This is a genomic window from Cellulosimicrobium sp. G4 BAM 1002 (assembly GCF_057126935.1).
Window position 1 is genome coordinate 846581 of record NZ_CP182109.1, and the last position, 57491, is coordinate 904071.

At 74.5% G+C, this 57491-nt stretch carries 49 protein-coding genes and 1 tRNA gene (2 of these 50 running past the window's edge); 29 read left to right on the plus strand and 21 right to left on the minus strand.

Going from position 1 to position 57491, the window contains the following annotated elements; all coding sequences use genetic code 11:
- The 5 genes from ACMXGY_RS03985 to ACMXGY_RS04005 form a co-directional block, all read left to right on the plus strand.
- Positions 1–1136, plus strand: partial view of a TadA family conjugal transfer-associated ATPase gene (locus ACMXGY_RS03985; RefSeq protein ID WP_483775590.1) — the 3' portion only. Its footprint begins 82 nt before the window's first position; only the last 1136 of its 1218 coding nucleotides appear in the window; its start codon lies off the left edge, out of view; it ends in the stop codon at positions 1134–1136.
- 31 nt (positions 1137–1167) lie between these two features.
- Positions 1168–1815 carry a hypothetical protein gene (locus ACMXGY_RS03990; RefSeq protein WP_483775591.1) on the plus strand — a complete coding sequence of 216 codons (648 nt, stop codon included), beginning with the start codon at positions 1168–1170 and terminating at the stop codon, positions 1813–1815.
- Positions 1812–2384 (plus strand): type II secretion system F family protein, encoded by a 573-nt coding sequence (locus tag ACMXGY_RS03995; protein ID WP_483775592.1) that lies wholly within the window; start codon positions 1812–1814, stop codon positions 2382–2384. The genes ACMXGY_RS03990 and ACMXGY_RS03995 overlap by 4 nt, the downstream gene beginning before the upstream one ends.
- Before the next feature lie 186 nt (positions 2385–2570).
- The gene (locus ACMXGY_RS04000) at positions 2571–2825 is read left to right on the plus strand and encodes an MmcQ/YjbR family DNA-binding protein (protein ID WP_483775593.1); all 255 of its coding nucleotides are present in this window, start codon (positions 2571–2573) and stop codon (positions 2823–2825) included.
- On the plus strand, positions 2822–3325 hold the full coding sequence (locus tag ACMXGY_RS04005; protein ID WP_483775594.1) for a hypothetical protein: 504 nt from the start codon (positions 2822–2824) through the stop codon (positions 3323–3325). Before ACMXGY_RS04000 ends, ACMXGY_RS04005 begins: the two co-directional genes overlap by 4 nt.
- A 49-nt stretch (positions 3326–3374) precedes the next feature.
- Here the strand turns inward: ACMXGY_RS04005 and ACMXGY_RS04010 are convergent, their stop codons facing one another.
- Genes ACMXGY_RS04010 through ACMXGY_RS04020 form a run of 3 tightly spaced genes read right to left on the minus strand, consistent with a single transcriptional unit; the run spans position 3375 to position 5468 of the window.
- Complete coding sequence (locus ACMXGY_RS04010; protein WP_483775595.1) at positions 3375–4652, minus strand: RNA polymerase sigma factor; 1278 nt, start codon at positions 4650–4652, stop codon at positions 3375–3377.
- Between the two features lie 13 nt (positions 4653–4665).
- Complete coding sequence (locus tag ACMXGY_RS04015) at positions 4666–5004, minus strand: YciI family protein (RefSeq protein ID WP_483775596.1); 339 nt, start codon at positions 5002–5004, stop codon at positions 4666–4668.
- Positions 5005–5009: 5 nt separating this feature from the next.
- Positions 5010–5468: a YciI family protein gene (locus ACMXGY_RS04020; RefSeq protein WP_483775597.1), complete on the minus strand. Its 459-nt coding sequence runs from the start codon at positions 5466–5468 to the stop codon at positions 5010–5012.
- A 400-nt stretch (positions 5469–5868) separates the two neighbouring features.
- Here ACMXGY_RS04020 and ACMXGY_RS04025 point away from each other — a divergent pair, with 400 nt between their 5' ends.
- The 3 genes from ACMXGY_RS04025 (at position 5869) to ACMXGY_RS04035 (ending at position 6944) form a co-directional block, all read left to right on the plus strand.
- Positions 5869–6075 (plus strand): DUF4244 domain-containing protein, encoded by a 207-nt coding sequence (locus ACMXGY_RS04025; RefSeq protein WP_483775598.1) that lies wholly within the window; start codon positions 5869–5871, stop codon positions 6073–6075.
- A 63-nt stretch (positions 6076–6138) separates the two neighbouring features.
- Positions 6139–6564 (plus strand): TadE family type IV pilus minor pilin, encoded by a 426-nt coding sequence (locus ACMXGY_RS04030; protein WP_483775599.1) that lies wholly within the window; start codon positions 6139–6141, stop codon positions 6562–6564.
- On the plus strand, positions 6561–6944 hold the full coding sequence (locus ACMXGY_RS04035) for an Rv3654c family TadE-like protein (RefSeq protein ID WP_483775600.1): 384 nt from the start codon (positions 6561–6563) through the stop codon (positions 6942–6944). The genes ACMXGY_RS04030 and ACMXGY_RS04035 overlap by 4 nt, the downstream gene beginning before the upstream one ends.
- Here the strand turns inward: ACMXGY_RS04035 and ACMXGY_RS04040 are convergent.
- Both ACMXGY_RS04040 and ACMXGY_RS04045 read right to left on the minus strand, forming a co-directional pair.
- Positions 6874–9516: a DEAD/DEAH box helicase gene (locus ACMXGY_RS04040; RefSeq protein ID WP_483775601.1), complete on the minus strand. Its 2643-nt coding sequence runs from the start codon at positions 9514–9516 to the stop codon at positions 6874–6876. The two genes, ACMXGY_RS04035 and ACMXGY_RS04040, sit on opposite strands and share 71 nt — an antisense overlap.
- Before the next feature lie 111 nt (positions 9517–9627).
- Positions 9628–11031 carry a M18 family aminopeptidase gene (locus ACMXGY_RS04045; RefSeq protein ID WP_483775602.1) on the minus strand — a complete coding sequence of 468 codons (1404 nt, stop codon included), beginning with the start codon at positions 11029–11031 and terminating at the stop codon, positions 9628–9630.
- Between the two features lie 46 nt (positions 11032–11077).
- Between ACMXGY_RS04045 and ACMXGY_RS04050 the strand changes: the two genes are divergently transcribed.
- Positions 11078–11887: an alpha/beta fold hydrolase gene (locus tag ACMXGY_RS04050; RefSeq protein ID WP_483775603.1), complete on the plus strand. Its 810-nt coding sequence runs from the start codon at positions 11078–11080 to the stop codon at positions 11885–11887.
- Here the strand turns inward: ACMXGY_RS04050 and ACMXGY_RS04055 are convergent.
- The 4 genes from ACMXGY_RS04055 to ACMXGY_RS04070 form a co-directional block, all read right to left on the minus strand.
- On the minus strand, positions 11871–13118 hold the full coding sequence (locus tag ACMXGY_RS04055) for a hypothetical protein (RefSeq protein ID WP_483775604.1): 1248 nt from the start codon (positions 13116–13118) through the stop codon (positions 11871–11873). The genes ACMXGY_RS04050 and ACMXGY_RS04055 overlap by 17 nt on opposite strands.
- Positions 13115–13714: an RNA polymerase sigma factor gene (locus ACMXGY_RS04060; RefSeq protein WP_483775605.1), complete on the minus strand. Its 600-nt coding sequence runs from the start codon at positions 13712–13714 to the stop codon at positions 13115–13117. Before ACMXGY_RS04060 ends, ACMXGY_RS04055 begins: the two co-directional genes overlap by 4 nt.
- Before the next feature lie 157 nt (positions 13715–13871).
- Entirely contained in the window at positions 13872–15305 is a 1434-nt protein-coding gene (locus ACMXGY_RS04065; RefSeq protein WP_483775606.1) for a hypothetical protein, read from the minus strand.
- A complete protein-coding gene (locus tag ACMXGY_RS04070) occupies positions 15302–15919 on the minus strand; it encodes a sigma-70 family RNA polymerase sigma factor (protein ID WP_483775607.1) in 618 nt (205 codons plus the stop codon). Before ACMXGY_RS04070 ends, ACMXGY_RS04065 begins: the two co-directional genes overlap by 4 nt.
- A gap of 267 nt (positions 15920–16186) precedes the next feature.
- Here ACMXGY_RS04070 and ACMXGY_RS04075 point away from each other — a divergent pair, with 267 nt between their 5' ends.
- A complete protein-coding gene (locus ACMXGY_RS04075; RefSeq protein ID WP_483775608.1) occupies positions 16187–18502 on the plus strand; it encodes a sodium-translocating pyrophosphatase in 2316 nt (771 codons plus the stop codon).
- 73 nt (positions 18503–18575) lie between these two features.
- Here the strand turns inward: ACMXGY_RS04075 and ACMXGY_RS04080 are convergent, their stop codons facing one another.
- Together ACMXGY_RS04080 and ACMXGY_RS04085 are read right to left on the minus strand one after the other, a co-directional pair.
- Entirely contained in the window at positions 18576–20822 is a 2247-nt protein-coding gene (locus ACMXGY_RS04080; protein WP_483775609.1) for an exo-beta-d-1,3/1,6-glucosidase, read from the minus strand.
- 129 nt (positions 20823–20951) lie between these two features.
- Positions 20952–21611, minus strand: coding sequence for a TetR/AcrR family transcriptional regulator (locus tag ACMXGY_RS04085; protein ID WP_483775610.1), 660 nt, complete (start codon positions 21609–21611; stop codon positions 20952–20954).
- A gap of 749 nt (positions 21612–22360) precedes the next feature.
- Between ACMXGY_RS04085 and ACMXGY_RS04090 the strand changes: the two genes are divergently transcribed.
- From ACMXGY_RS04090 to ACMXGY_RS04105, 4 genes are all read left to right on the plus strand, one after another.
- A complete protein-coding gene (locus tag ACMXGY_RS04090; RefSeq protein WP_483775611.1) occupies positions 22361–23032 on the plus strand; it encodes a DUF981 domain-containing protein in 672 nt (223 codons plus the stop codon).
- 80 nt (positions 23033–23112) lie between these two features.
- Positions 23113–23697, plus strand: coding sequence for a hypothetical protein (locus ACMXGY_RS04095; protein ID WP_483775612.1), 585 nt, complete (start codon positions 23113–23115; stop codon positions 23695–23697).
- A gap of 108 nt (positions 23698–23805) precedes the next feature.
- Positions 23806–24333: a hypothetical protein gene (locus tag ACMXGY_RS04100; RefSeq protein ID WP_483775613.1), complete on the plus strand. Its 528-nt coding sequence runs from the start codon at positions 23806–23808 to the stop codon at positions 24331–24333.
- Positions 24334–24437: 104 nt separating this feature from the next.
- Positions 24438–26159, plus strand: coding sequence for a DUF7059 domain-containing protein (locus ACMXGY_RS04105; RefSeq protein ID WP_483775614.1), 1722 nt, complete (start codon positions 24438–24440; stop codon positions 26157–26159).
- Positions 26160–26168: 9 nt separating this feature from the next.
- Here the strand turns inward: ACMXGY_RS04105 and ACMXGY_RS04110 are convergent, their stop codons facing one another.
- Positions 26169–26870 carry a vitamin K epoxide reductase family protein gene (locus ACMXGY_RS04110; protein ID WP_483775615.1) on the minus strand — a complete coding sequence of 234 codons (702 nt, stop codon included), beginning with the start codon at positions 26868–26870 and terminating at the stop codon, positions 26169–26171.
- A gap of 324 nt (positions 26871–27194) precedes the next feature.
- Here ACMXGY_RS04110 and ACMXGY_RS04115 point away from each other — a divergent pair, with 324 nt between their 5' ends.
- Genes ACMXGY_RS04115 through ACMXGY_RS04125 form a run of 3 tightly spaced genes read left to right on the plus strand, consistent with a single transcriptional unit; the run spans position 27195 to position 33255 of the window.
- Positions 27195–28862: a DUF3375 domain-containing protein gene (locus tag ACMXGY_RS04115; protein ID WP_483775616.1), complete on the plus strand. Its 1668-nt coding sequence runs from the start codon at positions 27195–27197 to the stop codon at positions 28860–28862.
- A complete protein-coding gene (locus ACMXGY_RS04120; RefSeq protein WP_483775617.1) occupies positions 28859–29605 on the plus strand; it encodes a DUF4194 domain-containing protein in 747 nt (248 codons plus the stop codon). Before ACMXGY_RS04115 ends, ACMXGY_RS04120 begins: the two co-directional genes overlap by 4 nt.
- Positions 29605–33255 (plus strand): ATP-binding protein, encoded by a 3651-nt coding sequence (locus tag ACMXGY_RS04125; RefSeq protein ID WP_483775618.1) that lies wholly within the window; start codon positions 29605–29607, stop codon positions 33253–33255. Before ACMXGY_RS04120 ends, ACMXGY_RS04125 begins: the two co-directional genes overlap by 1 nt.
- Before the next feature lie 899 nt (positions 33256–34154).
- Here ACMXGY_RS04125 and ACMXGY_RS04130 read toward each other — a convergent pair.
- Entirely contained in the window at positions 34155–34877 is a 723-nt protein-coding gene (locus ACMXGY_RS04130) for a TetR/AcrR family transcriptional regulator (RefSeq protein WP_483775619.1), read from the minus strand.
- Positions 34878–35168: 291 nt separating this feature from the next.
- Here ACMXGY_RS04130 and ACMXGY_RS04135 point away from each other — a divergent pair, with 291 nt between their 5' ends.
- The 4 genes from ACMXGY_RS04135 to ACMXGY_RS04150 all read left to right on the plus strand — a co-directional run bounded on the left by ACMXGY_RS04135 (position 35169) and on the right by ACMXGY_RS04150 (position 41357).
- Positions 35169–36233: a phosphatase PAP2 family protein gene (locus tag ACMXGY_RS04135; protein WP_483775620.1), complete on the plus strand. Its 1065-nt coding sequence runs from the start codon at positions 35169–35171 to the stop codon at positions 36231–36233.
- A gap of 79 nt (positions 36234–36312) precedes the next feature.
- Complete coding sequence (gene topA / locus ACMXGY_RS04140) at positions 36313–39102, plus strand: type I DNA topoisomerase (RefSeq protein WP_483775621.1); 2790 nt, start codon at positions 36313–36315, stop codon at positions 39100–39102.
- A gap of 385 nt (positions 39103–39487) precedes the next feature.
- Entirely contained in the window at positions 39488–40069 is a 582-nt protein-coding gene (locus ACMXGY_RS04145) for a MarR family winged helix-turn-helix transcriptional regulator (protein WP_483775622.1), read from the plus strand.
- Between the two features lies 1 nt (position 40070).
- Positions 40071–41357: an MFS transporter gene (locus ACMXGY_RS04150; RefSeq protein ID WP_483775623.1), complete on the plus strand. Its 1287-nt coding sequence runs from the start codon at positions 40071–40073 to the stop codon at positions 41355–41357.
- Positions 41358–41620: 263 nt separating this feature from the next.
- Here ACMXGY_RS04150 and ACMXGY_RS04155 read toward each other — a convergent pair whose 3' ends face one another.
- Positions 41621–42592 carry a helix-turn-helix transcriptional regulator gene (locus ACMXGY_RS04155; protein ID WP_483775624.1) on the minus strand — a complete coding sequence of 324 codons (972 nt, stop codon included), beginning with the start codon at positions 42590–42592 and terminating at the stop codon, positions 41621–41623.
- 62 nt (positions 42593–42654) lie between these two features.
- Here ACMXGY_RS04155 and ACMXGY_RS04160 point away from each other — a divergent pair, with 62 nt between their 5' ends.
- Positions 42655–43767: an epoxide hydrolase family protein gene (locus tag ACMXGY_RS04160; RefSeq protein WP_483775625.1), complete on the plus strand. Its 1113-nt coding sequence runs from the start codon at positions 42655–42657 to the stop codon at positions 43765–43767.
- A gap of 78 nt (positions 43768–43845) precedes the next feature.
- On the opposite strand, the gene ACMXGY_RS04165 is transcribed toward ACMXGY_RS04160, so the two are convergent.
- Complete coding sequence (locus ACMXGY_RS04165; RefSeq protein WP_483775626.1) at positions 43846–46470, minus strand: ABC transporter permease; 2625 nt, start codon at positions 46468–46470, stop codon at positions 43846–43848.
- Positions 46467–47348 carry an ABC transporter ATP-binding protein gene (locus ACMXGY_RS04170; protein WP_483775627.1) on the minus strand — a complete coding sequence of 294 codons (882 nt, stop codon included), beginning with the start codon at positions 47346–47348 and terminating at the stop codon, positions 46467–46469. The genes ACMXGY_RS04165 and ACMXGY_RS04170 overlap by 4 nt, the downstream gene beginning before the upstream one ends.
- A 121-nt stretch (positions 47349–47469) precedes the next feature.
- Between ACMXGY_RS04170 and ACMXGY_RS04175 the strand changes: the two genes are divergently transcribed.
- Positions 47470–48552 carry a Gfo/Idh/MocA family protein gene (locus ACMXGY_RS04175; RefSeq protein ID WP_483775628.1) on the plus strand — a complete coding sequence of 361 codons (1083 nt, stop codon included), beginning with the start codon at positions 47470–47472 and terminating at the stop codon, positions 48550–48552.
- A 42-nt stretch (positions 48553–48594) separates the two neighbouring features.
- Here ACMXGY_RS04175 and ACMXGY_RS04180 read toward each other — a convergent pair whose 3' ends face one another.
- Positions 48595–48807 (minus strand): hypothetical protein, encoded by a 213-nt coding sequence (locus ACMXGY_RS04180; RefSeq protein WP_483775629.1) that lies wholly within the window; start codon positions 48805–48807, stop codon positions 48595–48597.
- 84 nt (positions 48808–48891) lie between these two features.
- Here ACMXGY_RS04180 and ACMXGY_RS04185 point away from each other — a divergent pair, with 84 nt between their 5' ends.
- A complete protein-coding gene (locus ACMXGY_RS04185; RefSeq protein WP_483775630.1) occupies positions 48892–49389 on the plus strand; it encodes a MarR family winged helix-turn-helix transcriptional regulator in 498 nt (165 codons plus the stop codon).
- A 12-nt stretch (positions 49390–49401) separates the two neighbouring features.
- Here ACMXGY_RS04185 and ACMXGY_RS04190 read toward each other — a convergent pair whose 3' ends face one another.
- Positions 49402–50112, minus strand: a complete 711-nt coding sequence (locus ACMXGY_RS04190) for an HAD-IA family hydrolase (protein ID WP_483775631.1) — start codon at positions 50110–50112, stop codon at positions 49402–49404.
- Positions 50113–50198: 86 nt separating this feature from the next.
- Between ACMXGY_RS04190 and tmk the strand changes: the two genes are divergently transcribed.
- Together tmk and ACMXGY_RS04200 are read left to right on the plus strand one after the other, a co-directional pair.
- Complete coding sequence (tmk, locus tag ACMXGY_RS04195) at positions 50199–50957, plus strand: dTMP kinase (protein ID WP_483775632.1); 759 nt, start codon at positions 50199–50201, stop codon at positions 50955–50957.
- Entirely contained in the window at positions 50954–52090 is a 1137-nt protein-coding gene (locus tag ACMXGY_RS04200) for a DNA polymerase III subunit delta' (protein WP_483775633.1), read from the plus strand. Before tmk ends, ACMXGY_RS04200 begins: the two co-directional genes overlap by 4 nt.
- A 27-nt stretch (positions 52091–52117) precedes the next feature.
- Here the strand turns inward: ACMXGY_RS04200 and ACMXGY_RS04205 are convergent, their stop codons facing one another.
- The 3 genes from ACMXGY_RS04205 to ACMXGY_RS04215 all read right to left on the minus strand — a co-directional run bounded on the left by ACMXGY_RS04205 (position 52118) and on the right by ACMXGY_RS04215 (position 54984).
- On the minus strand, positions 52118–53107 hold the full coding sequence (locus ACMXGY_RS04205; RefSeq protein ID WP_483775634.1) for a TIGR03557 family F420-dependent LLM class oxidoreductase: 990 nt from the start codon (positions 53105–53107) through the stop codon (positions 52118–52120).
- Positions 53108–53213: 106 nt separating this feature from the next.
- Positions 53214–53627 carry an SHOCT domain-containing protein gene (locus tag ACMXGY_RS04210; protein WP_483775635.1) on the minus strand — a complete coding sequence of 138 codons (414 nt, stop codon included), beginning with the start codon at positions 53625–53627 and terminating at the stop codon, positions 53214–53216.
- A 109-nt stretch (positions 53628–53736) separates the two neighbouring features.
- On the minus strand, positions 53737–54984 hold the full coding sequence (locus tag ACMXGY_RS04215) for a low temperature requirement protein A (protein ID WP_483775636.1): 1248 nt from the start codon (positions 54982–54984) through the stop codon (positions 53737–53739).
- A 128-nt stretch (positions 54985–55112) separates the two neighbouring features.
- Here ACMXGY_RS04215 and ACMXGY_RS04220 point away from each other — a divergent pair, with 128 nt between their 5' ends.
- The 3 genes from ACMXGY_RS04220 to ACMXGY_RS04230 form a co-directional block, all read left to right on the plus strand.
- On the plus strand, positions 55113–55703 hold the full coding sequence (locus ACMXGY_RS04220) for a hypothetical protein (RefSeq protein WP_483775637.1): 591 nt from the start codon (positions 55113–55115) through the stop codon (positions 55701–55703).
- A 121-nt stretch (positions 55704–55824) separates the two neighbouring features.
- Positions 55825–57363, plus strand: a complete 1539-nt coding sequence (locus ACMXGY_RS04225; RefSeq protein WP_483775638.1) for an alpha/beta hydrolase — start codon at positions 55825–55827, stop codon at positions 57361–57363.
- Positions 57364–57476: 113 nt separating this feature from the next.
- Positions 57477–57491 (plus strand) — tRNA-Thr (locus ACMXGY_RS04230) (it continues 61 nt past the right edge of the window).

Below are 57491 nucleotides of genomic sequence, written 5' to 3' on the forward strand. Positions count from 1 at the left end.
ACGGTGCGCGGGGGACCGTGGGCACCGGCGCTCCGCCGGACGACGCCGCGGTCGCCGCGGCGCTGCGAGCGTCGGGCCGGGTGCTGGGCACGACGGCGTTGCGCGAGCTGACGCGCACGGCCCGCGCCGAGCTCTACGGCGCGGGCGCCCTCCAGCGGTTCCTCGACGAGCCGGGCGTCACCGACGTGCTCGTGAACGGGCCGCACGACGTGTGGGTCGACCGCGGCCACGGCCTGGAGAAGGTCGACGTGCCGCTCGGCGGGCCCGACGACGTCCGGGCGCTCGCGGTGCGTCTCGCCGCCGCGGGCGGTCAGCGCCTCGACGACGCGTGCCCGGTCGTCGACGCGCGGCTGCCCGACGGGACGCGGCTCCATGCCGTCGTCGCGCCGGTGTGCGCCGCGGGCGCGGTGATCTCGCTGCGCGTCCTGCGGACCCGCACGTTCGGCCTCCGCGACCTCGTCGCGAGCGGGACCGTCCCGCCGGTCTGGGAACCGATGTTGCGCGCTCTGGTCGCGCGGCGCGCGAGCGTGCTCGTCTCCGGCGGCACCGGTACGGGCAAGACGACGCTTCTGGCGGCGCTCCTGGCCCTCGTCCCGACCGACGAGCGTGTCGTCTGCGTCGAGGAGGCCCGCGAGCTCGACCCCGACCACCCGCACGTCGTGCCGCTCACCGCGCGCCGGCCCAACGTCGAGGGCGCGGGCGGCGTCGACCTCGCGGACCTCGTGCGCGCGGCGCTGCGCATGCGGCCCGACCGGATCGTGCTCGGCGAGTGCCGCGGCGCGGAGGTGCGCGAGGTGCTCATGGCGCTCAACACCGGCCACGAGGGCGGTCTCGCGACCCTCCATGCCAACGACGTCGAGGTGGTCCCCGCACGGCTCGAGGCGCTCGCGGCGCTCGCGGGCATGGACCGCGCGGCGCTGGCCGCGCAGGCGGTCGGTGGTCTCGACGTCGTCCTGCACCTGCGGCGGGTGCGTGCGGCGGGCGGGACCCGGAGGGTGCTCTCGCAGGTCGGCGTCGTGCGGCTGGACGAGCGGGGCGCGCTCCGGGTCGACGTCGCCGGGTCGTGGGACGGTGCGGGCGAGCCGCTGCTCGGCGCGGCGTGGGCCGAGGTCGCGGGCCGGTGGTGGCCGTCGTGAGTCGGGTGGGCGCCATGAGTCGGAGGCCGGTGTGACGGCCGTCGTGGGCGTGCTCGTCGGGACGGCGGTGTGGTGCGTGCTCGCGCGCGGCGGGCGCAGCGCGCGCTCCGCCGCGGGCCTCGCGGCTGCCCGTGCCGTGGCTCTCGCGCCCCGAACGGGACGCCGCACCGCGTCGTCGCCCGAGCTCGTCCGGATGGTGGTGGCGCAGGTGGGGGCGCTGCTCCGCGCCGGTGCCGCCCCGGGCGCGGCGTGGGCACGCGCCGTCGGGGTAAGAGTGGACCCGTCCGGCGTGCCGCGGGTCGCGGACCTGGCGCCGCACGTGGGCGGTGCCTCGACCGCACGCGCTCTGGTCGCGGCGTGCCGCCTCGCGGTGGAGGTCGGGGCGCCGCTCGCGGCCGTGCTCGAGGAGGTCGCCGCGTCGGTCGCCGCCGACGACGAGGCCCGCGCGGAGCGCGAGGCGGCGCTCGCCGGCCCGCGCACGACCGCGCGCGTCCTGCTGTGGCTGCCTGCGGTCGGGGTGCTGCTCGGCTACGTGCTCGGGGCGGACCCGCTCGGCACGGCGACCGACGGCGGTCTCGGGTCCGTCGGCGTGCTCCTCGGCGTCCTCCTGCTCCTGGCGGGGCGCACGTGGTCCGCGCGGCTCGTCGAACGCGCGCGGGCCGCGGGGGAGGACCGATGACGGCGCTCGTCGTGGCGGGCTGCCTCCTCGTCGCCGTGTCGCCGTGGTGGGCCGCGCGGTCCGCCGTCGAACGGCGTGCGGCCCGTGCGGGCCGCGCGGCCACGGCGACGGCCGGCGCGACGGAGTCCACCGGCGAGCATGTCGAGATCGGCGTGCTCCTCGAGCTCCTCGCGGCAGCCGTCCGCGCGGGCGCGTCGGTGCCGCGAGCCCTCGGTGCGGTCGGTGCGGCCGTCGGCGGTCCGGACGGCGCCGCGCTGCGGGCAGCCGGCGCCGCGCTCGTCCTCGGGGCGTCGTGGGACGCCGCGTGGTCGGCTTGCCCGGAGAGGGTCGTCGTCGTGCAGCGGGCGCTGCGGCCGGCCTGGGTGCACGGCGCCGCACCAGCGCCGTCGCTCCGGGCCGCGGGCGAGACGCTGCGCCAGGACCGCACAGCGGCCGCGAAGGCGGCCGCAGGCCGCCTCGCCGTGCACCTCGTCCTCCCGCTCGGTGCGTGCTACCTCCCAGCGTTCGTCCTGGTCGGGCTGCTGCCGGTGCTCATCTCGCTCGGGTCGGGCCTCCTCGGCGGTGGGTAGCCGTGGACACGCCCCCGCGTGCAGGACCCGGGCATGTCGACGGCGTACCTTCGTCTGTGTCGGAGCCGTCACCACCTCGATCGGAGAGGAACACATGCAGGGGGACATGCTGCAGCAGCACGCGCGAGACCGTGCTGAGGAGCTGCCCGGCGCCGGTCTGGAGCACCCGTCCGTCCCGACTGGGAGGTGTTCACGGTGCGGGGCAAGGTCTTCCTGCTCATGACCGAGACCAGGGGCGAGCCCGTCGTCATCGTCAAGGCACACCCGGAGGGCGCCAGGGCGCTCCGGGACCAGCACGAGGACATCACGCCGGGGCACTACCTCGACAAGGTGCACTGGATCTCCGTCGGCCCGGGGCGCGGCGTCACGAAGCGGCTGGTCGACGACCTGGTGCAGGGCTCCTATGACCTCGCCTCCGACCGCCGGAAGCCGTCGGCGTGAGCGGACAGCATCGACGAGCCGGCTCCCGGGCGGCGTTCGGAGCCGTGCTGGGTCTCGTCCTGACGGCGGGGTCGGGCTGCGCCGTCTTCGGCACGGGCGAGCGGACGGCGTACTGCCAGCCCGGGAATCCTGTGGTGACGCCGCAGTCCGTCACCCCGGGCGGGGAGCTGCAGGTCGAGACCGTGGGGAGCGACGACGGTGTGGGCTGCGAGTCGAGCATGCCTGCCAACGCGCGCTACGAGGTGCGGATCACGTCCGTGGAACCGGTCGAGGACCCGGAGCAGGACCGTTATACGGAGGTCCTCGGATCTCTGGACCCGAGCGACGACGGCGATGCCGGGGGAACGGTCCGCGTTCCCGACGATGTGCCGGTCGGCGCGGCCGAGGTGTCGCTGAGCCTCCAGGGCGCCCCGACCGTCTGCGACGTCGACCCCACGATCGGGTGCGCGAAGAACCCCTTCGCGCCGGTCGAGGTCACCGACCGAGACGTCACCGACTGAGCGGCACCGGCGACGTCCGCCGGCTCGCCGTCCGTCCCCGCCGAGGGCACTACGTCTCGGCGCCCCCGCCGAGGAGCTCACGCCGTCGCCGCTCGAGGTGCGCCCGCTCGACGCGGTTGCCGCATCTCTCGACGGCGAGGTCGAGCGCGGCGAGCGCCTCGTCGGTCCGCCCGGCCCGCGCGAGAAGCTCTCCCCGCACCGCGGGCAGGCGGTGGTGGTGCGGCAGCGCGACGTCGAGACCGTCGAGGAGGGTGAGCCCGGCCTCGGGCCCCGACGCCTCGGCCACCGCGACCGCGCGCGCCAGCCGCACGACGGGTGAGCCCGTGTGCTGCTCGAGCTCGGCGTACAGCGCGGCGATCGCGCCCCAGTCCGTCGCCTCCGCCGTGCGCGCGGTCGCGTGCAGCGCGGCGACCCGCGCCTGGAGGAGGTGCTCGCGCGCGAGCCCGGTGACGTCGTCGGGCACGGACGCGAGGACCGCCAGCCCCGCGGCGATCTCGTCGTCGTGCCAGCGGGCCCGGTCCTGGTCCGGGAGCAGCACGAGCCCGCCGTCCGGACCCGTGCGCGCGTCGCGGCGCGAGTGCTGGAGGACGAGCAGTGCCAGGAGGGCCCGCACGGCGGGACGTCCCGGGAGCAGCTCGTCGAGCAGGCGGGCGAGCCGGATCGCCTCGCCCGCGAGAGCCACCCGCACGAGGTCCGGCCCTGTCCCGGGCGCGTACCCCGCCGTGAACGTGAGGTAGAGGACCGTCACGACGACGTCGAGCCGTTCCTCGAGGCGGTCGGGCGCCGGGACCGCGAACGGGATGCCCGACGCCGCGAGCCGCTTCTTCGCGCGCGTGATCCGCGCGGCCATCGTGGCCTCGGGCACGAGGAAGAGGCGGGCGATGTCGGGCACGCCCAGCCCGGCGACGAAGCGCAGCGTGAGAGCCGCACGCGCCTCGGGGGCCAGCGCGGGGTGGCAGCACGCGAAGACGAGGCGCAGCCGCTCGTCGGGCACGTGGGCGCCGTCGTCTGCATCGGCACCGGTGTCGGCACCCGGTTCCCCGGGACCGGGCCGCGCGCGCTCCTCCACGACCATGAGCGGCTCCTTCCGGAGGGCGACGGCCTCGGCACGCAGGCGGTCGAGGACCCGCCGGCCGGCCGCGGTGCGCAGCCAGCCGGCGGGGTTCGCGGGGACGCCGCCGACCGGCCATGTGCGCGCCGCGGCCGCGAACGCGTCCGCGAGGGCGTCCTCGGCGAGGTCCGGGCGCCGGTACCGCGCGACGAGCGCGGCGAGCAGGCGGGCCCAGTGGTCGCGCCAGGCCGCCGCGAGCGCGTCGTCGGTGCTCACGTGCGGGCCGGTATCACAGGCCGTCGGAGTCGACGACGGGCCGGATCTCCACGGTGTACGGAGGCAGGAGCGTGACGGTCTCGATCGCCGCGTCGAGGTCGGGCAGGTCGACGACGTAGAAGCCGCCGAGCTGCTCCACCGTCTCGGCGAAGGGGCCCTCGGTGACGACGACCGCGTCGCCGTCGCGCCGGACCGTCGTCGCTGCGGACACCGTGCTCAGCGCCTCGCCGGAGACGATCCTCCCGCGCTCGCCCACCGCCGTCGCGAAGGCCTCGTGACGACGCCCGTACTCGGCGCGCTCCGCCTCGGTCGCGCGCTCCCAGACCTGCTCGTCCTCGTGGAGGAGGACCATGAACCTCACGACGCGGCCCCGGCGGCCCCGGCGGCCCCGACGACCGTGGCGTCGGCAGGGGGCTCGGCGCTGCCCTGCTCGTTCTCGGCGACGCTCGCCCGGAGCTCGAAGGTCTCCGGGCTGCCCGCGAACGCCTCCCCGATCACGCGGACCAGTCCGTCGACGTCGTCCGTCGTCACGACGTAGTACCCGCCCACCTGCTCGGCGAGCTCGGCGTACGGTCCCTCGGTCACGAACGCCGCCTCCTGCGCGGCGGCGCCGGGCCGCACGACCCGCGCGTCCCCGGACCTCCGCAGCTCGGCGCTCGCGGTGATCACATGGCCCTCCGCGGCGGCGAGGCGCGTGAACTCGTCGTGCCGGTGCATGTACTGCGCACGCCGCTCGGCGTGCTGCTCGGGTGCGGAGGCCAGCGCGCCCCAGGCGGTCTCGTCGTCGTGGATGAGGAGGAGGTACTCGGTGCTCATGGCGTCTCCAGATGTCGTGCGTGCGCCCGGGTGCCGGACGCGAACCCCGACGGGGCTCTGACTCCTTGACGCGCGAGACCCGCCCGGATCGACACCACCGCGAGACCGGGTGGTATCGACTCACTGTGCCAGAGGGTGGTGGGCGTCCGCACCGGCAGAAGAGGGCGCCACAGCTCGCGGGTCCACCCGGGTGAACGAGCTCCGGCCCGGATGGTCGAGCACCGACCCGGTGGACGGGCACCGGCGCGGATCCGCGCCGGTGCCCGTCCTGGCCGTCCACAGACCCGGCCTGGGGACGCTCGTCCACCGTTGGTCCGAGGCACTCGTCGCCCGTCCACGGTTGCCCGGCACAGTGGCCTCGCACGCCCGCGACCGCGGGCCACGAAGGAAGGGGTCGACCATGACGGGACAGGCACGACGCGCGCTCACGCGCCTCACGGGGAGGAGCACGGGGCAGGACGCGGAGGCAGGCCTGGCGACCGCCGAGTACGCGATCGCGACGGTGGCGGCGGCCGGCTTCGCCGGGCTGCTCATCGCGGTGCTCCGGAGCGGCGAGGTGCGCGAGCTGCTGCTCGGCATCGTGCGCAGCGCGCTCTCGCTGGGCTGAGCCGTGCGACGGGACGAGGAACCGGTCCTGCGGCCGAGGCGCGTGCGTCGGCGACAGCGAGCCTTGTCGACCGATGCGACCGATGCGACCGATCCGGCCGGGGCGACGGGGCGGTGCTGCCCTCCCGCTTCGCGCTGGAGGCCGTCGCGCGACGATCGGGAGCGCGGTGCCGTCACGGCCGAGCTCGCTGTCGCGCTGCCGGCGGTCGTCCTCGTCCTCGTCGCCGTCCTCACCCTCGCCGCGGCGGCGGGCGCCCAGATGCGGTCCGCCGACGCGGCGAGGGCAGCCGCCCGCGCGGCCGCGATCGGGGAGGCCGACGACGTCGTGCGGGCGACCGCTCATCGGGTGGCCGGGGACGGTGCGGACGTGAGCGTGGTGCGCGGCGACCCGTGGGTCGAGGTCCGCGTGACGACGCCGGTCGTCGGCGGCTGGTTGTCCGCGACGCCGCTGCGCGCCAGCGGCGAGGCCGTCGCCTGGGTCGAGCCGTGACGGACCGCCGCCGCGGACGACGGCGCGACCTCGAGCGGGGCGCGGGGACGGTCCTCGTGCTCGGCGTGGTCGCCGCCGTCCTGGTCCTCGCGCTGGGCCTCGGCGCGCTCGCGCACGCGCAGGCCGCGCGCGGTCAGGCCCAGACCGGCGCGGACCTCGCCGCTCTCGCCGCGGCAGCAGCGGCGCGCGACGGCTGGGACGCCTGCGCCCGCGCGCAGGAGGTCGCGGCGCGCAACCGCGTGACCGTCAGCGCCTGCGACGACCAGGGCGCCGGCGTCGTCCGCGTCGACGTGGAAGCACAGGCCGGCATCACCGTCCTCGGCGTCCCGCTCGGCCGCGCGACAGCGGCTGCTCGTGCAGGCCCGGCAACAGCCCGCTGACTGGGCCCGGACCAGGGTTCTCCTTCGGCGGACCGCGGTGCTCCTTCGGCGCGCCTCGGGTCTCCGCGGGGGCGTGCGCGAGCACCGCGTCGAGGAGGCGTACCGCGGCGGCCTTGTCGAGCGGCGCGTTGTACGACCCGCACTTGGGGGACTGCACGCACGCGGGGCAGCCGTCGGCGCACGGGCAGCGGTGGATCGCGTCGCGTGTCGCACGCAGCCACGTGGCCCCGAGCTCGTACCCGCGCTCCGCGAAGCCCGCCCCGCCGGGGTAGGCGTCGTAGACGAACACGGTCGCCTCGCCGGTGTCGGCGTGCAGCGCGGTGGACACGCCGCCGAGGTCCCAGCGGTCGCACGTGGCGAGGAGCGGGAGGAGCCCGATCGACGCGTGCTCCGCGGCGTGCAGCGCACCGGGCAGCTCGTCGGCATCGACGCCGGCCTCCTCGACCACGGACTCGGGAACGGTCCACCAGACCGCCATCGTGGGCAGCGTCCGCTCGGGCAGGTCGAGGGTCTCGGTGCCGAGGATCTGCATGTCGAGCAGGCGGCGGCGCTGGAAGCTCACGACCTGCGAGCTCACGTCGACCGGCCCGTACCCCCAGCGGACGGGTCCCCACGACCGTCCGACGACGTCCCGCCCGGCGGCGACGTCGCCCGCGTCGGGTTCGTCGACGATCTCGATCGCCGTCGTGGACCGGGACCAGGTGCCGTGGTCGACGTCCTGGCGTCGGACGAGGGCGACGTGGTCGGAGAGGTCGAGGTGCTCGACGACGTAGGTGGCGCCCTGGTGGACGTACACGGCGCCGTCGTGGACGGATCCGTCGGCGGAGGCGGCGTCGACCGTGCCGAGGAGGCGGCCCGTGCGCGCCTCGGCGACCCGCACGGGGGTGCCGCCGGAGCCGCGCAGGTCCGTCATGCGGGTCGCGGGCTGCGCGTGGGTCCAGTACCAGCCGGACGCGCGGCGCCGGAGCGCCCCGCGCGCGACGAGGACGTCGAGCAGCCCGCGGACGGCGGCCGGGTCGCCGAACGCGGGGAGGTCGTCGGTGCGCAGCGGGTTCTCTGCGGCGGCGGCGCACAGGTGGGGCGCGAGCACGTAGGGGTTCGCGGGGTCGAAGACGGTCGCCTCGAGCGGCGCGTCGAAGATCGCCTCCGGGTGGTGGACGAGGAACGTGTCGAGGGGGTCCTCGCGCGCGACGAACGTGACGAGGCCGTCGGCTCCCGCGCGCCCGGCGCGCCCGGCCTGCTGCCACACGGACATGCGGGTCCCCGGCCACCCGGCGATGAGGACGGCGTCCAGCCCCGAGATGTCGACGCCGAGCTCGAGCGCGTTGGTCGTCGCGAGCCCGAGCACGTCACCGGTGCGCACGGCTTCCTCGAGCTCGCGGCGCTCCTCGGGCAGGTAGCCGCCGCGGTAGGCGGCGACGCGGCGCGCGAGCCGCGGGTCGACGACGCGCACGTGGTCCTGCGTCTGGGTCGCGACCGACTCCGCCCCGCGGCGCGAGCGGGTGAACGCGAGGGTGCGCGCGCCCGCGACGACGAGGTCGGCGAGGAGGTCGGCGGCCTCGGCGGTCGCGCTGCGGCGCGGGTGCTCGGGCGCCTCGTCGACCGTCGTGGGGACCGTCGGGTCGTCCGCGCGCTCCTCGGGCGAGAGCGTCGCCTCGGCGCTGAAGGGGTTGCCCCCGACGACCGGGGGCTCCCACAGCACGAACGTCTTCTGGCCGGCGGGCGACGTGTCGCCCGCGACCGTCACGACGTCGTCGGGCTCGACCCCGACGAGGCGCGCCGCGCTCGCGCCGGGGTCCGCGGTCGTCGCGGACGCGACCACGAACGTCGGGGGCGGGTCGCCGTCCTTCGCGTAGTGGGCGGCGAGCCGGCGCAGGCGCCGCAGCACGAGCGAGACGTGCGCGCCGAACACCCCGCGGTAGGCGTGCCCCTCGTCGACGACGACGTAGCGCAGGTCGCGCAGCAGCCGCGACCAGCCGCGGTGGTTCGGCAGGAGCGCGAAGTGCAGGAAGTCGGGGTTGGTGAGCACGACGTCGGCGTGGTCGCGCACCCAGCGCCGCTCCTCCTGGCCGGTGTCGCCGTCGCACGTGGCGACGCGCAGGTCGCTCGCCCCGGACGCGTCGAGGAGCCGCTGCAGACCGGAGAGCTGGTCGGCGGCCAGCGCCTTCGTCGGTGACAGGTAGAGCACCGCGCCCCGCCGCGCCACGGACTCGATGCGCCCCGGGTCGAGGAGGCGCGCCGCGGCGTCGGCCCGGACTGACGTGAGCGCGGGCAGCCAGAACGCGAGCGACTTGCCCGACCCCGTGGACGTCGCGAGCGCGACGTGCCGGCCCGACCACGCGGCGTCGGCGGCGACGACCTGGTGCTCCCACGGGCGCTCGACACCGAGCGCCCGGTAGCCCGCGACGAGCGACGTGTCGGCCCAGGCGGGCCATTCGCCCTGCGTCCCGGGTCGGGCCGGGAGCTCCCGCACGTGCAGCACACGCTCGTCGCGCCGCCCGCGGGCGCGCAGCACGTCGAGCAGCGTCGCGCTGGTCGGGCGCAGGTGGGTCGTCGTGGCGGCGTTCGGCACGTTCCGAGTCTCCCACCGACGGCCCACCCTGCGGTTCCCGCCCGCCGTGCATGCCGTCGTCGCCCGTCGGCGGCCCCGGACGAGCCGCAACCGCATGGCCGGCGGTGCGGGTCAGCCGCGGAAGACCTCCACGACCGCCCGCGACAGGTACCAGGGGTCCACGGCGGCCGTGAGCTCGCGCGCCGAGTGCATGGACAGGATCGGGACGCCGACGTCGACGGTCCGGATCCCGAGGCGCGTCGCCGTGAGCGGGCCGATCGTCGAGCCGCACGGCACCGTGTTCCGCGAGACGAACTCCTGGCTCGGCACCCCGGCCCGGGCGCACGCGCGCGCCCACGCGGCGGCGCCGTGCGCGTCGGTCGTGTAGCGCTGGTTCGCGTTGATCTTGAGGATCGGCCCGCCGCCCGCGAGCGGCCGGTTCGCCGGGTCGTGGCGCTCGGGGTAGTTGGGGTGCACCGAGTGGCCGACGTCGCTCGACACGCACAGCGACGCCGCGAGCGCCCGGTGCCGCTCCTCCTCGCTCGCGCCGAGCCCGGCGGCGATCCGGTCGAGCACGTCCGCGAGGAACGGCCCCGACGCGCCGGACCGCGACTCCGACCCGATCTCCTCGTGGTCGAACGCGGCGAGCACGGGGATCACGTCGCCCTCGACGGGACGGTCGGGCGTGCCGGCGGCCTCGATCAGGGCGACGAGCCCGGCGTGCACCGAGAGCAGGTTGTCGAGCCGGCCGGACGCGAGGAACGCGTCGCGCGCGCCGAACACCCGGGGCGACTGCGTGTCCGCGACGACGACGTCGTACCCCCCGATCTCGCTCGCCCGCACCCCGGCGTGGTGCGCGAGCTCGGCGAGGACGTCGCCGCCGGCGACCCCGCCCGCAGCCCCGCCCGCCGCGTCCGACGTGGCCGGCCCCGCCGCCGCCGCGAGCCCCCACACCGGCTGCGTGTGCTGCTGCTTGTCGAGCGTCAACCCGTCGTTGGCCGCGCGGTCGAGGTGGATCGCGAGCTGGGGGACGCGCAGGAGCGGGCCGGTGCGCACGAGGTGCTCGACGCCGTCGGACGTGACCACGCGCCCCGCGAGCTCGAGCTCGCGGTCGAGCCACGAGTTGAGCAGCGGGCCGCCGTAGATCTCGACGCCCGCCTGCCACCAGCCCTCGCGCACGACGCTCGGCCGCGGCTTGAGCTTGAACCCCGGGGAGTCGGTGTGCGCGCCGAGGACCGCGAACGGCGTCGTCCCGCTCGCGCCCGCGGGCACCGCCCAGGCGATCACCGCGCCGTCGCGCACGACGACGTAGCGCCCGCCCGCGGCCGCGTCGCCCGGCGCGGTCGTCCCGGAAGGCCAGGCCGCGGTCTCGTCGAGCCGGGCGAACCCCACGGCCTCGAGACGGCGGGCGACCTCGTGGGCCGCGTGGTACGACGACGGCGATGCCTCGACGAACGTCGCGAGGTCGCTCGCGTGCGCGAGGGCGCGGTCGTGGACGGTCGGGTCGGTCGGGGCGGGAGAGCTGGGCGTCGGCACGGGCTCCACCCTACGCACGCCCCGCACCCTCCGTAGGGTGGTCGGCGTGCCACCTCGCGACACCCCTGCCGACGCCCGCCCCGTCGTGTGGGTCGTCCTGCCGGGCCTCGCGCTCGCTCCCGAGGACTTCGCCCAGCTCGCCCGGGCGCTGCGCTCCGCCGGCGAGGCGGACGACGTGCGCGTCCTGGACGCGTGGCGCACCTCGGTCACGGGGCCGGTGGACGCGATCCGGGCGGCGCTAGGGCTCGACGGCTCCCGACCGGTCGGCGTCGTCGTGCACTCGGTGGGCGGGCTCGCTGCGATCGAGTGGGCCCTGCGCCACCCTGGCGAGGTGCGGCGCCTCGTGCTCCTCGACCCCACCAGCCCGTGGGAGCGGCACCTGCCGGCGCTCCACACGGGCCGTGCTCTCGCGCGGGCGGGCACGACGACGGCCCGCCGACTGGCGGGGGCGCTCGCGGCGACCGGACCGGTGCTGCGCCGCGCCGCGGTCCACTGGGTCGCGCGTCGACCCGACACCCTTCCTCCCGACGTCGTCCGCGCCCGCTACGGCACCCGGGACGTCTGGCCGATGCTCGCCGGGGAGTGGTTCGGGAGCTGGGAGCAGGCGCCCCGTGTGCGCGGCCTGCTCGACGCCGGGCGGCGCGTCGTGCCGGCTGCCCGCCCGGTCCTCGTCACCGGGCTGCGCGCGAGCGCGCGGTTCCTGCGCGAGCAGCGCGAGCTGTCCGAACGCCTCGGGATTCCGCGGGTCGGGCTCGCCGGCGAGGCGCACCTCTTCCCGATGACGCGGCCCGACGCCGTCGCGCTCCTCGCCCACGACGCCGCCGTCGGCTGGGGGAGCGTCAGTCGCGAGGTGTGATCGCGCCGTCCCTGTCGAGCGTCACCGCGACACCCTCGCCGACGACCCACGCGGCGTAGTCCGCGCCGGACTCCGTGAGGACCCCCTGGTAGGGCACGAGGTCGTAGTCGCCCGGCGGGACGGGGGTCGTGAACCGGCCGTCGCCGTCGGGACTGCAGTAGTCCGTCGGAACCGCCTGGGCGTCGAGGTTCATCGACTGGTCGGCGGCGAGCTCGAGCTGGAGCGGGGACTCCAGGGCGTTCGGCCCCACCGCGACGACGACGTCGTCGCGCACCCACGCCACGGGACCGGCGCTCGCGACGACCCCGGAGAACCTCTCGGCACCCGTGTTCGTGAGCGACGTGTCGAGCATGCCCGGGACGTCGGCGCTCAGCCCGCGCGACGTGAGCGTCAGCCCGGGGTCGCCGAGCGCCGCGAGGTCGTCGGCGCGCATCCCGCAGGAGACGGGCGTGCCGTCGAGCCAGGGCGGCTGGTACTCGAGGACGTCGAGGGTCGTCGGACCGTCGCCTACGTCGAGACGAACGGGACCTGCCGCGAAGGAAGCCTCGCCCGCACCCGGAAGGAGCGTCGCCCGTGCGTACACGTCGTACGTCCCCGGTGCGAGCGGGTCACCGGTCTCGCACGAGACGAAGAGCGCGTCGACCCGGGGACCGGAGGAGTCGTTCACCACGGCGGACTCCTGCGACGGGACGACCGGTTCGTCGGGTACGCCGACGACCTCCAGCCCGCGCGTGGCGACGAGGTCCACGTCGTCGAGCCGCACCGTGTGGCCGGGACCGACCGCGCCGCCCGTCACGCGTAGCATGCCGTCCCAGCGGGACCCCGCGGGGACGCGGGCGTCCCCCTCCAGAACGACCATGTAGGCAGGGTCGAAGGGGGGCGAGACCTCGGACATCGGGTCGAGGTCGACGGTGGTGCCGCACTCGGCGGCGACCTGCGTCGGCGGATCCGCGGGGAGCGGCTCGCTCGTGTCCCATGCGGGAAGACGCGTCGCACCCGCGGCGAGCACGGCGGCGACGCCGAGCGTCGCGGCGCCCAGGGCCGTCTTCTTCAGAGCCCGTCGGCGCCGGACCCGAGCCCGGACGAGAGGCAGGCCCGCGGAGAGGTCGCCCGCCACGCCGCCGGACGAGGGGCCGGGGACGTCCTCGGCCAGGGCGTGCAGCGCCCGGGCGAGGGCCTCGCCCTCGTCGGGCGTCGGGTCCCGGTCGTCGCGCGCGTGCTGAGTGCTCATCGTGCTCGCCTCCCGCCTCGTGGTTGTGCAGATCGTGTCGTCGTGTGGTCGTCGGTCGCCTGCAACGCGACCTGCATCGCCGCCATCGCATCGTGCAGGTGACGCTTGACCGTGCCCTCGGCGCTGCCGAGGGCCGCCGCGACCTGCGGGACGGTGAGGTCCTCGACGTACCGCAGGACGACGCACGCACGCTGGCGCGGGGTCAGCGCGGCGAGGGCGGCGGCGACGTCGACCCGGGCCGTGGCCGCCGCCTCGGGGCCGCGCACGGCGTCGTCCGTCGCGACGAGGTGTCGCACACCCGTCCATCTGCGTCGTCGCCGGTAGCCGTCGAGGTACAGCGTGAGGATCGCGCTGCGCACATATCCCTCGGTGGACGCGATCTCGGCCCGGCCCGACGCCGCGGCGTCGAGGTCCACGGTCCGGACGGCACCCGTGCGCGCGGGCGGTCGACGCAGCCGGGAGAACACCTTGACGAGAGCGTCCTGCACGAGGTCCTCCGCCTGCTGCGCGTCGCCGCACAGCAGGTACGCGTACCCGGTGAGCGCCCGGCCGCGCCGCGCGACGAGGTCGCTCAGCTCGTCGTCCCAGTGCGTCACCCTCGCTCCTCCGTACCCGTCGACCGTCCGTCCACAGATCATGACGTCCGCCGGACGAGAACCGTTGGGGCCGCCCTCCCGGTGCGCTCTCGAGACGCGAGAAGTGGCCCCTCCGGGCCGTTGCCGAGGGGCCACCTCTCACGTCTCGCCGACTCTGTCAGGTGATCGTCAGGGTCACCGGGGCGGAGACGAGCCAGCCGCTGTAGACGCCTCCGCCGCCGGGCGTCACGTTCTCCGCGCCCCACGACCCGTCCTGCTGCTGGAGGGAGTACGACGCCAGCATCCACGGGTGGACCACCTGCACGGTGTACTCGCCTGGCGGCAGCTGCGCGCCGGACGACGTGCCCCACTCGCACGACTCCGCCGTCGTGACGACGTGGTCGAGCCCGAGCGCCGAGCCGGGCTCGAGCACCGTGTGGTCGTAGGAGTCGGTGGCAGGCATCGTGGAGCTGACGATCACGCCGTCTCGCGCGACGACGTACGCCCGGAGCCACCGGAAGTCCACCGTCTCGGTGCGTGCCGTCGTCAGGCCGGCGAGACGGACGGGCAGCGTGGTCTCGCCCCCCGAGGCGACGCTCGCCGACGCCGGGACCTCGAGGCGGGCGAGGAGCTCGTCGCCCGTCGGCGCGGGGGCGGGCATGCCGCACTGCAGGTCCTCGTACGACGGCGCGGCGGGGAAGGTCGTCGTGAGTCCGGGGAACGCCCCCGGGACGGGGTCGGACGCCGGCCCCTCGGGCCCGTCGGGCTCCGCGGCGGCAGGGTCCGGCGCGATCGTGAAGGGGACCGCAGCGGACACGAGCCACCCGTCGAACAGCGGAGCACCCGCGTCCGGGGCGGTGACCGGCGCGCCCCAGGCGCCGTCGCGGTCGAGCGCGTACGACGACACGACCCACGGGACGACGACCACGAGCTCGTAGTCGCCCGGCTGGAGCGACGGCGAGTGCGACGTGACGCCGTCCGGGTCGCACCCGGCGAACGAGTCCACCGGCACGGCGAGGTCGACCACCTGGCCGTCGGCGAGGTCGACCGCGCCGACGCCGTCGCGGAGCCGGGACGTCGCGGACGAGACGACGACCCCGTCCTGCACGACGACGTACCCCGGGAGCGCTGTCGGGTCGAGGACGCTCACCCGGGCGCCGTCGTCGACGGTCACGCGGGCCGCGACGTTCACGAGGCTCTGCGACGCCACGGAGACGTCGGCGTCGACGATCGCCGCGGTGGCGAGGAGGTCGGTCCCGGTCGGGGTGGGCGCGGGCGCCTGGCAGAGGAGCGCGTCGGTCGTGACCGGCACGGGGAAGGCGGCGCGATGCGTCGGGATGGGGTTCGGCGTCGGCTCCGGGCTCGGGGCGGGTGCGGGCAGGACGGGCCGGGGGTCGTCGACGAGCACCGCGTTCGCGCCGACCCCGACCGCGCCGACGGCGAGCACGGCGGCGACACCCGCGAGCGCCGCGCGGCGCCGTCGGGCGTGGCGCACGCCGGCCCGCAGCCGATCGGCCGCGGCGGCGTCGTCCCGCACGGGGGTGACCTGCTCGGCGACGGCCCGGAGGGCGTCGTCGAGGTCGAGCGGTCCGGGGTTCGTGGGGCGGTTCATCGCGCACCTCGCTGGACGATGGTGGTCGGGCCCGGGAAGGGCCCTGACGGCGGGACGGGCGGGGCTGGTGCGGCCGGGCGACCCGTGGTCGGGGTGACCGGCGTGACGGCCAGGTCGTCGTCGGCGCTCCGGACCGGGCCGAGCCGTGCGGCGAGCCTGCTGTTCGCGTCGCTCAGGTACCGCTTGACGGTGCCCTCGCTCAGCGAGAGCCGGTCCGCGACCTCGCGGACCGTGAGGTCGGAGTAGTAGCGCAGGACGACGCACGCCCGCTCGCGCGGCGAGAGGACGTCGAGCGCCTCGACGACGTCGAGCCGCGCCTCGACCGGGTCCGTGCGACCGGTGGGGTCGGGTGGGGCGAGCAGGTGCCGGACCCCGTCCCACCGTCGCCGTCGCCGGGTCCCGTCGAGGAATCCGGTGAGGATCGCCCGTCGGACGTAGCTCTCGGCGAGGGTGAAGTCGGTCGCGGCGCGCCCGCGCCGGAACGTGCGGAAGAGGGCGTCCTGCACGAGGTCCTCGGCCTCCGTGACGTCCCCTGTGAGCAGGTAGGCGTAGCCCACGAGGGCACGACGCCGCGTGCGGACGATCTCGTCCAGCACGTCTTCCCATCGCGCCATCGCGATCGCCTCCCGTTCCTGGAACCACTGTCACCCCTCTCAACGACCGGGTCGAGCATCCGGTTGGGGGCGATCCACGATCCGGGGGATCTCACCCTCGGTACCCGACGCCGGTGCCGACGCCGCGGCGGACGCGTCGGCCGTGGAGGTCGTGCTTGTGACGTGGTGCACGAAGGGTCGTGACGCACGCCACACGTGCGTAGACTCCTCCCCATCGCACCGGCAGGGGCCTGGTGCGATGGTCGTCGCAGTCGTCAAGGAGGACGGATGCTCACGCTCGGTTCCGAAAGTCTCACCATCGTCGCCGTGATCGCGGTGATCGGCCTCGTCGCGCTGGCCTTCGCGTTCGTCCTGCGCAGACAGGTCCTCACCGCGGACGAAGGCACGACCAAGATGCAGGACATCGCGCTGGCGGTCCAGGAGGGCGCCAGCGCCTACCTGAACCGCCAGTTCCGCACGCTCGCGCTGTTCGCGGTGATCGTGTTCGGCCTGCTGTTCCTCCTGCCCGGCGACGGCGGGATCCGCATCGGTCGCTCGGTCGCCTTCCTCGTCGGCGCAGGGTTCTCGGCGGCGATCGGCTACCTGGGCATGTGGCTCGCCGTGCGCGCCAACGTGCGCGTCGCCTCGGCGGCGACGCGGCCGGGCGGACGCACGGAGGGCGCGCGGATCGCGTTCCGTACGGGCGGTGTCGTCGGCATGTCGGTCGTCGGCCTGGGCCTGCTCGGCGCCGCGGGCGTCGTGCTGCTCTACAAGGGCGACGCGCCGGCCGTCCTCGAGGGGTTCGGCTTCGGGGCGGCGCTGCTCGCGATGTTCATGCGCGTCGGCGGCGGCATCTTCACCAAGGCGGCGGACGTCGGGGCGGACCTCGTCGGCAAGGTCGAGCAGGGCATCCCCGAGGACGACCCCCGCAACGCCGCGACGATCGCGGACAACGTGGGCGACAACGTCGGCGACTGCGCGGGCATGGCCGCGGACCTCTTCGAGTCCTACGCCGTGATGCTCGTCGCGGCGCTGATCCTCGGCAAGGCCGCGATGGGCGAGCAGGGGCTCGTGTTCCCGCTGATCGTCACCGCGCTCGGCGCGCTCGTCGCCGTGCTCGGCGTCTTCATCACCCGCGTGCGCGGCCAGGAGAACGGGCTCAAGGCCATCTACCGCGGGTTCTACGTCTCGGCGCTCATCGGCGCGGTGCTCGCGGCCGTCGCCGCGTTCGTCTACCTGCCGTCGTCGTTCTCCGCGCTCGGCGGGACGGCAGACCTCGGCGAGCTGTCCGGTATCGCGGCGGACCCGCGCGTCGTCGCGAGCCTCGCCGTCGTCATCGGCATCGTCCTCGCCGGCATCATCCTGTGGATCACGGGCTACTTCACCGGCACGACGTCGAAGCCCACCCTCCACGTGGCCGCCACCTCGCGCACCGGCGCGGCGACCGTCGTGCTCTCCGGCATCGGCGTCGGCTTCGAGTCCGCGGTCTACACCGCCGGCGTGATCGCCGCGGCGATCTGCGGCCTGTTCCTCCTGGCCGGCGGCTCGGTGTGGCTCGCGCTGTTCCTCGTGGCGCTCGCGGGCTGCGGCCTGCTCACCACGGTCGGCGTCATCGTCGCGATGGACACGTTCGGCCCTGTCTCGGACAACGCGCAGGGCATCTACGAGATGTCGGTCGGCGAGGCCGGCGACGGCGACCCGGAGGCCGCGCAGATCCTCACCGACCTCGACGCGGTCGGGAACACGACCAAGGCCATCACCAAGGGCATCGCGATCACCACCGCGGTGCTCGCCGCGACGGCGCTCTTCGGGTCGTACGCCGACGCCGTCAGCCACGCGATGGCCGACGTCCAGGAGATCGGCGGCGGGCTCGTCACCTCGATGCTCGAGTACTCGATCATCTCGCCCGTCACGCTCGTCGGCGTGATCCTCGGCGCCGCGACGGTGTTCCTCTTCTCTGGTCTCGCGATCGACGCGGTGACGCGCGCGGCCGGGGCGATCGTGTTCGAGGTGCGCCGCCAGTTCCGCGAGCACCCCGGGATCATGACGTACCAGGAGCGTCCGGAGTACGGGAAGGTCGTGGACATCTGCACGCGCGACTCCCTGCGCGAGCTCGCCACACCCGGCCTCCTCGCCGCCTTCGCCCCCATCGCGGTCGGGTTCGGCCTCGGGGTGGGGCCGCTGGCGGGGTTCCTCGCGGGTGCCATCGGCGCGGGCGTGCTCATGGCGGTCTTCCTCGCCAACTCCGGCGGGGCGTGGGACAACGCGAAGAAGATCGTCGAGGACGGGGCCTACGGTGGCAAGGGCTCCGAGGCGCACGCGGCGACGGTCATCGGTGACACGGTCGGCGACCCCTTCAAGGACACCGCGGGCCCCGCGATCAACCCGCTCATCAAGGTCATGAACCTCGTGTCGGTGCTCATCGCCCCCGCGGTCGTCCTCCTGAGCGTCCCCGCGGACGCCAACCACGGCCTGCGTATCGGCATCGCGGTCGTCGCGGCGGCGATCGCGTTCGGCGCGGTCATCATGTCGCGGCTGCGCGCCGCGCGCGTGGACCGCGAGGAGGCCGACGTCGAGCCCCAGCGGGTCGTCACGAAGGCCTGACCGCGACGACGCGCGAGGCGAGGGTGCCCGGGTCCGCCCCGGGCACCCTCGTCCGTCTCGGCCGACCGCCGGGTCAGCCCTTGACGGCGAACGGGGCGCGCAGGAGCACCTCGTCTCGCGACGACGGCCCGACGAGGAGCTCGAAGTCTCCCGGCTCGACGACACGGCGACCCTGGGCGTCGACGAGCGTGCAGTCGGTGACGGGCACGGCGAGGTCGACGGTCGCCGACTCCCCGGGGGCTAGCGTGACCTTGCGGTACGCCTTGAGCTCCTTCTCCGCCCACGTGACGGACGTGACCGTGTCGCTCACGTAGACCTGCACGGTCTCGCGCATGGGACGCGTCCCGGTGTTGGTCAGCGTCACCTGGGCGCGCACGACGTCGTCGAGCCCGTGCACGGACCCGAGGACGCGCAGGTCGGCGTACTCGACCGTCGTGTAGCTCAGGCCCTCGCCGAACGCGAACGCCGGCCGCTGCGTGAGGTCGGCGTAGCGGTCGCCGTGCTGGCCGCGGACGGTGTTGTAGTGCGTCGGCTGCTGGCCCGCGTGGCGCGCGAACGAGATCGGCAGGCGCCCCTCGGGCTCGATCCGCCCGAGCACGAGCTCGGCGACGGCCTGCCCGCCGCACATGCCCGGGTTGGCAGCCCAGACGATCGCCGCGGCGTCGTGCGCCGAGGGCGGCAGCACGAGCGGCTTGGACGCGACCACGACCACGACGACCGGCGTGCCGGTCGCCACGAGCGCGTCGAGCAGCGCGACCTGGCCCCCGACGAGCTCGAGCGTCGCGGTCGACCTCCCCTCGCCCACGAGCTCGATGCGGTCGCCGACGACGGCGACTGCCAGGTCCGCGTCGCGCGCCGCGGCGACGGCCTCGGCGATCAACGCGTCGTCGGGCGCGGCCGGGACCACGACCTGGGGGCGCGGCTGCCCGTCGGGGAACAGCTCGCCCTCGGGGTCGGGCTCGAGCGTGAGGATGTCGGCGCCGCGCGCGTGCGTCACGGTCCAGCCCTCGGGCACGAGGGCGCGGAAGCCGTCGAGCACCGTCGTCGTCATCTCGCGCGGGTGGCCGTCGGGCAGCCAGTCGGCCTGGCCCGACGCGCCGGCCCAGTCGCCGAGCTGCGTGTGGTCGTCGTCCGCGTTGGGCCCGACGACGGCGATCCTCCGGGCGCGTCCGTCGACCGTGAGCGGGAGGGTGCCGTCGTTGGCGAGGAGCACGAGCGAACGGCGCGCCACCTCGAGGTTGACGGCCGCGTGCTCGGCGGAGGCGATGACGGCCTCCTGGCGCGCGACGTCGGGGCGGCGCGGGTCCTCGAAGAGGCCGAGCCGGAACTTCAGCGTGAGGATGCGGCGCACCGCGGCGTCGATCGCCGACTCGTCGACGAGACCGCGAGCGACCGCCTCGAGCGCTCCGTCGTAGAAGCGCGGCGTCGTCATGATCATGTCGTTGCCCGCGCGCACGGCGGCGGCCGACGCGTGCACGTAGTCGGGCTGGATGTGCTGCTCCCAGACCATCCGCCCGACGTTGTCCCAGTCCGTGACGAGCGTGCCGGTGTAGCCCCACTCGCCGCGCAGGACGTCGTCGAGCAGCCAGCCGTTGACCGTGACCGGCACGCCGTCCATGGACTGGTAGCCGAGCATGAACGTCGCACAGCCCTCGCGCGCGACCCGCTCGAACGGCGGCAGGAACCACGACCGCAGCTTGCGCTGCGAGATGTCGGCCTCGCTCGCGTCGCGCCCGCCCTGCGTCTCCGAGTACCCGGCGAAGTGCTTCGCGGTCGCGAGCACGCCGGTCGTGTCGTGGAGGCCGTCGCCCTGGTAGCCGCGCACCATCGCGGACGCGAGCTCGCCGATGAGGTAGGGGTCCTCGCCGAACGTCTCGTCGACGCGCCCCCAGCGCAGGTCGCGGGCGATGCACAGCACCGGGGAGAAGGTCCAGTGGATGCCGGTCGCGGCGACCTCGACGGCGGTCGCGCGCGCGACGCGCTCCACGAGCTCGGGGTCCCACGTCGCGGCCATGCCGAGCTGGGTCGGGAAGATCGTCGAGCCCACCCAGAACGAGTGCCCGTGGATGCAGTCCTCGGCGACCAGCAGCGGGATGCGCAGCCGGGTGCGCTCGACGAGCGTGTGCGCCTCGAGCACGTTCTCGGGGGACGTGTGCAGCAGCGACCCGGCGTGCCGCTCCTCGATCGCCGGGCCGACGCCGTCGCGCGCGTCGAGCTGCAGCATCTGCCCGACCTTCTCCGGGAGCGTCATGCGGCCGAGGAGGTCCTCGACGCGGTCGGCCACAGGAAGGGCGGGGTCGAGGTAGGGGAGGGTGCTCACAGACGGTCCTTCCACGGCGACGGCGAGGGTTCGGGGCGTGCGCGCCAGACGGTCACCACCGACGCGCTCGGGCCCGGGCGCCGTCACTCTACCGGCAAAACTGAATAACCGGTAAGTAAGTTTGAATCCTCAGCGCCAGTGGTCGAGGAAGCGCGCGACGGTCTCCGTCGCGTGGTCCAGCACGTGTCCGTCCTCCGCCGCGGCAGCAGACAGGAGCGCCGCGTCGACGACGTGCGCCACGAGGTCGACGTCCGACACGTGCGCGTGGCCCGACGCCTCCAGCACGGTGCGCGCGGCCTCGAGCAGGCGCGGGCGCGACGCGCGCATGATCGGCCGCAGCGCCGGGTCGCGCATCGCCGTGAGCATCGGGTCGAGGCGCACGTCCACCACCGTGTCGTCCACGTGGGGGGCGTACAGCGTCTCGATGAGCTCGCGCGCCGTCGCCGCGCTCGAGCGAGGCTCGCTGGGCAGCGCGTCCGCGCGCTCCTGCGCCGCGGTCGCACGCACGTCCTCCGCGGCCTCGACCGCCGTGGAGACGAGCGACGCGCTCGTCGGGAAGTAGTACGACGCCGACCCCTGCGGCACACCGGCCGCACGTGCGACCTGGCGGTGGGTGACGGCGCCGAAGCCCTGCTCGATGAGCAGGTGCGCAGCCGCCTGGACCATCGCGCGCTGACGCTGCGCGCTGCGTCCCTGGACCGTGGCGCGGGCCCCGTGCGTCGCCCCGGCACCGATGCTCGCCGCGCCGTGCCGCGCGGTCCGGCCGTCGGTCCCTGCTCCCTCGTCCACGCGGCCATCGTATGAGGGCCCCGCCGCCCGACAGGACGTCACGAGGTAGAACCGTGGTCGCACGAGGGAGAAGCGCGGTCTGCCGAGGTAGAACCGTGGTCGGGCGAGGTAGAACCGTGGTCGCGCGAGGTAGAACCGTGGTCGTGCCCGACGGCGCGTGGCCGGCTCGGGTGGTCGGGGTGGGTGGTGGTGCCGCGTCTATCATCCGCGCCGCTCGTTCCTCGCGGCGCTCCCGCCAGGCCCGTCCACGACGCGGCACCACCACCCACCCCGCCCGACGTCGTCTCACCCTGGCCGTGGCTCACCCCGGGCACTGCCCGCGGTGTCGGGCTTGCGCGCGCCGCGCCGCGGGGCGTGGCGCCGCGGCGCCGCGGCGTTGAGCAGGTGGGTCGTGGCGCGTCCTGGGCGCCTGGTCGACCCGCAGAGATCGCTTGGCCGGAAGGGCCGGACACCTGCGAGCGATCTGACGCCGTTAGGCGGCCCGACCACCCTCGGGCGACCCGGCCGGGCGGGCGACCCGCCGGCGTCGGGCGCGACCACGGTTCTACTTCGCCCGACTGCGGTTCTACCTCGCCCGACTGCGGTTCTACCTCGCCCGACTGCGGTTCTACCTCGGCGGTGCCGGGCGCGAGGAACAACCTATACGCGCGTATGGTTATTGTCCTCGGGTCGCGAGCGCGGCCCGTGGAACGAACGAGGAGTGGACAAGGATAGTCGCCGCCGAAGGGCTCGTCATCGACTGGGCGCAGATGCCCACGTACAACACCGTGATGTCCGTCGCCGTGGGTGCCGGGCTGATCCTGATCGTCATGCTGGGCCGTGAGCTGCTGCGGTCGCCGGGGAAGGTCGTCGTCGAGGGCTGGTCCCTGGCGTTCGGCGTGCTCGGCGCGATCCTCACGGCGACCGGGCTGCACATGACGCTCACGTGGCCGCTCGCCGGGGGCGGCTTCCCGTTCGACAACATCATCTTCGGCGAGACCAGCCTCGCGTTCGGCGTGCTGCTGCTCGCGGCTGCGTTCTACCTGTGGACCCGCGGGCGCGCCGCCCTCGAGCGCACGGACGCTACCGAGCACCTGCAGGCCGTGGCGCGGCCGGTCTCGGTGTTCGTGCTCGGCATGGGCCTCGGTCTCGTCGCCATCGCAGTCGCGGGCGTGACCTACCAGCTCTTCGCCGCGCCGCCCGAGGAGCCCATCTCGGGCGCGTTCGCCGCCTACCCGCTCGTCGAGGCGATCTTCATGTCGGGTCTCATCGCGCTCGTGGGCCTCGGGGCGATCCTCTTCCCGTTCGCCGTGCGCTCGGGACGCCGGCTCGTCCGTACGATCATCGGCTGGGCGTGGGGCCTGTCCGGCGTGGCTTTCCTGCTGTTCGGCGCCATGAACTTCTTCACCCACATCGGGCTGATCGTCAACACGATGGGCTGACGAGCCGGAGCCGGGCGAACCGTGCGGCTGTGGCCGACCGAGGGGTTCGCCTCGTGCGCGCGAGGCGTCATCATGGGGCCATGCAATCTCCGGTGCGCGCCGTGGCCCACGCCGCGGTTCTCGCCGTCGTCGGCGGGCTCTGCCTCGCGGTCGTCGTGAGCGGGGCGTTCGACGTCGTGTCCTTGCCTGACGCTGCCCCTGCCGCCGTGCACTCGCCGCCCGCCGCGTCAGGCGGCACCCCTGGGGCCACCCCCGACGCCGGTGCGACGGCCGAGCCCGGGGGCGAGGACGAGGGCGCGACGGCGGACCCCGCCGCCGGGACCGGCGTCGACCCGGTCTGCCGGGAGGCCGAGGTCGCGTGGGGCGCGGCTGCGAAGGCTCAGGTCAACCTCAGCGTCGAGCACCCCGAGGCCCTCGTCGCCGGTTTCACGACGGCGCGCGACACGCTGGCGGGGGCGACCCCGCCACAGGCCGTCGCCCGGGACTGGGCCGTCGTGACGACCTACCTGACCATGATCGCGGACGAGGTCGAGGTGGTCGGCGCGGACGACACCGGCGAGCTCTCGCGGGCGATCGACCGGGTCGGCCGTCAGATCGACACGGCCGCGCTGATGCAGGCGTCGCAGCGCGTGACCGAGTTCTTCCGCGCCGGCTGCACGTCCTGACCGCTGCGTCAAGGTTTCTCACCCGGTGGCGTGCGACACATGGGGAGCAGTACCCAGATCGCGTGTCTGGGGGCGCGCGACGTCGTTTCGTAGGAAACCATGGTCGCCATGCGCAACCGACTCACGATCACGAAGACCACGACCGCCCTCGCGACGAGCGCCCTCCTCGTCCTCGGGCTCGCCGCGTGCGGCGGCTCGGGCGACGACGCGAGCACCGACTCCGAGACGACCGCCTCCGCCGAGGAGTCGACGCCGGCCGAGGAGGAGACCACCCCGGCCGAGGAGGAGACGACGGAGGAGGAGCCCGCGGAGGCGTCCGGCGACTTCTGCACGGCCTACCAGACCATGATCGACGCCCAGAGCACCCTCGGCGAGATCGACACGAGCGACCCCGCCGCGGCGGTCGCGCAGTTCGAGACCTTCACCGCGTCGCTCGAGGCCGCCGAGGCCCCGGCCGAGATCAGCGCCGACTGGGACACCGTCGCGGGTGCGTTCCGCACGATCACCGACACGCTGTCGACGGCGGTCGACGACCCGGCGAGCGCCGACATGTCCGCGATGACGAGCATCCTGACCGACGAGTCGTTCCAGACGTCGGCGCAGAACGTCGCCACCTACGGCACGCAGAACTGCTGACCTGCCCCCAGACGTTTCCCCGGACCCCGGCTCGCCTGCGCGTGAGCCGGGGTCCGGCGCGTCCGGGCGGCTCGCCGGCGCGCAGGATCGGCCAGGATGGACCCATGCCTGCCTCCGATCCGTCCGCCGTGGTCCGCCCGTCCTCCGTCGGCGCGCCCGAGCCGGGCGCGAGCCCCGCACCGCCGGGTGCAGGGCTCGACCCGCTCACGCTGACCGCAGCTGCGGCCGCGCTGCGCGCGGACCTCGAGGCGTCGCGGTTCACCGTCGACGGCGTCGAGCACGTGCTCGGCCCGGTCGCGTCCGCCGCGCTGCACCGTGAGCAGGCCGTGCCCGCGCGCCGGGCGCTCGCCGGGCCGGAACCGCGACGCGACGACAGCCCGGTCGGCACGCCGTCGTCGGACCCCGCCGGGACGCTCGCCGCACTGTTCCTGCTGGGCGACGACGTGCTACGCCGCGACGTCGACTCCGCGCTCGGACGCACGGGGACCGAAGGCGCCGCGCGGCTCGGGCTCGTCGAGGCGGCCGGGCGGGGCGCCGACGACGCGGTGCGCGCGCTGGTCGACCTGCGCCCCTACGCGACCGCCGACGCCGCCGGGCCCGTGACCTGGTGGCTCTCGTCCGACCTCGGCGAGCTCGCGACGGGTCGACCGCTCGCGGGGGACCACGTGCTGGGCGCGGGCGGCGCGTCGCTCACGCTCGCGCAGGTGACGGTGCGCGACCCCGTCGACCGCGTGCTCGACGTGGGCACCGGGTGCGGCATCCAGGCGCTGCACGCCGCACGGCACGCGCGGTCCGTCGTCGCGACGGACATCTCCCGCCGCGCGCTGGGCTTCGCCGCGTTCAACGCCGCGGTGAACGTCGCGTCCGGCGACGCCGACGCCGCACCGCCCGGGACGGCGATCGAGCTGCGCGAGGGCTCGATGCTCGACCCGGTCGCAGGTGAGCTCTTCGACCTCGTCGTGTCGAACCCGCCGTTCGTCATCACGCCGCGCGCGGGCGGGCGGGGCAGATCGCGCCGCGCCGACGCCCTGCCCGAGTACGAGTACCGCGACGGCGGTCGCGCGGGCGACGACGTCGTGCGCGACCTGGTCACCGGCGTCGGGGCCGTGCTCGCCCCCGGCGGCGTCGCGCAGCTCCTGGGCAACTGGGAGCACCGTCGGGGCGAGCCGTGGGCGGAGCGCGTCGGAGCGTGGCTCGACGCGGCGGGGCTCGACGGTTGGGTGGTCCAGCGCGAGGTGCTGGACCCGGCCGAGTACGCCGAGACGTGGATCCGGGACGGCGGCACGACACCGGAGCGCGAGCCCGCCGCGTGGGAGGCGGCGTACGGCGCCTGGCTCGACGACTTCGCCACGCGCGACGTCGAGGCCGTCGGGTTCGGGATCGTCACGCTGCGCCGGCCGCTCGACGGCGCCCGCCCGACGCTGCGCCGGCTCGAGGAGCACACCGGGTCGCTGCGCCAGCCGCTGGGCGCCCACCTCGCGGCGTCGCTCGCGGCGCACGACTGGCTCGGCGCGCGCGACGACGCGGCGCTCGCGGACGAGCGGCTCGCCGTCGCGCCCGACGTGACCGAGGAGCGGTTCCACACACCCGGCGCGCCCGACCCGACCGTCGTCCTGCTCCGCCAGGGCGACGGCCTCGGGCGCGCGGTCCAGGCGTCGACCGGGCTCGCGGCGCTCGTGGGGGCGAGCGACGGCGAGCTGACGGTCGGGCAGCTCGTGGGCGCCATCGCCGCGCTGTTCGAGGTGCCGGCCGAGGACCTCGCGCACGAGCTGCTGCCCGCCGTCCGCGGCCTCGTGCGCGACGGCTTCCTCACGCCCGCCGACTGAGCCGCGGCGTCAGGCGAAGAGCTGCGCGCCGTACTTCAGCACGACGAGGACCGCGACGCCGACGAGCCACGTCGCCACGAGGTACCCGTAGGCGCCCGAGCGCACGAGACCGAGCAGGCGGGCCTGGGCGCGCCGGGGCAGGTAGAGGTTGTCCTCGAGCACGTTCCAGTGCAGGAGCGAGACGAAGACGAGCGTCGTGGAGACCGTGATCAGCAGGCACCACGGGCACAGCGCGCCGATGACGAACATCGACTGGAAGAACAGCCAGTAGGCGAACACGACGCCCAGCAGGTACACGCACTGCGCGGAGAAGAGGAACCAGCGGGGGAAGCGGGTCCCGCCGAGCGCGGCGACCGCCGTCGTGATGACCACGGGCTCGGCGACCAGACCGAGGAACGCGTTGGGGAAGCCGAAGACCTGCGCCTGCCACGACTGCGCCACGGTCCCGCACGAGATGACGGTGTTGACGTCGCACGACAGCGCGGCCGTCGGGTTCGCGGCGAGGACGACGGCGTCGTAGGACAGCACGAACGCGGCCGTCAGGCTGAGCAGGGCGAACACGAGCATCTCGCCGAACAGGAACCCGCGCGAGTGCGCCCACCCGGTGGGTCGCTCGAACGGGTCGTACGGGGCTGCGGCGCGGTCCGTGCCCGACGGCGGACGGTCGCCCGCGCGGGCGCCGTCGGCCGGGGCGGTGGTCGTGTCGGTCACGGGCGGTCCTCGGGTCCGCGGGGGGCCCCGCCGGCTCTTGACCTTCCGGCGGGCGGGCAGCAGGTGGCGCCGGCCGGCAGGGTGGGCGCGCTGCCGGCCGGCGCCGCCCTCAGCGTACGAACGCGAGGTGTCCCGCCGACAGGGACCATGGTCCCGGGCCTGGCTTCCGGGGGCGGCGGCAGCGAGACGCCCGCGAAGCCCACGGCAGCACATCGCCGCACCCGCCGGTGGGTCGGGGAGGCCGTGACGGCACCACGACCTAAGATCTGTTCGCGCCGCTCCGACGGCGCGCGAGCCCGACCCGCCCCGCCCGAGAGGACCTGAGTGCTGCACGACGACGTCGACTCCCTGCGACGGTCGAGCGCGGCGTGGCGGCTCCTGCGTGCCGACACGGCGCCGCTCGTGCTCTCGTTCCTCGGCACGGTCTTCGTCGAGGACAACGTCCGGGCGATCCCGGAGAGCGAGCTCGTCGCGCGCCTCGACGACCACCTGTGGGCGATCGACCGGCGGCCGCGGACGACTCGCGAAGGTGAGGACGGCGGAGCCGCGGAGGCGCGCTACCCGAGGACCCCGCAGGCGTACGTCGACCACTGGGCGCACCCGGAGCAGGGGTGGCTGCGCGCGTGGTACCCGCCGGGGTCGAGCGAGCCGCACTACGACGCGACGCCCGCCGTCGAGCAGGCCGTGCGCTGGGTCGCGTCGCTGCGCAGCCGCGGGTTCGTCGGCACGGAGTCGCGGCTCAACACCGTCTTCGAGCTCCTGCGCCAGCTCGCCGTCGGCACCGAGTCCGACCCGGCCGAGCGCCTGCGCGAGCTCGAGGACCGGCGTGCGGCGCTCGACGAGGAGATCGCGCAGGTGCGCGCCGGTCGGGTGGCCGTGCTCGACGCCGCCGCGCAGCGCGACCGCTACCAGCAGCTCACGCAGACCGCCGCCGACCTGCTCTCCGACTTCCGCGAGGTCGAGGCCAACTTCCGCACGCTCGACCGGGCGCTGCGCGAGCGCATCACGGGCTGGGACGGCGCCAAGGGCGAGCTGCTCGAGGAGGTCGTGCGCTCACGCACCGCGATCGCCGAGTCCGACCAGGGCCGCTCGTTCCACGCCTTCTACGACTTCCTGCTCGACCGGCGGCGTCAGGAGGAGTTCGCCACGCTCGTCGACCGCGTCCAGTCCCTCGACGCGATCGCGCCGGACGCGCTTCCGGTCGCCGGCTCGGTCGGGCCGGGCGTCGCCGAGCACCGTCGGCTGCGCCGGGTCCACTACGACTGGCTCGACGCCGGCGAGCGCACCCAGGCGACCGTGCGCACGCTCTCGGAACAGCTGCGCCGGTTCCTCGACGACCAGGTCTGGCTCGAGAACCGTCGCGTCATGGACATCCTGCGCGGCGTCGAGGCCAAGGCGCTCGCCGCGCGCGACGCGGGCGCCCGGCCCGGCGCCGACGGACCGCCGGGGATGGCGGTCGACGCCGTCGCGCCCGACGTCGTCCTGCCGACCGAGCGGCCGCTGTTCACACCCCGCCCGACGACCCGGCTCGACTCCGACCACGTCGAGGAGGGTGATGACGACTTCGAGGTCGCGGCCCTCTACGAGCAGGTGCACGTCGACCCCGAGCGCCTCGCCCGGTCGGTCCGGGCGGCGCTCGCCGTCCCCGGCGGCCCGACCGAGGTCGCGCTCGCCGACGTCCTCGCGGCAGCCCCGCTCGAGCACGGACTGGCCGAGCTCGTCACGTACCTGTCGCTCGACGACCCGCGCTTCGCCGTCGTGCACGACGACGAGCGCACCGACGAGGTGCGCTGGGAGGGCGAGGCGCCCTCGGGGCCGGTGCTCCACGACGACGCACCGCAGGACCCGGTGCTGCGCGTCGCCCGCCTGCCGCGCGTGACCTACGCGCGGCGCTCGGCCACGCCGCCGGGAGCCCCGCCCGGTGTCCCCGACCCGCAGGACGTTCGCGCCCGCCCCGCCGCACCGAGCCGTACCCCGGAGGAGACCCCGTGAGCACCACCCGCACCGCGCGCGACCCGGAGCTGTCCGTCGTCGTGACGTCGTTGCTCAAGGGCGTCGTGTACCGCGAGCAGGGCGAGGCGCTGTGGCGCGACCTGCTCGCCCGGGAGGCGCAGGTGCGTGACGCCGTCGCGATGCTGGGCCTGCAGGTCGTCGTCGACGAGGGCGACGGGTACGCCTACCTGCGCTCGCAGCCGGAGCACGAGCGCGACGAGCGCGTCCCGCGCCTGATCCCGCGCCGCGAGCTGCCGTTCGACGTCAGCCTGCTGCTCGCGCTGCTGCGCAAGCGGCTCGCGCAGGCGGACTCCGAAGGAGGGGACACGCGCCTCGTCCTCACGCGGGGCGAGATCGTCGACCTCCTTCGCGTGTTCCTCGCGCAGGACGCGGGCGCGGCGACGAACGAGGCACGGCTCGTCGACCGCGTGGACGCGCTCGTGCGGCGCGTCGTCGAGCTCGGGTTCCTGCGGCCTGCGGGCCGGCCCGATCCCGACGGGCCGGACGGTGCGGCGCCCGGCGTCGGGGCTCCCTCGGGCGCGGACGGCGACGCCCCGGGCGAGCCGCGGCGCTTCGAGGTGCGGCGCATCCTCAAGGCGTTCGTCGACGCGCAGTGGCTCGCGGACTTCGACGCGCGGCTCGCGCAGTACCTCGAGCTCGCGGCGTCGGACGGCGGACCGCGGGACGGGACGACCCGGGCGGCCCCGGCGACGCCGGCGACGACGACGAGGACGGTGGCGTGATGGAGGGCCTGTTCAGCCCGGTCGAGCTGCACGACCCGGCGGCCGACCTCGACGCCCGAGCGGGTTTTCGGCTCGAACGGCTCGAGGTGCTCAACTGGGGCACGTTCGACCAGCGCGTGTGGGCGTTCGACCTCGACGGGCGCAACGCGCTCCTCACGGGGGACATCGGCTCGGGGAAGTCGACCATCGTCGACGCCGTGACGACGCTCCTCGTGCCGTCGCACCGCATCTCGTACAACAAGGCGGCAGGCGCGGGCGCGCGCGAACGGTCGCTGCGGTCGTACGTCGCGGGGCACTACAAGTCGGAGCGCGACGAGGCGACCGGGGCGACGCGGCACGTGGGGCTGCGCGACCGTGGGACGTACTCGGTCGTGCTCGGCCGGTTCGCGAACCGGGGGTTCGACCAGGAGGTCACGCTCGCTCAGGTGTTCTGGCTCGCGCCGGGCCAGTCGGGGCAGCCCGACCGCTTCTTCGTCTCGGCCGACCTACCGCTCACGATCACCGAGGACTTCGCCGGGTTCGGCGACGTGCCCGCGCTCCGGCGCCGGCTGCGGGAGTCGGGTGCGCAGGTGCGCGACCACTTCCCCGAGTACGGGCGCGACTTCCGACGCCTCCTCGGCATCCCGTCCGAGCAGGCGATGGACCTGTTCCACCAGACGGTGTCCATGAAGTCGGTCGGCGACCTCGGCGAGTTCGTGCGCGAGCACATGCTCGAGCCGTTCGACGCCGACCGCTGGACCGACCGGCTCGTCGCGCACTTCGACGACCTCACGAGCGCGCACGACGCCGTCGTGCGAGCGACCGCGCAGATCGACCGGCTCGCGCCGCTGCTGGCCGACTGCGACGCGCACGACGCGCTGGGAGAGCGGGCGGCTGCCCTCGTGGCCCGACGCGACGCGCTGCGCGCCTTCACGGCGTCGCGCCGGGTCGCCGACCTCGACGGCCTCATCGGCGCGCTCGACGAGCGCGTGACCGACGGCGAGTCCCGCCGCGCCCGTGTCGCGGACGAGCTCGGCCTGCTCGCGGGCGAGCGGCAGCGCCTCGAGCTCGAGCGCGCCGGGCACGGCGGCGACCGGCTCGCGGCGATCGAGGGGGAGGTCGCGCGCCGCGAGGTCGAGCGGGCGGCACGTGAGCGCCGCGTCGCCCAGCTCGCGGGCTACGCCGCCGCGGCCGGTCTCGCGCCGGCCTTCGCCGCCGTCGCTGAACCCGGGGTTGCAGGTCAGCCCGGCCGATCAGTGCCGTCCAACCCCGGGCTCGACGGAAGGATCGACGACGCACGCGCGATCGCGGACGCGCTCGTCGACGCCGAGGCGTTCGCCGCGCTGCGGCGCGAGGCGGACGACGCCGCGGTCCGGGTGCGCGACGACCTCGCCCGGGCGGAGGAGCGGGCGGCCGAGGTCGCGGCCGAGCTGCGCGCCGTCGAGCAGGAGACGACGGACGTCAAGGCCGAGCTCGCGAGCCTCGCCGACCGTCGTTCCAACCTGCCTCGCACCCACCTGGACGTGCGGGACCGGCTGTGCGCCGGCGTCGGGCTCGCGCCGGGCGACGTGCCGTTCGTCGGCGAGCTGCTCGCAGTGCGGCCCGAGCACGCCGACTGGGAGGGCGCGGCCGAGCGCGTGCTGCGCGGCTTCGCGCTGTCCCTGCTGGTCCCCGCCGAGCACTACGACGACGTCGCGGCGTGGGTCGACCGCGAGCACCTCGGGCTGCGGCTCGTCTACCACCGGGTCCCCGAGCGGGTCCCGGCCCGGCGCCCCGCGCCCCGCGAGGACGGCGTCCCGCTCCTTGCCGACCTGCTCGACGTGCGCCGTCTCGACGACGCGCCGTCGCTCACCGCCTGGGTCGAGGCCGAGCTCGAGCGCCGCGCGGACCACGCGTGCGCGCCCGACCTCGACGCGTTCCGCCGACTGCCGCGGGCGATCACGCGCGCCGGCCAGGTCAAGCACGCGCCGGACCACCACGAGAAGAACGACACGCGCGCCGTCGACGACCGCCGCGCGTACGTGCTCGGCTGGTCCACGCAGGCGAAGATCGACGCCCTGCTCGAGCAGGCGGCCGAGGTGACGGCCCGGCGCGACGCCCTCGCGCGCCGTCGTGACGAGGCCGCCGCCGCTCGCGGCGACCTCCAGGCGCGCGCTGCCGCGCTGGGTCGTCTCGACGTCTACCGCGACTGGGACGAGCTCGACCGCGGAGCGGAGACCGCGCGCATCGCCGAGCTCGCCGAGGAGAAGCGCCGGCTCGAGCAGGCGAGCGACGAGCTCGGGAGGATCGCCGCGCTCCTCGACGACAACGGCCGCCGCCAGGGCGAGCTCGAGGCCGAGCGCGACCGCGTCGTCGCGACGCTCGGCGCCGACCGGCACGCGCTCGACGAGGCGCGTGCGGCCCGCGACCGTGCGCGCGCCGTGCTCGACGGCGCCGGCGACGCCCTCGACGAGGAGACGACGGCGGCCCTCGCCGCCGAGTTCGACCGTGAGCTCGCGACCGTCCCGCCGGAGGACGCACCCACGGCCGACGGCGCGACGCGTGCGACCGGCGCGCCCGGCGGTCCGACACGCGCCGCCGACCTCGACGCCGTCGAGAACGCCGTCCGTTCGCGCCTCACGACCGAGGCCGAGCAGGCGCAGCGCGACCGCGCCGACCTGGGCACGCGGATCGCCGGCCAGATGGCGGTCTTCCGCTCCGCGTACCCCGTCGAGACGGCGGAGCTCGACGCGGACGTGCGTTCCGCCGACGGCTACCGCGAGATCCACGACCGCCTCGTCCGCGACGACCTGCCGCGCTTCGAAGCCGACTTCAAGGCCTACCTCAACACCAACGCGATCCGCGACATCGCCGGCTTCGCGGCCGAGCTCGCCAAGCAGGCGGACGTCATCCGCGACCGCATCGACACGATCAACGACTCGCTCCGCGCGATCGACTACAACCCCGGCCGGTACATCCGGCTGGAGATGTCGCGCACGCCGAACCTCGAGGTGCGCGAGTTCCAGCAGGACCTCCGGGCGTGCACCGACGGTGACGGCATCCTCGCGGAGGAGGACCGCGCGCTCGCGGAGGGCGACGGTTCGCTGGCGGACGGGAGCGGCGCGCTGTCGTACTCCGAGGACCGGTTCCTGCGCGTCAAGGCGCTCGTCGAGCGCTTCCGCGGACGCGAAGGCATGACCGACCTCGACGAGGCGTGGCGCCGCCGCGTCACGGACGTGCGCAACTGGTTCGTGCTCTCGGCCTCCGAGCGGTCGCGCGCCGACGACTCCGAGCACGAGCACTACTCCGACTCCGGCGGCAAGTCCGGCGGGCAGAAGGAGAAGCTCGCCTACACGATCCTCGCGGCGTCCCTCGCGTACCAGTTCAAGCTCGACTGGGGTGCCGTGCGCTCGACCGCGTTCCGGTTCGTCGTCATCGACGAGGCGTTCGGCCGCGGGTCGGACGAGTCGACGCGGTTCGCGCTCGAGCTGTTCCGGCGCCTCGGGCTGCAGCTGCTCATCGTCACGCCCCTGCAGAAGATCCACGTCATCGAGCCGTACATCTCGGCCGTCGGCTTCGTGGACAACCCGACCGGCCGCTCGTCACGCCTGCGCACGCTCTCGATCGCCGCCTACCGCGACGGCCGTCCCGCCGGCGATCTCGTCCCGGCGTCGGAACCCGCGACGACGTAGAGCCCTCTCGGCCGAGGTAGAACCGTGGTCTGCCGAGGTAGAACCGTGGTTCGCCGAAGTAGAACCATGGTCACGCGAAGTAGAACCGTGGTCTGCCGAAGTAGAACCGTGGTCATGTCCGACGGCGCGTGGTCGGGTTGGGCGTCGGGGTGGGTGGGGGCGCCGCGTCTACCATCCGCCGCTCGTTCCTCGCGGCTCCCGCCAGGCCCGACCACGACGCGGCGCCCCCACCCACCCCTCCGGCGTCGTCTCGCCCAGGTCGGTGCTCACCCGGGCGACGGCCCCCGGGTGCTGCGCCGAGCATGTCGTTGCGGCTCGTCCTGGGCGCGTGACGGGCGAGAACCGCATGCTCGACGGGCCTGGACCGCATGTCGGCACGAGCACGAAACGGGCCGCGACGCCTCGCCCGGCATGCGTGAGCCGTCGCCGTCGCCGGGACACGGTTCTGCTTCGTGTGACCACAGTTCTACCTCGCGGGACCACGGTTCTACCTCGCGGGACCACGGTTCTACCTCGCGGGACCACGGTTCTACTTCGGCGGGCCTCGAGCGCTTGTGGGCCGCGCGCCTGCCCGAGGTGCGGTGATGGAGGAGCGGGTGGGGCGGCGTCGGATGCGAAGGGCGTCAAGGCCGCGCTCCTCAAACCCACGCCCGACAGACCACGGTGACGGCGCGGACAGCCCGAGCGCCGACGCCGCCCCGCACGCGGACCCGACCACGAGCTGCCCGACCCGGCCCGAACACCGAAGCACACCCGCACGCGGACCCGACCACGAGCTGCCCGACCCGACCAAAACACCGAAGCAGACCCGCACGCGGACCCGACCACAACCAGCCCAACCCAGCGCGAGCACCGACCACAGCACGTCCAGGGCGACCCGGAGACCGACGGCGGTCGCGTCAGTCGAGCGGGTGTGGGCGCCGGGCCCCGGCGAGGGTCGACGCGAGGATCGCCTCGATGGCGAACGCGGTGGACTCGGCGAGGTCGATGGCGTCGGGGTCGAGGAGCCACTGCGTCTGCAGTCCGTCCATCGCGCCGATGATCGTCGAGGCGGCGAGGTCGAGCGCGGCGTCGGTGATGTCGTAGTCGGTGTCCGTGTCGCCGGCCGCCCGGCGTTCCTCGACGACCTCGCGGAGTGCACCGGCGATGTCGGCGCGCAGGCCGGTGAACCGTTCGGTGACCCACGCGCTCGCCGGGTGCCCGTCGGTGACGGCCTCGCCGGTGAGCACCGTGTACGCCTGGACGATGCCGGGGCGCTCGGCGTTGATCGCGGCCGTCTTGACGAGGTGGCGGAAGAGGTCGAGGCCGCCGGGGATGTGCTGGCCCTCGAGGTGTTCCACGTCCACGCGGTCGCGGAACTCGAGGACCTCCGTGAGGAGCCGATCCTTCGACCCGAAGTGGTGCAGCACGCCCGCGTGCGTGATGCCGACCTGCTCGGCGACCTCGGCGAGCGAGCCCTGGTGGTAGCCCTTCGAGCCGAACACACGCATGGCGGCGCGGAGGATCTCCTCGCGTCGCTCGAGCGTCGCCGGGCGCGTCCGGCGGGGACGACGAGGGGCGCCCGGTGTTCGCACGGGCGGGGCGCTCTCGGCGGTGTGCCGCTCTGAGGAGACGTCGGTCATGACGTCACCATACTGCGAGGCGAAATCGCGTACTGACGAGTAAGTAATGTCATGGATTCGGGCCGGAAGGGCGTCGACGACGAAGCGTCCATGTCGCCGGGGACCACGGACCTGCGCCCATGCCGTCGCTCGGGGAGCGCGTGGTCCTGGTGCGCGACGTGCACGGAGCTGCGCGTGACGCCGCGGGCCGTGTCGCTCGTCCTCACGCGGTTGGGGCCGAGCCCGCAGGAGTGAGCCGCCTCTTCAAGCGGTCTTCCCGGAACCCACACACGGGTCATCTACCGTGGGGGGATGCTCTCGGACCACGCCCCGACGACCCCGCTGCCGACCAGCGGCGCGTCGGGCACGCGGCCGCTGCCGGTGACGCCGGCGGCCGCACCGCCGTCGTACTACGCCCCACCGCCCGGGCCCGGGCCCACGGGACCGGTCCGCGGCCCCGTGCCGGGCCCCGCGGTCGGCGGGCCTTCCTCCTCGCGCCCGCCCGCAGCCGCGCAGGGGCCGACCGTCGCGGCGCGGGTCGCGGCCGCCGTCGTGGCGGTCCTCGCCGCCGCGGTGGCGTGGGCGATCTGGCGCTTCTTCGTCGACACGTTCGCGGGGCAGATGCTTGAGCGTGCCGCGTTCGACGGCGCCGACGCCGGGCAGGGTGCGCTGTGGGCGGTCGCGGAGCCCGTCCTGGACACGGTGTCCGTCGCGTTCGTCGTGGGCGGGCTCGGCGCGGCGATGGGGATCGCGCTCCTGCGGCGCCGTTGGGGCCTCGCGGTCCAGGTGGCGTTCCTCGTCGTCGGTGCGAACGTCACGACCCAGCTCGTCAAGCACTCCCTCCTCGGTCGGGAGAACCTCATCGGCGGGTGGACCGCGGACAACTCGCTGCCCAGCGGTCACACCACCGTCGCGGGCTCGGTCGCCGCCGCGCTCCTGCTCGTCGTGCCGCGCGCGGCACGGCCTCTCGTGGCGATTCTCGGCGGCGCGTACACGGCAGCGACGGGCGTCTCGACGCTCGTCGGGCAGTGGCACCGGCCGAGCGACGTCGTGGCCGCGGTGCTCGTGGTCCTCGCGTGGGGAGCGCTCGTGTGCGCCTTCACGCCCCGCTCGGCCCTCGACCCGGGCGCGGGAGCGTCTCCCGGTTCCGTCGTGACGGCCGTCCTCCTGCTCGTCGGCGCGGGGGCGGCCGGCATGGCGGCGCTGTGGTCCCTGCGCGCGACGCCGGCGACCTGGGAAACGACGAGCGCGCAGGAGATCACGGCGTACCTCGGCGGTGTCGCCGGTGTCGTCGCGGTCACGGCCGCGGCGTTCGCGATCCTGCTGCTCGTGCGCCAGTCCACCGCTCGCCCGGACCCCCGTGCCGTTCGAGGGTAGGGTGCCGCTGGCGCGAAGGGCGTAACGTCGTAGGCTGCCACGCCGGAAACCACGCACCCACGGACGAAAGCAGGATCGGATGCCACGCAAGCTCGTGATCGTCGAGTCGCCCGCCAAGGCTCGCAAGATCCAGGGCTACCTCGGCGACGACTACGAGGTCGAGGCGAGCGTCGGGCACATCCGCGACCTGCCCCAGCCGTCGGAGCTCCCCGCGGACATGAAGAAGGGCCCGTACGGGAAGTTCGCCGTCGACGTCGACCACGGCTTCGACCCCTACTACGAGGTCTACGCGGACAAGAAGAAGAAGGTCGCCGAGCTCAAGCGGGCGCTCAAGGACGCCGACGAGCTCTACCTCGCGACCGACGAGGACCGCGAGGGCGAGGCCATCGCGTGGCACCTGCTCGAGGCGCTCAAGCCCAAGGTCCCGGTCAAGCGCATGGTGTTCCACGAGATCACCCGGGAGGCCATCCAGCGGGCCCTGCAGAACACGCGCGACCTCGACGAGCACCTCGTCGACGCGCAGGAGACTCGTCGCATCCTCGACCGTCTCTACGGGTACGAGGTCTCGCCGGTCCTGTGGCGCAAGATCGCGTCGGGCCTGTCCGCGGGCCGCGTGCAGTCGGTCGCGACCCGGCTCGTCGTCGAGCGCGAGCGGGAGCGCATGGCGTTCGTCGCCGCGGAGTACTGGGACGTCACGGGGACGTTCGAGCACGCCGACGACGCCGCGCCCGACGCCGGCAAGGCGTTCGGCGCCCGTCTCGTCCAGGTGGGTGGCACGCGCGTGGCGTCGGGTCGCGACTTCGACGACCGCGGCCGGCTCAAGGCAGCCGCCGCGCGCGACGGCGTCGCGCACCTCGACGAGGCGACGGCGCGCGCCGTCGTCACGGGCCTCGCGGACGCGGCATTCACGGTCCGGTCGCTCGAGACCAAGCCGTACACGCGCCGTCCCGCCGCGCCGTTCACGACGTCGACCCTCCAGCAGGAGGCGAGCCGCAAGCTGCGCATGTCGTCGCGCCAGGCGATGCGGACCGCGCAGTCGCTGTACGAGAACGGCTACATCACGTACATGCGTACGGATTCCCCGTCGCTCTCGGCCGAGGCGACGACCGCCGCGCGCCGCCAGGCCTCGGAGCTCTACGGACCCGAGTTCGTGCCCGACAAGCCGCGCGTCTACACGTCGAAGAACCAGGGCGCCCAGGAGGCGCACGAGGCGATCCGCCCCGCGGGCGACTCGTTCCGCACGCCCGCGCAGGTCAAGCGCGAGCTGAGCGACGACCAGTTCAAGCTGTACGAGCTCGTGTGGAAGCGCACGGTCGCGTCGCAGATGGCGGACGCCAAGGGGTCGACGGCCTCCGTGCGGATCGGCGCGCCGCTCGCCGCTGCGACCGACGTGCCCGCCGGGCTCGCGGGCAGCGACGCCGTGTTCGCCGCGTCCGGAACGGTCATCACGTTCCGCGGGTTCCTCGCGGCGTACGAGGAGAGCTCTGACGTCGACCGCTACGCCGAGGACGCGCCCGTCGCGAGCGCGAAGGGCGACGACGAGGCCCGGCTGCCGCAGATGGCCGAAGGCGACTCGCTGCGCGCCGACGAGCTCACGGCCGACGGGCACAGCACCTCGGCACCCCCGCGCTACACCGAGGCGAGCCTCGTCAAGGCGCTCGAGGAGCTCGGCATCGGCCGCCCGTCCACCTACGCGTCGACGATCTCGACCGTCCAGGACCGTGGCTACGTGCTGTCCCGCGGGCAGGCGCTCGTGCCGAGCTGGCTCGCGTTCGCCGTCGTGCGGCTCCTCGAGGAGCACTTCGACTGGCTCGTGGACTACCGCTTCACGGCCGAGATGGAGCAGGACCTCGACCAGATCGCGGCCGGCCAGCGCGACCGCGTGGCGTGGCTCTCCCGGTTCTACTTCGGAGACGGCACCGGCCGGCCCGAGGGCGAGGGCCTGCGCGACCTCGTCGCCAACCTCGGCGACATCGACGCGCGCGGCATCAACTCGGTGCCCATCGGCGAGGGCATCCAGCTGCGGGTCGGCAAGTACGGTCCGTACGTGGAAGACCTCTCCACGCCCGTCAAGGAGGGGGAGAACCCGCCGCGCGCCTCCGTGCCCGACGACGTCGCCCCCGACGAGCTGACCGTCGCCAAGGCGCGCGAGCTCCTCGCGGCCGGCGCCGACGACGGCAGGGTGCTCGGCACCGACCCGGTGTCCGGCAACGAGGTCGTGGCGAAGGCCGGCCGCTACGGCCCGTACGTCACCGAGGTGCTCGACCTCCCGCCGATCGACACGAGCCTGTCGGCCGCGGCGCAGAAGCGCGCCAAGGCCGCTCAGCCCAAGCCGCGCACCGCGTCGCTGCTCAAGACCCAGTCGCTCGACACGATCACGCTCGACGACGCGCTGCGACTGCTCTCGCTGCCGCGCGTCGTCGGGGTGGACCCCGAGAGCGGGACCGAGATCACCGCGCAGAACGGCCGCTACGGCCCGTACCTCAAGAAGGGCACCGACTCGCGGACCCTCCCGAGCGAGGAGGCGATGTTCACCGTCACGCTCGACGAGGCGCTCGAGCTGTACAAGCAGCCGAAGCGCGGCCGCGGGGCCACCGCCGCACCGCCGCTGCGTGAGCTCGGCGACGACCCGAACAGCGGCAAGCCGATCGTCGTCAAGGACGGCCGGTTCGGCGCGTACGTGACGGACGGCGAGACGAACCGGACGCTGCCGCGCGACGTGACGCCTGAGTCGATCACCTCGGAGCGAGCGATCGAGCTGCTCGCCGAGAAGCGCGCCCAGGGCCCGGCGAAGAAGCGCACGACGGCCCGGAAGCCGGCGGCGAAAAAGACCCCCGCCAAGAAGCCCGCCGCGAAGTCGACGAAGTAGAACCCCGGTCGGTCGAGGGAGAACCCCGGGTCAGCCGAAGTAGAACCGTGGTTGTCCGACGGCGGTCGCTCACCCTGGGTGTCGGGGTGGGTGGGGGCGCCCTGGTCGGTGCTCACCTCACCCGGGCCCACGGCCCGCAGGGCCGGTCTCGCGTCCTCGGGCCGTCGTGCCGTCGGGCCGTGCGGCCGGCGCCCGAGCCTCGCGTGGTTGTCGAGCACGACGTTGCTCTTTGTCGAACACGACCTTGGTGTCGCTACGGCCTGGTTAACGACGCTCATGTCGTGTTCGGCGCGTGACCACGCCCCGCATGCGGACCCGACCACGACCGCCGTCCTGATCCACATGACGATGGACCTATAAGCATGAGTGCTGTTATAACAGTGCTGTGACAAACATCGACCCCACCACGATCCCCGGCCGCTGGGACGCACTGCATGCGCTGCTGCGGCGTCTGGACGACGAGATCGCCACCGTCTACACCGACCGCGGCATCGAGGGTGTGCGCCCTCGCTTCGTGTACCCGCTCATCCGGCTCGCGCACACCGGGCCGCTGACGATCCGCGAGCTCGCCGCGTCGCTCGGCCGGACGCACTCCGCCATGAGCCAGACCGTCGGTGCCATGCGGCGCGAGGGCCTGGTCGAGACCGCGCCCGGTGACGACGCTCGGACCCGTCGCGTGGTGCTCACCGACCGGGCGCGCGAGCTCGTGCCGTTCCTCGAGGCGGAGTGGCGGGCGACCGAGGAGTCGGTCGCCGAGATCGACGACGAGCTGCCGCACGCCCTCAGCGCGGCGGTCGTCGAGCTGGAACAGGTGCTCGCACGGCGGTCGCTGCGCGAGCGCCTCGTCGAGCGGCTCGACGCAGCGGGCTACCCGGTGCCCGCGGACGCCGGGGCCACGGCAGCCACCGCAGCCCGCAGCGCCGAGCGGGCCGACGCCGCGGTGCCCGACGCGCCGAGCGAGCGCTGACGTGCGCGCACACGTCCTCGACCTGCGCCCGCTGCGCACGAGCCGGGCCTACCGCGACCTGTGGGCGGGGTCGGCCGTCGGTGGGCTCGGCATCCAGGTGGCGACGGTCGCGGTCCTGCTGCAGGTCTGGGAGCTGACGCACAGCCCGGTGTGGACAGGCACCATCGGCCTCGCGACCGCCGTGCCACTCCTCACGCTCGGCCTCGTCGGCGGGCACCTCGCCGACGTCCACGACCGCCGCACGATCATGCGCCTCGCGGCGGCCGGTCAGGTGCTCGCCGCTCTCGGCCTCGTGGCGCAGGCCGTCGCCGGGAACCGGTCGGTGTGGGTGCTCCTGGGTCTGGTGAGCCTCGGTGCCGCGTGCAACGCGCTCGGCTCTCCCGCGCGCCGGACGGCCCCGCCGCGCCTGCTGCCCCCCGACCAGGTCGCCGCCGGGCTCGCCCTGCAGAACCTCTCCTTCCAGGTCGCCATGCTCGTCGGCCCGGCGCTCGCCGGGCTGGTCCTCGCGCGGTGGGACCTTCCTGCGGCGTATGGGCTGCAGGCCGCTGCGGCACTGGTCGCCCTGCTCGGTCTCGTGCGCCTCCCGCCGCTGCCACCGGGTGCGCCCGTCCAGGCTCGCGACGTCGTTCCCTCGGAGGCGGAGGACGTCGTTCCCGCCGGGCGGCGTCGGGCGGCGTCGGGCGGCTGGTCTATCGTCTGGCGCAAGCCGACGCTGCGTGGCTCGTTCGCGACGGACGTCGCGGCCACCGTGCTCGCGATGCCGATCTCCCTGTTCCCGCTCGTCAACGAGGTCCGGTTCGACGGCGACCCGCGCACCCTGGGCCTGTTCCTCTCGGCGATCGCCGTCGGAGGCATCGGGGCGGGGCTCTTCTCCGGTGCGGTCACGCGCGCTCCGCGCGCGGGCGCCCTGCAGCTCGCCGCGGCGGCGACGTGGGGCGTCGCGCTCGCCGGTTTCGGGCTCGCGGGGCCGTTGTGGGTCGCGCTCGCATGCCTCGCCGTCGCGGGCGCCGCGGACACGGTGTCCGTCGTGACGCGCGGAGCGCTCGTCCAGCTCGAGACGCCGGACGAGTTCCGCGGGCGCGTGTCGTCGGTCGAGCACGTCGTCGGGGTCGCGGGGCCGGAGGTCGGCAACTTCCGCGGCGGCGTGCTCGCGTCGCTGACGTCCGCGCCCGTCGCGCTGGTCGCGGGCGGGCTCGTGGCGAGCGCCGTCGTCGGGCTGGTGGCCTGGCGCAACGCACCCCTCCGCCGCTACCGCACCCCGACGCCGGACCCCCTCCCCGTCCGATGAAGGCATGAAATGGGCATGGCGGGTGTCCAGGACAGGGCCCATTTCATGCCCACAGGGTGGTTCCGGAAACTCGCTGACCAGCACGTCCGCGGGCACGGTACCGGTGCCAGGCACACCCAGATAGGCCATCTAGGCACACCTTCAGCCGCCGGGTACGAGTCGGTACTCATTGCGTCGGCTGGTTGGTCGAGGGCGCGGTGTACGAGTTGGAGCAGGCGTACGAGAACGCGGTGCGCGAAGCATTGGCGCGATAAGTTCCGCACTCACCGGTCGGGGATGGGTGGGGTCGAGCGCGCATAGCGCGCGGTCAGACGGCGGAGGTGTGCGACGAGCTCCGGCGGGCCGGTGACGTCGAAGTCCGCGTCGAGCAGTCCCAGGTACGCGCCGAGCGTCTCCACGGTGTCGGCTCCGGTGTCCAGCACGCACGTCTGCTCGTCGATGCGTTCGACGACGCCCACCGCCGGGCTGATCCGTTCGCCCACCACCTCGGCAGGGGCGTGCACGGTGACCCGCGCCCGGTATCGCCAGGCGGCGGCCGAGACCCGGCTCGACACGTACGCCGCGACGTCGTCGGGCAGCTCGCGCGGGGCGAACCGCGGGCCGGTAGGGATGCGCGGCGCGATCCGGTCGACGCGGAAGGTCCGCCAGTCGTCCCGGTCCAGGTCCCACGCGAAGAGGTACCAGCGGCGGCCCCAGCTCACCAGCCGGTACGGCTCGACGGCGCGCACGGTCGCCGCGCCGGAGTGGTCCGCGTAGTCGAACCGGAGCCGCTCGCGGTCGCGGCAGACGGCGGCGAGTGCCGTCAGGACCTCCGTGTCGACGGTCGGCCCCGTGTCGTCGCGGGGCACGGGCACCGTATACGTCTGCAGCGTGCTGACCCGGCGGCGCAGCCGGGAGGGCAGCACCTGCTCCAGCTTGGCCAGCGCCCGGAGCGACGCCTCCTCGATCCCCGCGATGGCGCCACCCGTCGCCGTATGGAGCCCGACGGTGACCGCGACCGCCTCGTCGTCGTCGAGCAGCAGCGGCGGCAGGTTCGCACCCGCGCCGAGGCGGTAGCCGCCCACGTTCCCGCGTGTGGCCGCGACCGGATAGCCGAGGCCCCGCAGGCGCTGGACGTCGGCGCGCACGGTCCGCCCGCTCACCCCGAGCCTCTGGGCCAGCTCGGGACCGGCCCAGTCGCGCGGGAGCTGGAGGAGCGAGAGCAGGCGCAGGAGCCGCGCAGAGGTTTCCGACATGGCCCAAGATTCGCATTGCATGAGGAAGCAAGTCTTCCTAATGGGCCGGCAGAGTTGGATCCATGGACATCAACGAGTACCGCATCGACATCCCCCAGGCCGACCTCGATGACCTCGACCAGCGCCTCTCCCGCGTGCGCTGGACCAACGAGCTGCCCGACGGCGGCGCCGACTACGGCGTCTCGCTCGAGTACCTGCAGGGCCTCGTCCGGCGCTGGCGCGAGGAGTACGACTGGCGCGCCTGGGAGGCGCGGCTCAACCGGTACCCGCAGTTCACCACGACCATCGACGGGCAGAACGTGCACTTCATGCACGTCCGCTCTCCCGAGGCGGATGCAACTCCCCTGCTGCTGACGCACGGCTGGCCGACGACGGTCGTCGAGTACCTGGACGTGATCGACCGCCTGAGCGACCCGCGAGCCCACGGCGGCGACCCGGCCGACGCTTTCCACCTGGTGATCCCGTCGGTGCCCGGCTTCGGCTTCTCGGGCCACACCACCGACCGGGGCTGGAGCCGGTACCGGATCGCGAAGGCGTGGGCCGAGCTGATGCACCGCCTCGGGTACGAGCAGTACGGCGCTCACGGCAACGACGGCGGCTCCCTCATCTCGCCCGAGGTCGGACGCTGCGACCCCGAGCACGTGCTCGGGGTGCACGTGACCCAGATCTTCTCGTTCCCGTCCGGCGATCCCGCCGAGCTGGAGAACCTGTCGCCGGAGGACCGGAAGAACGTCGAGTTCCTGGCGTGGTGGCTGGAGAACGGCGGTGCGTACGACAAGCTGCAGTCGACCGCCCCGCAGACGCTCTCGCACGCGCTCGCGGACTCGCCGGTGGGACAGCTCGGCTGGAACGCACAGTTGCTCGGCCCGAACCTCGACCCCGACTACGTGCTCACGAACACGATGATCTACTGGCTCACCAACACGGCGGCGTCGTCCGCGCGCCTCTACTACGAGGACTTCCATGCCACGGACAAGCCGACCGAGCCCACCACCGTGCCGCTGGGGCTGGCCAACTTCGCCTGGGACTTCCACTCGATCCGCGCGTTCGCCGAGCGGGACCACAAGAACATCGTGTCGTGGAACGTCTACGACACCGGTTCCCACTTCGCGGCGCACGACGCGCCCGACCTGCTGGTCGACGACATCCGCGGGTTCTTCCGCAGGCTGCGCTGAAAGCGTCGACTTCCCGAAGGTCTTCCGACTGAGAAGTCGGAACCTCGTCACGCAAGGCCCACAGCGGGCGAAAGGTGGTCAGTCGACCGTGACGGCCTCGAGGACGGGGAGGCGGGCGGCGCGGATCGCGGGCCAGACGCTCGCGACCAGGCCGATGACGACGGCGACGCCGAGGATCGCGAGCACCTGTCCCCACGGCACCGCGAGCGTGCTCAGGCCCTCGTCGGCGAGCACACCGGGCAGCGCGGCACCGATCCCGATTCCCGTCGCGACGCCGAGCACCGTCCCGTAGACCGCCGTGAGCACGGACTCGATCGCGATCACCCCCGCGAGCTGCAGCCGCCCGAGGCCCACGGCGCGCAGCAGCCCGATCTCGCGCGTGCGCTCGATGATCGACAGCGCGAGCGTGTTGACGATCCCGAGGAGCGCGATGACGATCGACAGCGCCAGGAGCGCGTAGAGGATGACGAGCACCTGGTTGACCTGGTCGGCGAACGCCGACGCCGTCTCCGCCCGGTCGAGCACCGTGACGACGAGGAACGGCTCGACGGCGGCGGTCAGGTCCGCGCGCAGCTCCTCCAGCTCGGCGGGCGTCGCCCCCTCCGCTGCCGACACGTAGACGATCCGGACGCTCGCCTGCGCGGCCGGCACGGCGGCGTCGAACACGTCGTCGCGCACGAGGATCCCGGTCCCCACGAGCTGGCTGTCGATCACCGCACCCACGCGCGTCTCCACCGCGGCCGCCCCCTCGCCGAGCCGGAGGGCGTCACCCACCTCCCAGCCGCGCTCGCGCGCGGTGCGCCGGTGCACGACGACGTCCCCGTCCTCGAGCGTCGCCGTCGGGTCTCCCGTGAGCGTCACGGGATCGAGCGCCGTGTCGAAGAATCCTGCGGGGACGCCCGCGACGTCGGTGCCGCGCGGCTCCTCGTCGCCGTTCGCGACGGGTGCGAGCCCGAGGCGGACCGTGTCGACGGTCGCGGCGCCGGGCGTCGCCGCGACGGCGTCGACCGCGCCGTCGGGCACGACGAGCGTCGCGGAGTCGATCACCAGGTCCGCGCGCACCTCGTTCTCGACGATGCCGCGCACGGACGCCTGCGTCGACGCGGCGATGACGCCCGTCACCGACACGAGCGCCATGCCGATGAGCAGGGCGCCTGCCGTGCTCGCCGTCCGGCGCGGGCTGCGCGTGACGTTGCCGCGCGCGAGGCGCCCGAGCGGCCGCAGCGTCACGACGAGCGGCCAGGCCAGCACGGTGAGGACGCCCCGGGCGACGGCCGGCGACCCGACGAGCACGCCCAGCAGCACGAGCCCCGCGCCGACGCCGAGCAGGACGCGCGGGCTCTGCGCGTCGAGCCAGGCCCATCCTGTCGGGTCCTCCTCGACCGAGGACCCGAGGTAGGCCGCGAGCCACAGCACGCCGGCGCCGATCGCGGTGACGACGAGCCCTCCGACGGCCCGGGTGCCGGTCCCGCGGTCGGGTGCGACGTCGTCGCGCATGGCCTGGACCGGCGGGATGGCGGCGGCGCGGCGCGCGGGCAGCACCGCCGCGAGCACGCTCACCACCGCGCCGAGGGCGACGGCGGCGACGACCTGGGGGACCCCGAGGGGGACGCGGCCCGAGAACTCCATGCCGGCGAGCGCGAGGCCCCACCGGATCACGCGCACGAGGCCGGCACCGGCGAGGACGCCGAGCCCGCCGCCCACGACGCCCACGACGAACGCCTGCACGAGCACCGAGGTGAACACCTGCCCCGGCGAGGCCCCCAGCGCGCGCAGGAGGGCGAGCTCGCGCAGGCGCTCGCGCACCGACATGGCGAACGTGTTGGCGATGATGAACGCCCCGACGAACAGGGCGATCGCGGCGAACACGAGCAGGAAGGTCTCGACGAAGCCGAGCACCTCCTCGACTGCCTCGCTCGCCTCGGCGCGCGCCTGCTCTCCCGTCACGGCCTCGGCGCCGTCGGGCAGCACCTCGGAGACACGTCCGGCGAGCGCCTCCTCGTCCGCCGTCCCGTCGGACCCCTCGCTCGTGGCCCACACGGAGAGCTGCGGCACCATCCCGTCCGGGGCGTAGGCGTCGCTCGCGGTCTGCGGATCGAGCCCGACGAGGATCGCCCCGGCCGCCGCGGCCTCGATGCCGAAGACCCCGGACACCGTCACGGGCCGCGGTTCGCCACCGAGCACGACCGTGGTCGCGTCGCCCGTCGCCAGGTCCGCGGCCTCGGCCGCGCTCTGCTCGAGCACGATCTCGTCCGGACCTGGCCATGCGCCGTCGAGCAGCGTGAGGCTGGGGTCCTCGGGGTCGACGGAGAACGCCGTGCTCGGCGGCCCCGTCGTCACGACGGCCGTCCCGTCCGACCCGACGAGCACCACCGGGCCGGAGACCTCGGGCAGGGCGCGCGCGACGCCGTCGACGGCCTCGACCTGGTCGACGAGGTCGGCCGGGACGAGCGTGCGGTCGGCGGCGAACCCGCCCCCGCCGCCCCCGCCCGGTCCGACGGCGTCGCCCGTGACCTCCTGCGAGCCGCGCACGTAGACGTCGGCGGTGAGCGTCGTCGCGATGATGTCGTCGAACGTGGAGGAGAGCATGCCGCGGAACGCGAACGTGCCCACCACGAACGCGACGCCGAGCGTCACCGCGAGGACCGAGAGGACGAATCGCACGACGTGCGCGCGCACGCCGCGCAGCGCGACGCGGATCATGCCGGGTCGACCCGGGCCGCGTGGCGTCCTACCGGGCCCGCGGCGGCGTCCGGCGGGCCGGCGTCGGGCAGGGCGGCGGGCGTGCCGTCGTCGGCCGCGAGCGCGAGCGCGTCGAGGATGTCCTGCTGCGTGGGGTCGTGGAGCTCGCCGGAGATCCTGCCGTCGGCGAGGAAGACGACGCGGTGCGCGTACGACGCCGCGCGCGGGTCGTGCGTGACCATGACGACGGTCTGGGCGAGCTCGTCCACGGAGCGGCGCAGGAACGCGAGCACCTCTCCCGCCGAGCGGGAGTCGAGGTTGCCCGTCGGCTCGTCGGCGAACACGATCGACGGCCGGGACACGAGCGCCCGCGCGCACGCGACGCGCTGCTGCTGCCCGCCGGACAGCTCGGACGGGCGGTGGTGCAGCCGGTCGCGGAGCGCGACGGCGTCGACGACCTCGTCGAACCAGTCGCGGTCCACCGGGGTGCGCGCGATGTCGAGGGGGAGCGTGATGTTCTCCGCCGCGGTGAGCGTAGGGACGAGGTTGTAGGACTGGAAGACGAACCCGATCCGGGTGCGGCGCAGCGCCGTGAGCCGCCGCTGGGACAGGCGGCTGATCTCCTGGCCGTCGATGACGACGCTGCCCGACGTCGGCGAGTCGAGCCCGGCGAGGCAGTGCATGAGCGTCGACTTCCCCGACCCGGACGGCCCCATGATCGCCGTGAGGCGACCGCGCGCGAAGTCGACGTCGACGCCGTCCAGCGCGCGCACCGCCGTCGAGCCGGTGCCGTAGACCTTGACGAGGTCGCGCGCGCTCGCGCGCGGCTCGGGAGCGCGCCTGTCCGTGTCCGTGGGTGTGTGGGTCGGAGCGTCGGTCCGGGGCGCGGGGGACGTCATGGGTCCATCGTGGCGCGCGGTGCCCCGCGGCGCACCACCCGCGCGGGGAGCGAGGCCGGCGGAGCCGGCGGGGGAATGGACACCGGGCCTGGCAGCGATGCCAGCGGGATAGCGTGAACCCATGAGCATCGTCGCCCCGACGCCGGCCGAGCACTCGGCAGGGTCCGCCGTCCACCCCGTCCCCGACCTGTCCGCCGACGTCACCGGTACGGTCCCCGACCCGCGCACCGCGCCCTCGATCCGCTGGGGGATCCTCGGGGCGGGCGGCATCGCGTCGTCGTTCGCCGAGGCGGTGCGCCAGCACACGCAGAGCCGGATCGCCTCCGTGGGGTCGCGCGACCGCGTGCGCGCCGAGCGCTTCGCGACCGCGCACGGCGTCCCGACGACGCACCACGGCTACGAGGAGCTCGTCGAGGACCCGCAGGTCGACGTCGTCTACGTCGCGACGCCGCACTCCCACCACCGCGAGCACGCGCTGCTCGCGATCGCCGCGGGCAAGAACGTGCTGGTGGAGAAGGCGTTCACGCGCAACGAGGCCGAGGCCGTCGAGGTGCTCGACGCAGCTCGTGAGGCCGGCGTGTTCGTCATGGAGGCCATGTGGACGCGGTTCCTGCCGCACGTCGCCGCGCTGCGCGGGGTGATCGCGCGCGGCGAGATCGGGGACGTGATCAACCTCAGTGCCGACCACGGCCAGTGGTTCCCGTTCGACCCGGCGCACCGGCTCTACGCGCCCGAGCTCGCGGGGGGCGCGCTGCTCGACCTCGGCGTGTACCCCGTGTCGTTCGCGCACGACCTGCTGGGCGTGCCGTCGTCGGTCACCGCGGTGGGCTCGCTCACCGAGACGGGCGTCGACGGGCAGGTGAGCATCACGCTCGGTTACGGCGCCACGCAGGCCACGCTCTCCACGACGCTGTGGTCCCGCACCGCGACGGCGGCCGTCATCTCCGGGACGGCGGGGCGCATCGAGGTCGAGGGCGCGTTCTACGCGCCGACGTCGTTCCGCGTGGTGCGCCACGACGGCTCGTCCTGGTACTACGACGGCTTCTCCGGCGAGGGCAAGCAGTACCAGGCCGCCGAGGTCGCGCGCTGCGTCACGGCGGGCGAGGCGCAGAGCCCGCGCATGTCCTGGGACGGCACGCTCGAGGTCATGCGGACGCTCGACGAGGTGCGCCGCCAGATCGGGGTCGTCTACCCCGGCGAGTGACCCGGTGCGCCGCCGCGGGACCGTCCAGGGCCTGCGGCGGCGTCAGTCGGTGTGCTCGACGACGTAGCTCCGGCCGTCCGGGCCCGTCACCCGCTCGAACCGGGTCCGCAGCTCCTGGTCGCGCTCGCGCTCGGCGTCGGAGACCCCGCGCCCGTCCGCGTCCTGCCGCCCGAGCTGGGCGGGGCCGAAGATCGGCAGGAAGCCCTCGGTGATGCGCATGCCGAGCGTGCGCCGGTCGTCGTCCTTGCGGGCCACGGTGCGTCCTCTCCTCCGGGAAATGATTGGTGCACCAACCATTGGTGTACCAACGATAGCGGGACCCTGGCTACGATGGCGAACATGGTGACCGCGACGCAGGCCGACACCCGGGACCCGGCCGGTCTCTCCGCCGACCCGCTCGCGCTCGAGGCGCAGGTCTGCTTCGCGCTCTCGGCCGGCGCGCGCGGCATGGTCGCGCTGTACCGGCCGCTGCTCGAGCCGCTCGGGATCACCCACCCGCAGTACCTCGTGCTCCTCGCCCTGTGGCAGGACGACGCCTCGGGCGCGACCACGACCGTCGGGGACCTCGCGCACCGCCTCCACCTCGACGCCGGGACGCTGTCGCCCCTGCTCAAGCGACTCGAGACCCTCGGGTACGTCCGACGCTCCCGCTCGCCCGACGACGGCCGACAGGTGCGCGTGACGCTCACCGCCGAGGGGCGCGACCGCCGTCGGGACGCCGAGCAGATCCCACCCGCGATCGTCGCGGCGACGGGGTTGGGCCTCGAGGAGCTCGCCGAGGTGCACGCCGCGGCCGCGAAGGTGGTCGCCGCCGCGCTGCGCGCGGGCGTCTACTGACGGGGCGAGCGGTCAGGCGTCGGTGACGCGCACGCCGTCGGGCCCGACGGCGAGCCGCACCGCCCCGAGACCCGTCGCCACCGCGTCGGGCGCGGGCGAGGCGGCGGCGAGCTCGGCCGCGGAGTGCGTCCCGGTGACCGCGAGCACCGTGCACCCCGCCGCGCGCGCCGCGGCGATCCCCGCCGGGGCGTCCTCCACGACGAGGCACCGCGCGGGGTCCACGCCGAGGCGCTCGGCGCCGAGGAGGAACGGGTCGGGGTCGGGCTTGCCGCGCACGACGTCGTCGGCCGTCACGACGACCGACGACGGCTCGAGGCCCGAGGCGGCCATGCGCACCGCCGCGAGGGGGCGCGTGCACGACGTGACGATCGCCTGCCGCTCAGGCGGCAGCGCGGCGAGCGCGGCGCGGGTGCCCGGGAGGAGCGTCACGCCGTCGGCGTCCTGCAGCTCGAGCTCGTGGATGCGCTCGTACGCTGACTCGACACGGTCCTCGGGCAGGAGGTCGGCGATGAGCGTGCGCGCCGGGGTCCCGTGCTGGACCTGGAACTCGTCCGGGTCGGGGATGCCGTTCTCGGCGGCCCAGCGCCGCCAGCTCCGGTCCACGGCCGGGACCGAGTCGATGAGCGTGCCGTCCATGTCGAACAGCACGGCGTCGAACGTGCGCCCGGCGAACGCGGCGCCGGGGGAGGGCAGGAGAGCGGGAAGGGCAGCGGGGTCGGGCATGGTCCCGAGGCTATCCCGCGCTCGCGCGGCGAGCAGCGGTCTCCCCGGGGGTCGGCCCAGCACCCGTGTCCGACGCCGCGGATAGGGTGGTCGCCGTGAGCGCACCCGGGTACTTCATCTCCTTCGAGGGCGGCGACGGCGTCGGCAAGTCGACGCAGGCGCGCCTGCTCGGGCAGTGGCTCGGCGAGCTCACGGGCCGGGAGGTCGTGCTGACGCGCGAGCCGGGCGGCACGGACCTGGGCAAGGAGCTGCGGGCCGCGGTCCTGCACGGGCAGGACATGGACGCGCGCACCGAGGCGCTGATCTACGCGGCCGACCGGGCGCACCACGTCGCGAGCCTCGTGCGTCCCGCGCTCGCGCGCGGCGCGATCGTCATCACGGACCGCTACCTCGACTCGTCGGTCGCCTACCAGGCCGGCGGCCGCGAGCTCGGCGCGGACGAGGTCGAGCTCATCTCGCGCTGGGCCGTCCAGGACCTGCTGCCCGACGTGACGATCCTCCTCGACCTCGACCCGACGGTCGCCGCCGCACGGATCCGCCGCCAGCACGACCGCCTCGAGCGCGCGGGCGCGGAGTTCCACCGGCGCACGCGCGAGGCCTTCCTCGCTCGCGCCGCGGCCGACCCCGAGCGCTGGATCGTGCTGGACGCCTCCGCCCCCGTCGACGACCTCCAGGCGCAGATCCGGGTCGACCTCGCGGCGCGGCTCGCGCTCACGCCCGTCGTGGAGGAGGCAGAGGACACGGTCGCGGCGCAGCCCGACGACGGCTTCGACGACTCCGACAGCGCGATCGGGTACCGCGCGGGCCTGGGCACACCACCCGTGTCCGGGGGCGGAACCGCATGAGTGTCTGGGACGACGTCGTCGGGCAGGAGCAGGCCGTCGCCACGCTGAGCGCCGCCGTGGCCGACCCCGCGGCGATGACGCACGCATGGCTGATCACCGGCCCGCCGGGTTCCGGTCGCTCGAACGCGGCGCGCGCGTTCGCCGCCGCGCTGCAGTGCGAGCAGGGCGGGTGCGGGCACTGCCAGGCGTGCCGGACCGTGCTCGCCGGGACGCACCCCGACGTGACGCTCGTCGCGACCGAGCTCGTGACCATCAAGATCGACGAGGTGCGCGACCTCGTGACCGTCGCGAGCCGCAGCCCGTCCCAGGGCCGACGCCGCGTCATCGTCGTCGAGGACGCCGACCGCATGGCGGAGCGCACGACGAACGTCCTGCTCAAGGCCATCGAGGAGCCCGCCCCGCACACGGTGTGGATCCTGTGCGCGCCGAGCCCGCAGGACGTGCTCGTGACCATCCGCTCGCGGTGCCGCGGGGTCGTGCTGCGCGTGCCACCGGTCGAGGCCGTGGCCGGGCTGCTCGTCCGGCGCGACGGGGTCGACGAGCACGTCGCGCTCGTCGCCGCCCGCGCTGCGCAGAGCCACATCGGCCTCGCGCGGCGCCTGGCCCGGGACGCCCGGGCGCGCGAGCGGCGGACGTCGGTGCTCGCGCTCGCACGGCGCGTCCGCGGGGTGGGCGACGCCGTGCTCGCCGCCGGAGAGCTCGTCGAGCTCGCGCAGGCGGAGGCGAAGGCCGCGACCGAGGAGCGCGACGCCGCGGAGAAGGCGGAGCTGCTGCGCACGCTCGGTGTGGCGGACGGCGAGACGCTGCCGCCCCGCCTGCGCTCGCAGCTCCGGGAGCTCGAGGCGGACCAGAAGCGCCGCGCGACGCGCCACCAGCGCGACGTGCTCGACCGCGCGATGGTCGACCTCCTGTCGCTCTACCGTGACGTGCTCGTCGTCCAGCTCGGCGCGGAGGTCGAGCTCGTCAACGTCGAGGGCGCCGAGACCGTGCGCACGCTCGCCGAGGACTCGACGCCCGAGCAGACCGTGCGACGCATGGACGCGATCGGGCTCGCGCGCGAGCGGCTCGAGGGGAACGTCGCACCGCTGCTCGCCGTCGAGGCGATGGTCGTCGCGCTGCGCCCGCAGGGCTGACCCTCCGCGGCGTGCGCGCCTCGGCGGTCAGGTCGCCGGAGCGGCGTCCCGCAGCTTCTCCAGCAGGGGTTCCGCCGCCTGCTCGAGGAACTCGCGCTGACCCACCTCGCCCACCTGGACGAGCGCCAGGTCGGTGAACCCGGCCTCCCACCACGCGGACGCCGCCTCCACGACCGCGTCGAGGTCGGGGCCGCAGGGGATCGCCTCCGCGACGTCCTCCGGCCGGACGAACGAGGTAGCGGCCTCGAAGGCCTCGGTCGTCGGCAGGTCGGCGTTGACCTTCCAGCCCCCGCCGAACCAGCGGAACTGCTCGTGCGCGCGCGCGACCGCGGTCTCCTCGTCCCGGTCCCAGCAGATCGGCATCTGCCCGACGACCCGCGACGACGCGAGGTCGGCCCGCTCGCGCGCCGCGGACCACCGCTCGACGACGTCCGCGTCGGGCTCGGTCGTCACGAGGTGGTCGGCGAGCGGCGCGAACCGCTCGACGGACTGCGGGCCCGAGACCGCGACGCCGATCTCGACCGTCTCGTCGGGCAGGTCCCAGACCTTCGCCGAGTCGACCCGGTAGTGCACGCCCTCGAAGGTGAGGCGTTCGCCGTCGAGCAGCGACCGGATGATCTCCACCGCCTCCTCGAGCATGTCGTGGCGCTCGCCGACGGCGGGCCACCGCTCGCCCGCGACGTGCTCGTTGAGGTTCTCGCCGGCACCCAGACCGAGGGTGAACCGGTCGTCGGAGAGGAGCGCGACCGTCGCGGCCTTCTGGGCCACCACGGCGGGGTGGTAGCGGATCAGCGGGCACGTCACGTACGTCATGAGGCCGACGCGCTCGGTCGCCTGCGCGACCGCGCCGAGCACGGACCACGCGTAGGAGGAGTGGCCCTGGGCGTCGAGCCAGGGGAAGTAGTGGTCGCTCGTCACCTCGAAGTCGAAGCCGACGCGTTCCGCGTCGACCGCGTGCTCGACGAGCGCTCGGGGGCCGGACTGCTCGGTCATGAGGGTGTAGCCGAAACGGGTCATGCCTCGATCGTGGGACGGGCCGGGTGCACCCGCACGCGGTGCACCCGGCCCGTCGCCGCGGCTCCGGTCCGGTCCCCGGAGGGCCGAACCGGTCATGCTCGGTTCGTCAGGCGAGCGCCTTCGCCTTGAGCTGCGCGAACTCGTCGGGCGTGATCGCCCCGGAGTCGAGGAGCGCCTTGGCGTGCGTGATCTGCTCGGCCGGAGAAGCACCGGCGACCTGACGGATGTAGGAGTCGGTGTCCTGCTTGGCCTGGACGACGGCAGCGGTCTGCCGCTCGGCCATGCCCCGCCCGCGAGCGATGAGGTACACGAGCGACGTGAGGACGGGCAGGAAGATGAGGAAGATGATCCAGATCGCCTTCCACCAGCCCGAGAGGTCCTTGTCCCGGAACAGGTCGGACAGGATCTGGAACAGGACGAGCAGGTAGGCGATGAAGAAGAAGCTCCAGACGAGGAGCCAGAAGAAGTCCCAGAAGTCCACGGTCACGCCCTTTCTCGACGAGTGCCCGTACGTGTGCACGGCCAGCTGCTGCGCACCAACACGCCGAACCTAGCGACGATGCCGCCTTTGCGCCCGGTGAAGGACGGGTGAACCGGGCGAAGGTGCCGATCGGCTCGTCCCTCGCGGATCACGCGTCGGCGGTGAGGGCCTCCGGCCTGCGCCGGGCGCGCACGACGTCCCCGACGATCACGGCGAGCAGGATGCCGTCCGTGGTCCAGTTGAGCGCCAGGGGCGTGAGCCACGCGTGCGCGGCGAAGAGCGCACCGACAGCGACCGCGCCGAGCAGGTGGGGGACGGACCAGCGCCCGCCGGTAGCGCGACGGAAGAGCGCGTTGCCGACCAGGTAGGTGGCCGCCGCCCCGCACACGAGGCCCGCGGTCCACGCGTCGGCGTGGCCCGCGCCGTCGTGCCCGAGCGGGTGCAGGAGCACGAGCTCGTCGGCGACCGCGGTGAGCACGATCCCGGCGACGATCACGAACGGCACGTACGTGTACGCCGTCTGGGCCACCATGCCGCGCTCGTCGCGCGAGGTGAAGTACTCGGTGGCGCGGCGCTCCGAGCGGTCGAAGAACAGCAGCCACATGAGCACCGTGCTCGCGAAGGCGGAGCAGAACGCGGAGACCGTCGTCACGTCGAGCGGGAGCTCCGCGAACGTCGCGCCGGTGACGATGATCGACTCGCCGAGGCAGATGATCACGAAGAGGCTCACTCGCTCGGCCATGTGCTCGCCCCGCACGACCCACGTGCTCGCGCGCGAGGCCCCGAGACCCGGGAGCCAGTACATCGCCCGCGGGCCCGCGACGTCGATCGCCGCGGCGACCGTCCACAGCAGCAGCCGGTGCTCCTCGACCAGGCCGCCCGCGATCCAGACGGCGCCCGCGACCGCGACCCACGTGCTGATGCGGAGGAAGTTCACCGCGTTCTCCGGCCAGGACCGGCCCATCGCCACCATCGTGAAGAGGCTGCGGCCGACCTGCATCGCCACGAGCATCACGGCGAACAGCAGGCCCTTGTCGCCGAACGCCTCGGGGATCGCGCTCGCCATGACGAGCCCGAGCAGCATGAGCACCACGAGCATCGCGCGCACCGGGGCGCGCTCGGGGTCGAGCCAGTTCGTGACCCACATCGTGTCGACCCACACCCACCACACCGCGACCCCCAGGACGAGCGTGTGCGCGAGCGCCTCTCCGCCCGGGTGGGCGATGAGGCCGTGCGAGAGCTGGGTGATCGCGAAGACGAAGACGAGGTCGAAGAAGAGCTCGACGTACCCGACGCGGCTCGAGTCACCGCCGTCCCCGTGCCGCAGGAGGTCGGTGCGCATCCCCCAGGGGAACGCGCCGCGACCGGTCGAGGATGTCGTGGGGTGAGCGTCCATGCCACGGATCGTCCCACCGGACGGTCACCGTCGGGTCACGAAGCGCGACGTCGGGCGCGCCCGTCGCGCGGTGGCGCCACTCAGGGTCCACCATGGTCGCGCAGCCGTCGCCGACCGAGGAGATCCCCATGGTTCCCACCCGCCGTCCCGCGTCACGCCCCGCCCGCGTGGCCTCGACGCTCGCCCTCGCCCTCGCGGTCACGCTGCTCGGTGCGTGCGCGTCCGAGACCGACGGTGGCGGGGACGACACGCCGACGACCGAGGAGTCCGCCGAGACGGACGGTGACGCGACCGAGGAGCCGACGGACGACGGCGAGCAGGAGGGCCTGCCCGACGCCGCGACCATGGACCTCGAGGCGGGCGCCCACGGGATGGGACTGCCTTCCGGTGTGGACGCCCCGACCGAGGGCGGTACCGGGGCGGCGTGGAGCGCGGAGCCGGGCCTGCTGTACGTCGTCACCTACGGGTCGAGCACCTGCCCGCTGCTCGCCGAGGCGGACGCGTCGGTCGAGGGCAGCGACGTCGTCGTCACGTTCGACGAGGTGCCGGCCGACGCCGTCTGCACGATGGACTTCGTGCCGGCCACGTCCCTCGTCCAGGTGCCCGACGACGTCGACCCGAGCGCCGAGGTGAGCGTCGTCCTCGGGGACCGGGGGACCGTCGTCGTGCCGCCTGCCGCGGACGGCGCGACGGGCGAGTCCGCCTGGGTCGAGGAGTAGTCGCCTCGGCCGGGTCGGCGCGGCCTCGGCCGTCGCGTGCCAGGTGAAGAGCGCGTGAAAGGACGGTCCCGGGGTGCCGGGGCCGTCCTGCGCGCCGGGGGCGAGCGGCTACCGTGTCCGGGTGACGACCTCCTCCCGTCGCGGCGCGCTCGCGTGCGCCGTGTCCCTCGTGCTCGCCCTCGTCGTGGGGGCGTGCTCGGTGCCCCCCAAGATGCAGACCCCGGCGGACGACGTCGCGACGGCGGGCCAGGGCACGGGCGAGACGGGACCGGAGGGGTTCGAGGACTTCTACGGGCAGAGCCTCGCGTGGGAGGACTGCGAGGCCGGCTGGGAGTGCGCGACGGCGCGCGCCCCCTTGTCGTGGAAGGAGCCCGGCGCGGGCGAGATCGAGCTCGCGCTCAAGCGCCTGCCCGCGAGCGGTGAGCGCATCGGGTCGCTCCTCACGAACCCGGGTGGCCCGGGGGCGTCCGGGGTCGACTTCGTCGGGTCGCTCGCCCCGATGGTGGGCGAGCGCGTCAAGGGCGCCTACGACCTGGTCGGGTTCGACCCGCGGGGCGTCGGGCAGTCCACGCCCGTGGTCTGCCTCGACGACGCCGCGAAGGACGAGGCGCTCTCGCGCGACTACGGGACCGACGAGGCGGGGCTCGAGGCGCTCGCGGAGGACCGCCGCGCGTGGGCCGACGCATGCGCCCAGAACACCGGCGACCTGCTCGGCCAGGTCGACACGCAGAGCGCCGCGCGCGACATGGACATGCTGCGCGCCGTCCTCGGCGACGAGAAGCTCGCCTACCTCGGGTACTCCTACGGCACCAGTCTCGGGGCGACGTACGCGGGGCTGTTCCCGGACAAGGTCGGACGCCTCGTGCTCGACGGCGCCATGGACACGTCGCTCGACGCGGACGAGGTCGCCGAGCAGCAGGCCGTCGGGTTCGAGAACGCGCTGCGCGCCTACGTCGAGGACTGCCAGGCCGGAGCGGACTGCCCCTTGGGTGGCGACACGGACGACGGGATGCGCCAGATCCGCCAGCTCCTCGACGCGGCGAGGGACAACCCGCTGCCGACGGACTCCGACCGTCGCGTCACCCAGACCCTCGGCTTCTACGGCGTCGCCGTCACCCTCTACAACGACCAGAGCTGGCCCGTGCTCACGCAGGCCCTCACCGAGGCGTTCGACGAGGGGACGGGCAACCTGCTCCTCTACCTCGCGGACTTCTACAACGACCGCAACCCCGACGGGACGTTCGCCACCAACTCCTCGGAGGCCTTCCGTGCCGTCAACTGCCTCGACGCGCGCCAGGACGACGACCCCGCCGCGATGCAGGCCCAGCTCGAGCGGCTCGAGGAGGAGGCGCCGACCATGGGGTCGTTCTTCGCTTTCGGCGGCCTCTCGTGCGAGGGCTGGGCGTACCCCGTCGCCGAGCAGGAGGCGGACCTGCACGCCGCGGGCGCGCCGCCGATCGTCGTCGTCGGGACGACCAACGACCCCGCGACCCCGTACGTCTGGGCCGAGGGGCTCGCGGAGACGCTCGAGTCCGCCGTCCTGCTCACGTGGGAGGGCGAGGGCCACACCGCCTACGGCCGCTCCAACGCGTGCGTGGGCGACGCCGTCGACGACTACCTCGTCGACGGGACGGTGCCCGAGGACGGCCTGCGCTGCTGACCCGGAGGGTGCCCGACGGCGGCCCCGGCCGCCGCTTTGGAATCTGCCCCGGTCGTTGGGTACAGTAGGCGCTCGTTGCCCCCGGGTTCGCGGAGCGGACCAGGATGCAGCACGCCGCCTTAGCTCAG

Coding starts and splice junctions, on each gene's coding strand:
- ACMXGY_RS04165 (WP_483775626.1), bottom strand. CDS start 46,470: ATGATCCGCGTCGCGCTGCGCGGCGTGCGCGCGCACGTCGTGCGATTC.
- ACMXGY_RS04130 (WP_483775619.1), bottom strand. CDS start 34,877: ATGACCGACGTCTCCTCAGAGCGGCACACCGCCGAGAGCGCCCCGCCC.
- ACMXGY_RS04065 (WP_483775606.1), bottom strand. CDS start 15,305: ATGAACCGCCCCACGAACCCCGGACCGCTCGACCTCGACGACGCCCTC.
- ACMXGY_RS04020 (WP_483775597.1), bottom strand. CDS start 5,468: ATGAGCACCGAGTACCTCCTCCTCATCCACGACGACGAGACCGCCTGG.
- ACMXGY_RS04025 (WP_483775598.1), top strand. CDS start 5,869: ATGACGGGACAGGCACGACGCGCGCTCACGCGCCTCACGGGGAGGAGC.
- ACMXGY_RS04185 (WP_483775630.1), top strand. CDS start 48,892: ATGGTGACCGCGACGCAGGCCGACACCCGGGACCCGGCCGGTCTCTCC.
- ACMXGY_RS04070 (WP_483775607.1), bottom strand. CDS start 15,919: ATGGCGCGATGGGAAGACGTGCTGGACGAGATCGTCCGCACGCGGCGT.
- ACMXGY_RS03995 (WP_483775592.1), top strand. CDS start 1,812: ATGACGGCGCTCGTCGTGGCGGGCTGCCTCCTCGTCGCCGTGTCGCCG.
- ACMXGY_RS04170 (WP_483775627.1), bottom strand. CDS start 47,348: ATGACGTCCCCCGCGCCCCGGACCGACGCTCCGACCCACACACCCACG.
- ACMXGY_RS04160 (WP_483775625.1), top strand. CDS start 42,655: ATGGACATCAACGAGTACCGCATCGACATCCCCCAGGCCGACCTCGAT.
- ACMXGY_RS04200 (WP_483775633.1), top strand. CDS start 50,954: ATGAGTGTCTGGGACGACGTCGTCGGGCAGGAGCAGGCCGTCGCCACG.
- ACMXGY_RS04155 (WP_483775624.1), bottom strand. CDS start 42,592: ATGTCGGAAACCTCTGCGCGGCTCCTGCGCCTGCTCTCGCTCCTCCAG.
- ACMXGY_RS04135 (WP_483775620.1), top strand. CDS start 35,169: ATGCTCTCGGACCACGCCCCGACGACCCCGCTGCCGACCAGCGGCGCG.
- ACMXGY_RS04125 (WP_483775618.1), top strand. CDS start 29,605: ATGGAGGGCCTGTTCAGCCCGGTCGAGCTGCACGACCCGGCGGCCGAC.
- ACMXGY_RS04015 (WP_483775596.1), bottom strand. CDS start 5,004: ATGGTCCTCCTCCACGAGGACGAGCAGGTCTGGGAGCGCGCGACCGAG.
- ACMXGY_RS04220 (WP_483775637.1), top strand. CDS start 55,113: ATGGTTCCCACCCGCCGTCCCGCGTCACGCCCCGCCCGCGTGGCCTCG.
- ACMXGY_RS04075 (WP_483775608.1), top strand. CDS start 16,187: ATGCTCACGCTCGGTTCCGAAAGTCTCACCATCGTCGCCGTGATCGCG.
- ACMXGY_RS04215 (WP_483775636.1), bottom strand. CDS start 54,984: ATGGACGCTCACCCCACGACATCCTCGACCGGTCGCGGCGCGTTCCCC.
- topA (WP_483775621.1), top strand. CDS start 36,313: ATGCCACGCAAGCTCGTGATCGTCGAGTCGCCCGCCAAGGCTCGCAAG.
- ACMXGY_RS04205 (WP_483775634.1), bottom strand. CDS start 53,107: ATGACCCGTTTCGGCTACACCCTCATGACCGAGCAGTCCGGCCCCCGA.
- ACMXGY_RS04095 (WP_483775612.1), top strand. CDS start 23,113: ATGCAATCTCCGGTGCGCGCCGTGGCCCACGCCGCGGTTCTCGCCGTC.
- ACMXGY_RS04090 (WP_483775611.1), top strand. CDS start 22,361: ATGCCCACGTACAACACCGTGATGTCCGTCGCCGTGGGTGCCGGGCTG.
- ACMXGY_RS04190 (WP_483775631.1), bottom strand. CDS start 50,112: ATGCCCGACCCCGCTGCCCTTCCCGCTCTCCTGCCCTCCCCCGGCGCC.
- ACMXGY_RS04100 (WP_483775613.1), top strand. CDS start 23,806: ATGCGCAACCGACTCACGATCACGAAGACCACGACCGCCCTCGCGACG.
- ACMXGY_RS04055 (WP_483775604.1), bottom strand. CDS start 13,118: ATGAGCACTCAGCACGCGCGCGACGACCGGGACCCGACGCCCGACGAG.
- ACMXGY_RS04175 (WP_483775628.1), top strand. CDS start 47,470: ATGAGCATCGTCGCCCCGACGCCGGCCGAGCACTCGGCAGGGTCCGCC.
- ACMXGY_RS04105 (WP_483775614.1), top strand. CDS start 24,438: ATGCCTGCCTCCGATCCGTCCGCCGTGGTCCGCCCGTCCTCCGTCGGC.